Below are 57,671 nucleotides of genomic sequence, written 5' to 3' on the forward strand. Positions count from 1 at the left end.
GTTTTTGGTTTATTCAACCGTTCTTAAAAATGTAAAGAATTTTCGAGAATCGTATGTGTTTCACTGTTTAGTTATCAAGGTTGTCTGTCTTGCGACAGCTTTGCTATTTTATCATGTTGTTTTTAGTTTGTCAAGAACTTTTTTAAATTCTTCAATTTTTTTTCAACACCTGTTCTCTTCAACAGCTTTTCGATTTTATCACATCTCTTTTTGCTTTGTCAAGAACTTTTTCTTTCTTTTTTTGAAAGAAACGGAGAAGGAGGGATTTGAACCCTCGCGCCGCTATTAACGACCTACTCCCTTTCCAGGGGAGCCCCTTCGGCCAGCTTGGGTACTTCTCCAAACGCCCTAGATTCGTTATTTGTATTTCACAAATAACCGTCTCGCACTTTCGTGCTCTTTATCAGGTTTTAACTTTTCTTTCGAAAAGCCTTATGCATTATATCGTACTTTCCGTTTATTTGTCAAGTACTTTTTTCAAGTTTTTCAAGTTTTTCAACTTTTTTGAACCTGACTAGCGGAGAGAGTGGGATTCGAACCCACGCGCCCTTGCGGACAAACGGTTTTCAAGACCGCCTCGTTATGACCACTTCGATATCTCTCCATATGTTGTTGTTTGTCTTTGGTGTTTTCTCACCGCCGACGCAAGTGATATTCTAGCACCAAAGTATTCACCTGTCAACAACTTTTTTACATTTTTTTCATTTTTTCTTTCTCAGTCTTTAACAAACCCTGAAATCCCGCATAAATCCGCTGTTTTTTCTATAGCAATTCCAGAAAATAATACAACCAAAACAGTCCAGCAGGATAAATTTTCTTATTTCAAGGCGGAGGAGAGAGGCGTAGCGGTGGCTACGGCGACCGACGACAACGCGGAAATAAGAAATTCAGACGTAAGATTGTTCAAGAAATCAACTTGTTGGTACACCAGCCTAACGCAAGAATGCTTCTGCAATATAGAGATCCTCCGGCGTTGTGATCTTAATATTCTGGTAAGATCCTTCCGCAAGCGCAACCTTCACTCCTGTTTCATGTTCTATTACCATTGCATCATCTGTGATCTTACTCATATCCTTCTTACGGATACTGTCATGCGCCTCTCGGATAAGCGCATAAGAAAATATCTGTGGTGTCTGAATCGTCCACACGCATTTTCTGTCTGGTGTTTCTTTTACATATCCTTCTGCATCTGACAGCTTTATCGTATCTTTGGATGGCATTCCCACTACGCATGCTCCGGTTTCTTTCACCTTCTCTAATCCGCGTTCGATAATTTCTTCTGTGATAAACGGCCTTGCTCCATCATGAATCAATACATATCGGCAATCTTTGCATGCACACAATCCCGCATAGACAGAATCATAGCGTTCTTTTCCGCCTGCGATTACATTTGAAACCTTTGTAAAACCATATTTTTTTACTATTTCCTCTTTACAGTAAGAAAGAGCGTCCTCTCCTGTCACGAGAATAATGTCCTGAATCAGTGGACTTTCCTGAAAACAGCGCAGGGAATAATACAGGACCGGATAGCCCTGTATTTTCAGAAACTGCTTTTGTATTTTACTGTGCATTCTTTTTCCCTGTCCTGCTGCCAGAACAATGGCTGTATTTTTTTCTGCCATTTTTAACGTTCTCCTAATTTAAGATTCGGAACTGCATTCAGATCCCATCCATGACGTGTTCCTTTTATATATTCATAATAAGCAGCTACTCCGATCATTGCTGCATTATCCGTACAGAAAATCGGTGACGGACGGTAAAAGCTGTAATTATTCTTTTTACATGCCTCTTCCATCGCTGCTCTTAAAGTTCCGTTTGAAGCTACTCCACCCGCGATTGCGATCTTAGTCATTCCATAATCTTTTGCCGCAAGCATAGTGTGCTCTACCAATACATCAACTACTGCCTTCTGGAAAGATGCCGCCAGATCTGCCCTGTTCACTTCTTCTCCTGTCATCTGCGCATGGTTGATATAATTTAATACCGCTGATTTTACTCCACTGAAGCTGAAATCATATGGACAGTCTCCAATTTTAGCCCTAGGAAATTCTATTGCGTTCGGATTCCCCTCTTTTGAAAGTTTATCAACCTTTGGCCCGCCCGGATATCCCAGACCAATTGCTCTTGCCACTTTATCAAAAGCTTCTCCTGCTGCATCATCACGAGTGCGTCCCAGAATTTCAAATTCACCGTAATCTTTAACAATTACAAGATGGGTATGTCCACCGGATACGATCAGACAGAGAAATGGTGGTTCCAGGTCCGGATGTTCTATATAATTTGCAGATACATGTCCCTCAATATGATGAACACCTACCAGTGGAAGTTTCTTTGCATAGGCGATAGCTTTGGCTTCCGCTACGCCCACCAAAAGCGCACCTACAAGTCCCGGACCGTAGGTGACACCAATCGCATCCAGGTCGTCCAGCGTTACCCCCGCATCTGACAGAGCCTGCTCAATTACCTGGTTAATCTTTTCAATATGTTTACGGGAAGCAATTTCCGGAACTACTCCGCCGTATAAAGTATGAAGAGCAATCTGCGAAGAGATCACATTTGACAAAATAGTTCTGCCATTTTTGACAACAGAAGCTGCTGTCTCATCACAGGAACTCTCTATTGCGAGAATTAATGTATCTTTCATTTTCTATTCCTCATTCTTCAAAATTTAACTCTACACTCTTTCCATCTTTTCCCGGAAACGCATTTGGAAAAATCTCGCGGACTTTATCCATAAATTCGTCCGGTCTGACAAGAGAAGGACTGTAATGTGTCAGCCACATTTCCTGTACTTTTGCATCACGAGCCAGGACTGCTGCCTCGCGGAAAGTCATATGTTTATAGCCGCGGGCTTTGTCCGCCTTGTCATCTTCCCCGTACATTCCCTCACAGATAAACAGATCTGAATCCTTTGCATTGCGCAGGATAGACTCTGTTGGTCTGGTATCCGTTGTATAAGTAAGTTTAATTCCTTTTCGCGCAGGTCCAAGTACCATCTCCGGTGTATAAGTGACACCATCCGCCTCTAGGGTCTGCCCTTTCTGAAGAGGATTCCAGAATTTCAGCGGGATTTCCTGTTCCTTTGCTCTCTCTGCTGAGAATTTTCCCTGTCGAAGAATCTCAAGAGTATATCCATAGCAGAGAACATTATGATTCACTTTGAAAGCCGTGATTCGATAGCCATTCAATTCGATAACCTGTTCCGGCTGGGTAATTTCTATAAATTTGATTTCAAACGGAAGCTCCGGTGCAATTACACGCAATGCATTTACCACTCGTTCCAGCCCTTTCGGGCCAACCAGTGTAAGCGGTTCTGTTCGGTCTGCATTTCCCATTGTAAGGAGAAGTCCCGGAAGTCCACTGATATGATCCCCATGATAATGGGTAAAGCAGATCACATCAATCGGCTTGAAGCTCCATCCTTTTTCTTTAATTGCTACCTGAGTGCCCTCACCACAGTCAATGAGCAGACTGCTTCCATTGTATCTTGTCATAAGAGCAGTCAGCCATCTTCGCGGCAGCGGCATCATTCCTCCGGTTCCAACTAAGCATACATCTAACATATATTTCCTCTATTTCTATTTATTTAATCTTACTGCTTAGAACGTGTTCGAAAAATTATTCCCGCAATCTGCACACCCCACTTTGTGGCGCACCTCTTGCAGAAAGCCTTTTTTAACACGCTCCAGGGGTAAAAGTCTTTTCCCCTGATTTGATACCCCAGATTGTTATCAGACAAATCGGTATCATCATTTTTGCAATATTACACTATTGCGGATGTCTGGTCATAAGCAGCGCATCCTCTACAGGGTCACTATAATATGCCTTGCGAATCCCATCCCTGGTAAATCCCACTCTCTCATAAAGTTGAATCGCCGTTTCGTTTCCCACACGCACTTCCAGATGAATAGTTGTGACATCACGCTCTGCGGCAAGACGGATCAGACTCTGCATCAGAAACGCACCAATGCCTTCTCTCTGTCTGTCTTTTCGTACTGCCACATTTGTAATATCTCCCTCATCCAGGACCATAAGAAGTCCGCAGTAACCCAGTATTTTTTCTTTCTCTTCTACTACCAGAAACATGGCATCATCTCTGGTAAGAAAAGTAAAAAAACCTTCTTTTGTCCATGGAACATGAAACAGATCCTGCTCTATTTCCATTACCTGATCCAGGTCATCTACAAGCATTTCACGCAGAATCATGCCTCTGCACCTGCCTGTTTCTGCGCTTTTTCCCGCTCTGCACGTTCCCTCTCTGCCTGAGATACGCGAAGATATTCCGGTACATGCTCCATAGCAGTTTCTGTGCGTCCTTCTTTATAATAAATGCTTCCTAATGCGGCTACTGCTGCTGCTCTCTGTTTGTTTACATGAGCCGGTGCAAAGGAATACGGAACATGCAGTTTCTCCGCGATCAGTTCACGAAATACCGGCACTCCGTCTCCAAGGAAAGTAACCATTTCGCCTCTCTGGTTCAGTTCATCCAATAGTTCCTCTATCGGTGCTGCCCACTGCTCTTTTAATGCTACAAGCTGGTGATTTTTAAATCTGTAAATTCCTGTATACACTTGTTTTCTTCTGGCATCCATGATCGGGCAGATCAATCCCTGCGCATCATAAAGATTATATGCAAGCGCATCCACCGTAGGCACTGCCACTAATGGCTTCTTCAATGCAAGTCCCAGCCCCTTAGCTGTCGCTGAACCGATACGAAGCCCTGTAAAAGATCCAGGACCTGCTGCTACTGCAATGGCATCTATAGATTCCAGTTCAAGCTCTGTCATCTTCACAATCTCATCCAGCATAGGCAGCAAAGTCTGAGAATGTGTTTTCTTATAATTTACTGTATATTCAGCCAGCAATGTATCATCTTCTACAACTGCGACAGATGCTACGATTCCTGAGCTGTCTAATGCTAAAATTTTCATTTCTACCTCCTGACTGTCTTTCATTATGACAGTCCTTATCATACAATATCCCTACAGCCCTCTGATCAGATTTCTTCCAAACCGGTTACAGTAATCTTTCTGTAGTCAAATCCTTTGTCCAGATCTTTCTCTATTGTCACCTTGATCAGATTTTCCGGGAGGATCTCTTCAATCAGATTTGCCCATTCGATCAGGCAGATTCCCTGTCCGAAGAAATAGTCATCGTATCCGATTTCTTCCATTTCCTCGATATCACCGATACGGTATACATCAAAATGGTATAGCGGAAGACGTCCACTCTCATACTCCTGAATAATGGTAAATGTCGGACTGCAGATAGGCTCTGTGATTCCAAGGCCTGCTGCGACGCCTTGAGTGAATACGGTTTTTCCTACTCCCAGATCACCTGTCAGTGTATAGATCTGTCCGGGTTTTGCATTCTCTCCGATCTTTTTTCCCACATCAAATGTTTCCTGTGGTGTTTTTGTCTCTATAATCATCTTTTCCACCTTTTTCTTGCAGAATTGTCCTTTGCATATTATAATAGAGCGAACAGGGAAATACAATACTTTTTGAAAAGGAGACTTGAAACTATGGCAAATCCAGTAGTTACTATTACCATGGACAATGGCGATGTGATGAAGGCAGAATTATATCCTGAAATTGCACCGAATACAGTAAACAATTTCATCAGCCTTGTAAAAAAGGGCTTCTATGACGGACTCATCTTCCATCGTGTTATCAATGGTTTTATGATTCAGGGTGGTTGCCCGGACGGAACCGGTATGGGCGGTCCGGGATACAGCATTAAAGGTGAATTTACACAGAACAGATTCAAAAACGACTTGAAACATACAGCAGGTGTTCTTTCCATGGCAAGAGCCATGCATCCAAACTCAGCAGGAAGCCAGTTCTTTATCATGCATAAAGACGCTCCACATCTTGACGGTGCATATGCTGCATTTGGTAAAATTATTGAAGGAATGGATGTTGTAAACCGTATCGCAGAAGAAGATACTGATTACAGCGATCGTCCTCTTGATGAGCAGAAGATCAAATCTATGACTGTAGATACTTTTGGTATTGACTATCCGGAACCGGAGAAATGCTAAAAACAGCATACAATAAAAAATAATAGAGCCTCATATGATTTTGAGTGCGGTAATATACTGATTGTATATCACACTGTTACTTTCAAAATCACATGAGGCTTTATCTATATTTCATTTCTTCTATCTACCACTTTTATAGCTTTCACTGCTGATTGCAGGATTCCGGATTCTTAATACCTCAGTCCTCGAACATCTTTACTTCGCCATCAATCACCGCATAATAAAGGTCTTTTTCCTTCTTCATTTTTGCTCTTCCATTCGTTCCTTCTGTGATGGCTTTCTCCACTGAGCCAATCTGGTCAGACGGAACCAGCAGGTGCAGTACTACTCTGTCTGTATATTCTGAATCCAGTATCGGAAGCTTCTGTTCTCCGGCAATATACTGGATTTTTCCGATTCCGGTGTAGTCTGTGATCACTTCCATCGAAATACCGTATGTTTTTTCTATCACAGTGCTGGCAGAAAGTCCTTCCTGCAGACTCTTGGAATATGCTCTTACCAGCCCGCCCGTTCCAAGTAAAACTCCGCCAAAATATCTGGTAACTACCGCAGCCACATTATAAATATCTTCGCCCAGAATCACATCCAGCATCGGTCTTCCTGCAGTTCCGGATGGTTCTCCGTCGTCGCTGCATCGAGTATATTCACGATTCTTTCCCACTGAATATACATAACAGTTATGTCTGGCATCCCAGTATTTCTTCTTCATCTCCTCTATAAAAGCCAACGCTTCCTCTTCCGTCTGTACAGGACGTACTGTGGCGATAAATCTGGATTTCTTTTCGACGATCTCGCCCTCCCCGCCCTCATAAACTGTTTTATATTTTTCAAGCATATTGTTATTCCGTTACTGAAAACTTATAAAAAGTTATAAACTTCTATGTTTCATTCCTACTTCAACGAGTATGCTTTTGATGATATAAATATCTATCTACTCACAAGTTCTTGTACTCTCCATAGGCGTAAATTCCGGACTAACGTATCCGTACATATTTGCATTAACGTTTCAGTGTCAGCCTGCAAATTTTTCTCCATAAGTCTTGAGATTTATAGATGCCTGGAAATCTCTGTCAATCATATTCCCACACGCACATCTATAAACTCTGTCAGATAACTTCAGATCTTTTTTGATGTTTCCACAACAGCTGCAAAGCTTTGATGATGGATAAAACCGATCAGCCACAATAAGCTGAATCCCTTTATCGCTGCACTTATATTCAAGCTGTTTTCTAAACCAAAAAAATCCCTGTTCCTGGACTGCTTTGGATAAATGTCTGTTTTTCATCATTCCGCTGACATTCAGATCTTCAATACATATAAATCTTGGTTTTCGATTTATGATCTCAGATATGGTCTGATTCAAATAGTTTTTACGGATATTTGTTAATCTGTGATCTCGTTTTAATAAAAGTTTTTCCTTTTTGATTACATTATTTGTTTTACAGTAACTTTCTCCTTTTTTATTTTTCTCGTAAGAACGAGAGATACTACGCTGTAATCTGCGTTTCTGTTTTTCTAATTTCTTTATTTTCTGACTCTTATTGATGTTCTTATACTTAGTTCCATCAGAGCAGACAGCCAGTTCTTTGATTCCCAAGTCTATACCGACTCCGTCATCATTAAGTATTTCCCTACAGTCAGGAAATTCTACACATACACTGATCCACCAGTTCAATCCGTCAAAGGATATTCGCGGATTCATATATTTAGCATTTGTCGGAATTCGTCCATGTTCTGCAAGTCTTACCCAATTCATTGTTTGTTTGTTGGTTTTCCTGCTGGAGGAAAATCCTTCAAATTTAACGTGTGTATTACTGAAGCGTATCTTAACGTTGTCCTGATAGAACTTTGGCATTGATCTCTTTTTTGACTTGAATCTCGGGAATTTCTGCAAACCCTTAAAAAAGTTCTTATACGCAGTACAGGCATCTTTGATCGCCTGTTTGGTTACATTATTTGAAATACTCAATAACCATGCATATCCATCAGAATGTCTAAGCTTTGTAAATTCTTTTCTGAGTTCTGCATCTGAAAGGAATTTTCCGCCTTTTTCATAGTTTTCTATTTCCCTTGCCAAAGCCCAGTTATAGGCAAATCTTGAAGCACCGGCGTACTGAAACAACTTAGTTTTCTGCACGTTATTTGGTATCAACATTACTTTTATGGCTTTTACCATCTGCTTCCTCCTGTATCAATTCCCGGATAAGTTTCTTAGCTTTGTTTGCTCGTTTTCCTTGTAATTTGCAACTGAATACAGTGATTATCTGAACCAGATCTTCAACAAGTTCCTGCTGTTCGGACTTTTCGGTATTATCAATAATCTCAATCTCACAATTATAAAGTGAAGCGATATATTCTATCAACTCAAAACCAAATCGCAGTAACCGATCTTTATACAAAACAACAACCTTTTCAACCTGATTTTGAGATATTCGCCTGATCAATTCCTGGAGCCCTTTTTTCTTATAATTAATTCCGGAACCGATATCACTTATTATCTCAAACGGCTGTCCTTTTGCCAGAAGATATGTTTTAACATTATCAATCTGTCGTTCCAGATCATCTTTTTGTTTATGACTGGAAACACGACAATATCCAATTGTAATGCGGTTTTTAGGCTTTACATTTATTACCTGGTTGAGTTGCTCATCAGAATAATATCTATAGCCACTTACTGTAGTATGATGCGGATGAAGTTTTCCATTGGCATCCCAATTTCGTAATGTCTGGGCAGATACGCCTATAATTTTTGAAAATTCATGTATAGAATAATATTTACTCAAAGCATCAACTCCTTTCAATGATATTCTACTCTAATATCTTATAAAACTCAACATGTGCTTATATAATTTTATAATTTATATTTAACTGCTAATAACCTCTCTTAAAGTAAATACGCATCTTTGCTGTTCACAGGAAAAATCCTGTTTACAAACAATAACGGTATTTAACTGTCTCTACCGCCACAGTGTACCATGAATTACAGAAATTCGCCAGCACAGTGTATACTAATTTTTATAAAAACTCACAATAACCTCTATAAAGGTACAAAACCAATTGTGAATTTTTATTTTTTTGCTTTATTTACTTATTCTTATTTGATATAATAGAACGGATTATAAAGGAGGTTTAACATGAACTACGGTAAAAAGTCGACTGCAAAGAAGCGGACTGCTCTGATTTCCCGTTCTTCCATGATGGGAAAGCGTGCAAGAGTTTCTTTCATCAGAGTCCTGTTCGTATCACTGATAGCACTCTGCATCGCAGTAACCTGTCTGGGTGTAGGGTCTTTCAGGGGCGTGATTGATAATGCTCCTGATGTTAACGATATTGATATTATGCCACTGGGCTATGCAACTTTTCTTTACGACGATGCCGGAAATCAGATCCGTAAACTGGCCGCACCGGATTCCAACCGACTGCCGGTTACCCTGGACCAGATTCCTGTAGATTTACAGCACGCGGTCGTCGCGATTGAGGATGAGCGTTTTTATGAACATAATGGTATTGATGTAAAGGGTATCCTTCGTGCCGGAATGAAGGCAATCACTACCGGTGATTTTTCCGAAGGTGCCAGTACAATCACTCAGCAGCTCCTGAAGAATAATGTATTTACCAACTGGACCAGTGAGTCTACTCAGCTTGAACGATTCACACGTAAATTTCAGGAACAGTACCTTGCTGTTCAGGTCGAAAAGAAAACAGATAAGGATACCATTCTTGAAAACTATCTGAACACGATTAACCTTGGTGCAGGCTCATATGGTGTACAGGCTGCTGCACGTCAGTATTTTGATAAAGATGTATGGAATCTGAATCTTTCCGAATGCGCAACTTTAGCAGGTATCACACAGAACCCGACCAGATTTAATCCTATTATTAATCCAGAAAGCAACCAGAAGAGACGAAAAGAAGTTCTTCAGCATATGCTGGATCAGAATTATATTACACAGGATCAATATGACGAGGCTCTGGCAGATGATGTTTATTCCCGTATTCAGGCAGCTCAGGAAAAGAATTCCAGTACTGAGAATACTGTTTACACTTATTTCGAGGATGAACTGACTGATCAGATTATCAATGACCTGATGAACATTAAGGGTTATACTAAAACACAGGCAACCAATCTTCTGTACAGCGGTGGACTTAAAGTATACACAACGCAGGATTCTACCATTCAGAATATTCTGGATGAGGAATATTCTGATCCTTCCAATTATCCGGATACTATTCAGTATGAACTTGATTATGCCCTGACAGTTACCGATCCGGATGGAAATCAGGTAAACTACAGTAAGGAAATGCTACAGCTTTATTTCCAGAATGAAGATCCAGATTTTGATCTTTTATTTGATTCTCCTGAGGAAGGACAGACTTATGTAGACAGATATAAGGAAAGCATTCTTGCAGACGGAAGCAAAGTTGTTGCGGAACGAGTAAACTTCGCACCTCAGCCACAGTCTTCTATGAGCGTTATCGACCAGCACACCGGTTATGTGAAAGCTCTGATTGGCGGACGTGGAGAGAAAACAGCCAGCCTGACGCTGAACCGTGCAACAGATACAACCCGTCAGCCGGGTTCCACATTTAAGATTGTTTCCACCTATGCACCAGCATTAAACGAAAAGGGAATGACTCTTGCAACAACCTTTGAAGATGAGCCATATGAATATCCGGATGGTTCTCCTGTAAATAACGCAACCCGTTCTTATAATGGAACCACAACGATCCGTACGGCAATTCAGAACTCCATCAACGTTGTCGCCGTTAAATGTTTCGAGGAAGTAACTCCGGATCTTGGCTTAAAATATCTCGATAATTTTGGATTTACTACCCTTGCTCATGGAACAGAAGCTGATACAGACGTAAACGGCAATGTATGGAGCGACGCAAATCTTGCTACTGCACTCGGAGGTATCACCAATGGTGTCACAAACGTAGAGCTCTGTGCATCTTATGCAGCAATCGCCAATGGCGGAAATTATATTAAACCGATTTACTACACCAAGATTCTGGATCATAACGGCAATGTACTCATTGAGAATACTTCCGCAGAACGCTCTGTAATCAAAGAAAGTACCGCTTATCTTCTTACCAGTGCAATGGAAGACGTTGTAAAAAAAGGTACCGGTACAGCATGCCAGCTTGATAATATGGCAGTTGCCGGTAAGACAGGTACAACAGAAGCATATAACGACTTATGGTTTGTTGGTTATACTCCATATTATACTTGCGCAGTATGGTCTGGTTATGACAACAATGAAAAGTTACCTGACTATGCACGTAACTTCCATAAGAATTTATGGAAGAAAGTTATGACTCGAATTCACGAAGGACTTCCGTCCAAGGAATTCGAAAAACCTGCAAGTGTAGAGAAATTAAGTGTCTGCGAAGAAACAGGTCTTCTTCCAAGAGCAGGATGCCCGGTAATTACTGAATACTTTGATGTAGGTACCATGCCGACAGAATATTGTGATCAGCATTTCTATGATGAAAGCTATGATGAATATGATTACAATTATGATAACAGTGATGAGTCCTCCAGCCAGACAGATGCCAATACAGATGACACCAATAATGATTCAGACGCCAATAATGATTCAGACACCAACAATAATGGTGATGACAGTAATGGTGGTGAAGATAACGGTGGCGATACTAATGGCGATGGTGGTGACTACGACGGTGACAATGGTGGCGATACTAATGGCGGCGAAGATGACAGCAGTTATCAGATCGATTATTATTAATTTCATATTCCATAACGGGATTTTATAAAAGATTTCCAGTCATATCAATAAAATCCACAGTCTTAATTCAAGACTGTGGATTTTTATATTGATGTAATATTCAGCTTTTGATATATCAATGATGTCAGGGTCAAAAGCCTTATTGTGCAAGCGCGAACGACTTTCTGACTCTGATATCATATCAATCAGATTATCAACAAATAATGTGATTCCTTTTGTATTTTTTACGCTTCTTTGATAACCATACGTGCAGATCCGTAGATACCTGCATCATTTCCAAGATTTGCAAGAATGATCGGTGTCTCTTTGCATGCTGAGAACGCATACTTCTTATAATATTTCTGAATACAGTCGATCAATGGCTGTCCTGCTTTGGAAACGCCACCGCCAATAACGATTGCTTCAGGGTCTGTAACACATGCAAACATAGCAAGCGTTCCGCCGAGCATTTCACCTACCTGTGCCATAACATCGCAGGCTACTTTATCCCCTTCTTTAAATGCGTCAAGAACATTCTTGGCAGAAAGCTTTGTAAATTTGCGAAGAACTGTCTCTTCTTCTGTAGCTGCCAGAGTTCTCTGTGCCACACGTACGATACCTGTAGCTGATGCATACTGCTCCAGACATCCACAGTTACCGCAGTTGCAGGCTTCTTTTTCCTCATGATTTACTGCTGCATGACCGATTTCTCCACCTGCTCCATGAGCACCGCCAACGATTTTTCCATCAACAATGATTCCACCGCCAACTCCTGTTCCCAGAGTTACGAGGATTACATTCTTAGATCCTGCTGCTGCACCTTTCCATGCCTCTCCAAGTGCTGCTACATTGGCATCATTTCCGGCTTTGGAAGGAAGTCCTGTCAGTTCTGTGAGTTCTTTTGTAACTTCTTTGAATCCCCAGAAAAGGTTTACCGCACATGGTACCTCTCCTCTCTCATTAACAGGTCCCGGAACACCAATTCCTACACCATCGATATCTGATTTGTCCAGCTTGCGTTCTGCGATCTTGTCCAGAATTGTCTTCGCAATATCCGGAAGGATTGCTTCTCCGCTGTTCTCCTTACGTGTCGGGATCTCCCATTTTTCAACTAAAACTCCATCTGTCTGAAAGAGTCCACACTTTACAGATGTGCCACCAACATCAATTCCAAAACAATACTTTCCCATGATATCCTCCAAATTACTTATATTTTTATGATATGATATGAGTGTCAAAAGATCTTTTGACACTCATTTGATACCCGGATTGCTACGCAGCTGCGCTGCTCCCGCAGAGTAAACAGTAAGCTTATCTCTCCTCACGTTTTTTTGCAAGGTTTGCCTGAACACGCTTGTACAGCTCTTCTGCCGCATTGTAGCCCATCTTCTTCTGTCTGTGGTTGACTGCCGCAGATTCAACAATGATAGCCAGGTTACGGCCAGGGCGAATCGGAAGAGAATGGCATACGATTTTATTTCCAAGATACTCTGTGTACTCTTCATGAAGTCCCAGACGGTCATATTCTTTATCTCTGTCCCACTCTTCCAGTTTGATAACAAGGTCTACAGACTGGGTATCTTTAACACTCTCAACACCAAACAGAGTCTTAACATCAATAATACCAATACCACGCAGTTCAATGAAATGTCGTGTAATGTCGGGCGCAGAACCTACCAAGGTTACATCACTGACTTTACGAAGTTCAACAACATCATCACTTACAAGACGATGACCACGTTTGATCAATTCCAGAGCAGCTTCACTCTTACCAATTCCACTTTCGCCAGTGATCAGGACGCCTTCACCATATACATCCACAAGTACACCGTGAATAGAGATACATGGTGCAAGCTGTACGCCTAACCAACGGATGATCTCTGCCATGAAACTTGAAGTCGTACGCTCTGTCACAAAGGTCGGAACATTATATTTAATCGCAAGATCGATCATATCCTGTGATGGTCTTGTCATTGTACTGAAAATTACGCATGGAATCTTACTGGAAATAAATCTCTCGTATTTAAATTTCCGTTCTTCATCACTAAGCTGCATCAGATAAGTATATTCTACATATCCGATAATCTGCACACGTTCGTTTGCGAAATGTTCCAGATATCCTGTCAGCTGCAGAGCCGGTCTGTTGATCTCGGCTGTCTTGATCAGTATCTCAGACAGGTCAATTTCAGGAGTCAGGTTGTGAAGTCCCAGTTCCTGAACTAATTTTGTCAACTGTACACCTTTCATTTGTTTCTCCTTTTCAGTTCAAAATTTGAGTTACTGTTCACTGCGTTCCCAGCAACAAATTTAACGATATTTTCATTATATCACATCATCATGTGCAACTTCAATTGTAAATAAAAGATACTTTTTTGCACAACAAAGAAACAAGAGAATTACTTATTTCGTGTCAATCGGATATTCGCAATCCGCTTTCTCTACTTGCTCATAACCGAATTTCTAACCCTTAACTTTAGGTGCATGAAAAAAGTCATATACCTGCTGCGCGCTTCCTGCGTTCATACTTTCTGTTTCTGTCAGTTCCTCCAGAGAAGCATTTCTGATATTCTCAATGGACTTAAATTTCCTCATCAAGGCTTTTCTTCTGGTTTCTCCGATTCCCGGGATATCATCCAGCAGAGAATGTACCTGTTCCTTACTTCGCAGGGAACGGTGGAATTCGATAGCAAAACGGTGTGCCTCATCCTGGATCCTGGTGATCAGGCGGAAGCCCTCACTGCTTGTATCAATAGGAATCTCCAGATTATTATAGTATAGTCCTCTCGTTCTGTGATGGTCGTCTTTGACCATACCGCAGACAGGAATATCATCAATCCCTAATTCTGCCAGTACTTTCAACGCAATATTTACCTGTCCTCTTCCACCATCCATTAAAATCAGATCCGGCATGATGGAAAAACTGTCAAACTCGTCTTTTCCTTCATGGGTAAAGCGTCGGGTAAGCACCTCTTCCATACTTGCATAATCATTCGGTCCCTGCACCCATTTGATTTTAAATTTACGATAATCACTTCGTTTCGGCTTTCCTTTTTCGTAAACGACCATAGAACCAACGGATTCAAATCCGCTGATATTGGAAATATCGTACGCTTCCATTCGTTTGATTCCCGACAGTCCAAGCCATTCTTCCACCTCATGAACAGCGCCGATTGTTCTGCCTTCTTCACGTTTGATCCGCTCTCTGTCCTTATCCAGAACCATCTTTGCATTCTCTTCCGCCAGTTCCACCAGTTTCTCTTTCGTTCCTTTCTTTGGAACGCGGATATAGACTCGCTGTTTTCTTCTGGCAGTCAGCCATTCTTCTATGATCTGAGCATCTTCTATTTCCTTTTGCAACATAATTTCTCTCGGGATGAATGGTGTGCCCGCATAGAACTGCTTCATAAAACTTGACAATACCTGTGCTTTCGTATCTCCACGCGCCACACGCAGATAGAAATGTTCGCGTCCAATCAGCTTACCATCGCGGACAAAAAACACCTGCACAACTGCATCCTGTTCACGAAGATCAAGACTTTCATCCATTGCCACCGCAATGATATCTTTATCCTCTTCACCATAACTGGTGATTTTCTGACGCTCCCCGATTTTCTGAATGCTGCGGATCAGGTCACGATATTCCATGGCATCTTCAAAACGCATTTCATCTGACGCTGCCATCATCTTATCTGTCAGCATATCAATCGTATCCCGGAAATCTCCATTTAGGAATTTCAGCAATTCAGTGATATTTTTCTTATACTCCTCAGAGGTTATATAACCCTGGCAGGGAGCTGTACACTGTTTCATATGATAGTACAGGCAGGGACGATCCTTTTTACAGTCTCTCGGCAGTACTCTGTTGCAGGAACGCACTTTATAAAGTTTGCGCACCAGTTCAATTACGTCTTTTACTGCTCCCGCACTAGTATATGGACCAAAATATTTTGTCTTGTCTTTCTTCATTCTTCTGGCGAAAAGTACTCTGGGATATTCCTCATTAACTGTGACTTTAATAAAGGGATAACTTTTGTCATCCTTGAGCATGGTATTGTACTTCGGACGATGTTCCTTAATCAGGTTGCATTCCAGAACCAGAGCTTCCAGTTCTGAATCTGTAATAATGTACTCAAATCTGGTGATATGGGTTACCATCTGCTCAATCTTGGCGCCTTTATTCCTGCTGCTCTGGAAGTACTGTCTCACCCTGTTCTTCAGACTGATAGCTTTTCCAACATAGATGATTTCATCTTTCTCACCATGCATGATATAAACTCCCGGCTTGCCCGGAAGTTTCTTTAACTCTTCCTCTATCTGAAACATAAAATCTCCTCCATTTATGATTCTATGTATTCTACTATTGTGTCATTTTTGATAACTGCCATCTTCTTTACTTATATATTTTAGCCATTTATTCTTCATATGCCGCTAATTCAGGCAAGTACTCATGAGCTTGGTAAATAAGTTTATATATAGAAAAAACAGAGTCGGAATATTATCCGGCTCTGTTATTGTATCACTGAATCTCTGTCTTATCCAGCGTTACTGTATTCTCTTTTACATCTGAATCCGGAACTGTTGTCTGATCTGCTATCGTCTGTTCTATCTCCGTTTGATCCATCTGTTTTGTTTCCGTCTTCTCCGGAATTTCCAGGTCATCCAGGTTTTCAGGAATCTCGATTCCACGCTCTACAGCACGGAATATTTTCATAAATTCCTTGCCTGTAATTGTCTCTCTGCGAATCAGGTAGTCAGCAATCTTATCCAACGCTTCTCTGTGACCGCCAATCAGTCTTTTGGCTTCTTCGTATGAATTATGAAGAAGTACCATCACTTCATGATCCACCTCTGTCGCAGTGTCATCACCACAGTTTAAAACCGCTCTGCCACTAAGGTACTGATTCTCCTGGGTAGCCAGTCCCATAAGTCCGAATTTCTCAGACATACCATACTGGGTGATCATGGCTCTTGCCACTTTTGTCGCCTGCTCAATGTCATTGGCAGCACCCGTTGTCACTGTATCAAATACCAATTCCTCTGCGGCACGTCCGCCAAGATATCCTACAAGCATTGCTTCCAGTTCTTTCTTGGTGTTGAGATATTTCTCCTCTTCCGGCACCTGCATAACATAGCCAAGTGCACCCATTGTTCTCGGCACGATCGTAATCTTCTGTACCGGTTCTGCATCTTTTTGCAGAGCACTTACCAGTGCATGTCCTACTTCATGATAAGATACGATCTTACGTTCCTGAGCGCTTAAGATTCTGTCTTTCTTCTCTTTACCTACAAGAACTACTTCGACAGCCTCGAGAAGATCCTTCTGGGATACCGCACTGCGTCCGCTCTTAACCGCAAGAATCGCAGCCTCATTTATCATATTTGCAAGGTCAGATCCCACTGCGCCGGAAGTTGCAAGCGCTATGTTCTCGAAGTCAACAGTCTCATCCAGATGTACATTTCTGGCATGTACTTTCAGAATCTCAATTCTTCCCTTCAGATCCGGACGGTCAACAATTACTCGTCTGTCAAAACGGCCCGGACGCAGAAGTGCAGGATCAAGAACTTCCGGACGGTTCGTAGCTGCCAGAATCAGAAGACCTTTAGAAGTATCAAATCCGTCCATCTCGGCAAGCAGCTGGTTCAATGTCTGCTCACGCTCGTCGTTTCCACCGCCGTAATGAGAATCACGGCTCTTACCGATTGCATCGATCTCATCGATAAAGATGATACACGGCGCATTCTTCTTCGCTTCCTCAAACAGGTCGCGGACACGGGATGCACCCACACCGACAAACATCTCCACAAATTCAGAACCAGACAGGGAGAAGAACGGCACATGTGCCTCTCCTGCTACTGCTTTTGCCAAAAGTGTTTTACCGGTTCCCGGAGGGCCTACAAGCAGGGCACCTTTCGGGAGCTTGGCTCCGATCGTCGTGTATTTTCCCGGATTGTGCAGGAAATCAACAACTTCCTGAAGTGATTCTTTCGCTTCATCCTGTCCTGCCACATCCTTGAACGTAATTCCTGTATCTTTCTGAATATAGGCTTTCGCACGGCTCTTGCCAACTCCCATCATTCCGCCGCCTTTATTCATGCGGCGCATAAATACCATCAGAAGTACAAAGAGCAGAATCGTTGGCAGAAGCACACTGACCAGCATGGAAATAATTTCCCCTGCTGCATCCGGTTTCTTATACTCAAACTTGATTCCTGTTCCCTCAAGTCTCTCAGTCAGTTTATCCACTGACTCCATCTGATTGGCATAATAAACATCTTCTGAAAATCCTGATGACTGATGTTTCGGCGTGATGGTCAGTGTCTCTGACTGAAGAGTTACCTCTTTCACATCTCCATCCTCTACCATCTCAATAAACTCATCGTAAGTAATCTCACTGGAATTGTCTTTAAGCATATTGGTGAACATGGCGAAACATACTAAAGTAATCAGGAGGCATACCAGAAAAGCCAGAATCGACTGATGATTTTTATTCGGATCCTGTTTGCCAGGACCTTTATTATTATCAGGACGATTGCCATTCGGATTATTGTCCATATGATTATTCCTCCTAAACGTTATCGTTCTTATTATAAAGAGAATTTGGGTATAAATCAACCGGGAGATTGTGAAAATTGCGTTACTACTTACATTTTCCGCTTCCTGAGCCACTGTTTTCTGTGTAAAAGTTTCTAAAATTTTTTGATAAGCAGACTCCCCGGACAAGTATCTCAATTTCGCAAAATGCATTCCGGTTGTGCATATCTTTCTATAAATCTGAGAAAATTCCTCTGAACTTTTACAAATTCACCTGTTACAAATGGCTTCATTTGTAGTATACTATTGACAAAGTGATTACTGCTCACTTCGTTCCCAGTAATGCGCTCCGCGATGCACAGAATTTATGCTGACCGCATAAATTCGCGCTGTATGTCTCGGGATTTTGGCATATTCATGTCAAAACGTCTCGCGGGATATTCCAAATGGGCAGTACTAAAAATATGACTTATATGATTAATGTGATGGGAAAGGAAATTAACAAATGAAGATAGGATTTGACAACGACAAGTATCTGAAAATGCAGTCCGAACATATTCGGGAACGTATCAGCAAGTTTGGAAACAAACTTTATCTGGAATTTGGCGGCAAGCTTTTTGATGACTACCATGCTTCCAGAGTTCTTCCGGGATTTGAGCCGGACAGTAAACTGCGCATGCTGATGCAGCTTTCTGATCAGGCAGAGATCGTCATCGTAATCAGTGCTGCTGATATTGACAAGAACAAAGTCAGAGGTGACCTTGGTATTACTTATGATGAAGACGTACTCCGCCTTATGGAAGTGTTTACAGAGCGCGGTCTTTATGTAGGAAGCGTCTGCATTACTCAGTATGCAGGCCAGGAAAGCGCAGATGCGTTCAAGAAACGTCTGGAGAAGCTTGGAATTAAGGTTTACGTGCTTTATCTAATCCCTGGTTATCCGAACAACACTTCTCTGATCGTAAGCGATGAGGGATACGGCAAGAATGATTATATCGAAACAACAAGACCGCTGGTTGTCATCACTGCTCCCGGACCGGGAAGCGGAAAAATGGCTACCTGCCTTTCCCAGCTTTATCATGAATACAAACGTGGTGTCAAAGCCGGATATGCGAAATTTGAAACTTTCCCGATCTGGAATATCCCGCTGAAGCATCCGGTAAACCTGGCATATGAAGCAGCTACTGCTGACTTAAATGATGTCAATATGATCGACCCGTTCCATCTGGAAGCATACGGCGAAACTACCATTAACTACAATCGTGATGTAGAAGTCTTCCCGGTTCTTCAGGCTATGTTCGAGAAGATCATGGGCGAGTGCCCTTACAAATCTCCGACAGATATGGGTGTCAACATGGCAGGAAATTGTATCGTCGATGATGAGGTCTGCAAAGAGGCTGCACGTCAGGAGATCATCCGCAGATATTATAAGAGCATGGAAAATCTGGTACGCGGAACCGGACGCGAAGAAGAAGTTTATAAGATCGAGCTTCTGCTGAAACAGGCACATGTCAATATAGAAGACCGCAAAGTTGTTCCGGCTGCATTACAGCGTGAGGAAGAAACAGGTGCTCCGGCTGCTGCTATGGAACTTCCTGACGGACGTATCATTACCGGAAAAACTTCTGAACTCCTCGGTGCATCTTCAGCTCTGATCCTGAATGCCCTGAAAGAGCTTGCCGGAATCGATCATGACAAACATGTCATTTCTCCGGAGGCTTTAAGACCGATTCAGACTCTTAAGACAGAGTACCTTGGAAGCAAGAACCCAAGACTTCATTCTGATGAGACTCTGATTGCACTTTCTATCAGTGCTGCTGACAATGAAGATGCGAAACTGGCTCTTCAGCAGATTCCGAAGTTAAAAGGATGCCAGGTTCATACCTCTGTATTGCTTTCTCAGGTAGATATCCTGGAATTCCGTAAACTGGGTGTTGAACTTACCTGTGAACCGAAATCTGAACATGCTAAGAAATTACAGAAATAACCGGCGATAACGAGTCGCGCTACAACAGGCAGACATTAATAAAATTCCAGGTTAAAGAGTATTATTGTACAAACATAATGCCTTTATGACGCTGATATTCAAAATAAAAATGATATACAAGAAGTTCCTCTCTGAGCATATGATTCATTCATATAAATGAGAGGAACTTTTCTTTCTTCAAACACACTATAATATAAAAGATTTTACAACATATTGCAGTAATTATCTGATTATTTTTCTGCAATTTCCAATGCTCTGTCCGGATAATTGGTAATGACTGCTTCAGCCTCTGCATCTTTTACTAACTGGATATGTTCTGGTTTGTTTGCTGTCCAGACGTGCATTTTTAATCCTGCACGTTTTACTTCTTCCATAAACTGCGGATATTTCAGATGATAAACAGCAGGATGTACCGCATTGATTCCCAGATTCTTGGCATACATGGCAGGATTGATCCATCCGTCGCTGAAAAGAATACCGGTCTGTACATGATCATCCAATTGTTTTAACTGCATCAGACTGTAATGGTTGAATGAGGAGTAGATCAGCTGATCTTCCATGTGCATTTCTTTTACCAGTTTCAATATCTTCTCTTCCATTCCAGGATAAAAGCAGATGCTGTTTTTTAATTCGATGTTTACCATCATATCTGTGGTGCGCATCAGATCCAGTACTTCTGCCAGAGTTGGAACGCGATAAATTCCATTTGGTTCTGCGTCTGTGCTAACTTTCAGTTCTTTTAACTGCGCCAGAGTCATATCTTTGATCAGGCCTGTTTTGTCTGTGACACGATCTACGGTCTCATCATGCATAACGATCAGTTCACCATCTGCAGATGTATGTACATCCAGTTCGATTCCATCTGCGCCCTGCTTAATGGCAAGTTCAAATGCTTCCAGAGTGTTCTCCGGTTTGTATCCGCTGGCACCTCTGTGTGCCCATACTTTTGTTGTTCTCTTTGCTGTTTCTGTCATTTTTTATCTGCCTCTCTTTTTTAATCTTCATAAACAGGGAACCGCATACGCAGTTCCCTGTCATCATTTAAATATAAATATTTTTCCTGTGAATGATTATAACACCTCTCGGTATACTGTTATCAATATTTTTTATTCATTCAGTAAGTTATAATCTTCGATAGATTTGTTCATATCAGAAGCCATTTTGCTGACTGCATCTTGTGCGGACTGTTTTCCATTGAGCATGTTCTCGATTTCTGTTTCTACGATGGAACGTGCTTCCGGGAATACGCTGAGGAGTGCGCCTGCATATTCCGGTGCGGAATCATGGAGCTGGTCGATGGCTGTCCGGAACTGTGGGTATTCTGCGATGTTGTCTTTGAATACCTGTTCGTCATGTGCTGCTGTTGTTACAGGGAAGTATCCTGTCTGTGCATTCCAGTATGCCTGGGATTCTGCAGATACCAGATATTTTACGAATTCCCATGTTGCAGCTTTCTTTGCGTCATCCTGGTTGTCGAGCATCCAGAGGGAAGCACCACCGATGGATACACCACCTTTGTCATCATCTGTGATGGATGGGAAGTATGCAGTACCTACTTCAAAGGAACCGTTTACATCCTGCAGGATCTGTTTCAGGGATGCTGTGGAGCCTAATGTGATAGCAGCTTTTCCTGATGAGAAATCAGCAAGTCCGGAATCTCCGCCTCTTCCTACATTTGGTGCATAACCTGCATCATAGAGTTTCTTCCACTCATTGAGAATATTCAGAGCGCCGCCGTTTTCGTCAAATACAACATTCTCAGCTGCTGCCTCACGTCCGTTTCCGTTGTCTACATACTCAAGGCCCTGTTTGCACATGAATTCTTCGAAGAACCATCCGTAGATTCCCATGGATAATGCTTCTCCTGCGCCGCCTTTGTTTACAAGGTCATCTGCGATATTTGCAATTCCCTCCAGACTTGTAGGAACCTCAGTGATACCTGCTTTGCCAAACATATCCTTATTGTAGTAGAGGATCGGTGTGGAAGAGTTGAATGGCATGGAATATAATTCATCATTTACTGTGTAGTAAGCAGTGATGTTTTCTTCCAGATCAGATACATCGTATCCCTCACTGTCGATCATGTCCTGCATTGGGATGACCCATCCGGAATCGATCATGAAACGGGTTCCGATATCATAAACCTGTACCAGATCTGCTCCCATGTTTCCAAGCTGGGCGCTTTTCAGTTTATTGATGGCATCGTCGTAAGATCCCTGATACTGGGAGTCTACAGTGATTCCGTATTCGTTTTCTTCGTTGAATTTATTTACCAGATAGTCCAGTGCTTCGCCGTTGACACCGCCCATTGCGTGCCAGAATGTGATGGTTGTGCCTTCCGGGATATCTGCTTTGTTTTCTGCTGCCATGCAGGTTGTTGGAAGAACTGCACTGAATACTGTTGCTGCTGTTAATAAGATTGCGAGTTTGCGTTTCATACTTTACCTCTCTTTTTTCTTATGCTTTTCATTTTTATTTTCACTTTTTATGCTGACAGATATTTGCAGTTTGTTATGTTAGCTGCTCATAGTCAGACAGCGGCTGCCGTTTTTTGTCTGCCGGCAGTTGTGTTGCTTTTTGTCAGTCTGCATTACTGCTTCTTGTTTATCTATTTCTCAACCTTTTACGGCGCCTGAGAACATGCCTCGGATCAACTGTTTCTGACCAGCAATGAAGATGGAAATGGATGGCAGGATGATCAGTACAACCCCTGCGATCATCAGGGTGATGGACTGTGAATCTACGCTGTCCAGCATTCCGATACCGATCTGTACGGTACGCATCTTGTCTGAACCGGTTACAAGCAGTGGCCACATGTACATGTTCCATGCGTTGATAAAGGTATAAACTGCCATAGCTCCCATTGCTGATTTTGTCAGTGGCATCAGAATCTGCCAGATAAATCGCAGATTGGAGCATCCGTCGATCTTCGCTGATTCATACAGAGAGATCGGGAAGGTAAGATAAAACTGTCTGAACAGGAAGATTCCCATTGCAGAGGTTAAATACGGAACGATCAGTACCTGATAGGAGTCTAACCAGTTCCAGCTGCTTACTGTCAGGTAATTGGAAATGATCGTTGCTTCTCCAGGAATCATCATGGTTGCCATTACCAGCATAAACAACACGTTTTTTCCTTTAAAGTCCAGAAAAGAGAATGAAAATGCCGCCAGGGAACAGGAAATGATCTGTCCGAAAGTGATGAGTCCCGCTACCAGGAATGAGTTAATCACGAAACGTACAAGCGGAACTTTCTGTAATGCCTGTCGGAAATTCTCCAAAGTCGGATGTTTCGGCAGAATATTCAGATCCAGAGTAAAAAGTTCGCTGGATGGCATGAATGCAATGCTTATTGCATATAAAAGCGGCAGAAGAACGATTAACGCCACAACAATATTTAATGCAATGTGTCCGGTAATTCTGGCTGCTCTTTTATATTTCTGCTGCGCCAGCATTTTTGCCTTTGCTTCCTGAAACTTCTGGCGTTCCAGAGCCATCTGTTTTTCTTTTTCAGCAGTGATGCTGCCTATCTGTGACATTAATATTTCACTCCTTTTTTCTCGATTTTAAACATTACCAGTGTAAGTACCAGCACGATCAGGAAAAGTACAACTGACTGGGCTGCTGCACTTCCAAAACGGTAGTTAAAGAATGCATCTCTGTAAATAGAGTACACGATCAGGTTTGTAGATTCTCCCGGACCGCCCTGTGTCAGGATCTTGACCTGTCCGAATGACTGAAATGCCTGGATGATGTTTACTACTAATGTATAGAACATCATTGGTGCCAGTCCCGGAAGTGTCAGGCGGTAGAATTTCTGAAATGAACTTGCTCCGTCTACAGAAGCCCGTTCATAAATAGTTTCATCAATGTTACTTAATCCTGCTGAAAAATACAGGAAGTTGATCCCGCTATTGAGCCATGCAGTAAGAACTGCTACGCAGATCAGTGCATATTTCGGATCACTGACCCAGTTGATATCCAGATGGAAAATCTTGTTGATGATTCCCACGGACGGATGAAGCATGATCTTGAAGATCATAGCTGCGGAGCTGGATGCGATTGCCATCGGCAGTGCATACGCAGTACTGAAAAAGCGGATTCCAGGGAATGTTTTGTTGCAGAGAACTGCTGTTGTAAGTCCCAGGATCATGCTGACTGCTACTACGATCACAACAAAGATCAGGGTTACTGCCAGACTGTTCCAGAATGAGGATGACTGTAATAATTCTTTGTAATTGCCAAGTCCTACGAATAATTTTGCCTGTCCCATCTTATTTGTTTTAAAGAGACTTAAGTATAAGGTCTTAAAAAACGGATAGAATAAGAAGATTCCGAAGATCAGGAAACTTGGGAGCAGGTATGCGTAGGCACCTGTGTTTTTTAACTTCTTCATGTGTTGAACACCTTTCCTTTTTATTTTTTATGAGTTACAGATAACTCCAGAACCACACTGCTGCATTTTTACATTGTTACTTTGGCTATATCAGAGAAAAACTCTTCTTTAATTGTGATAATTAACAAACATTACCGCAAAACTTTCTCAAAGTTATAAAAACATTTTTGGCTGTAAAATGTAATTGTCTATGCCTTTATGAAAAAACGCCTTTTCTCAGAGTAATATTTTCCTGCGTTTCCAGGTCAAACGCAGAAATATATGCCATATCGATCCAGAGCGTTACTTTATCGCCTTTATCAATCAGACTGTCACCGGAAACTTTTGCGCAGCAGTCCTGACCGTTGTGGTTGAAATGGAGGATGACCTCCGCTCCCAGAAGTTCTCTGGCTGTGACTGTAACTTCCATTTTCCACTCGCCTCTGGTATCTGCTCCTGCTGGTTCTTCCAGAAAATGCTCCGGGCGGATTCCGAGTTCGATATTTCTGCCAACATAGCCCTGACGCTTCAGGATTTTCCATAAGAAATCCGGGATCGGGATATCTCCGTCATTCTCAGTGCAGAATGTAGGGATTCCTACTTTTTCTATTACCAGTCCTTTGATAAAGTTCATGGATGGAGAACCAATGAATCCTGCAACGAAACGGTTTACCGGGTAATCGTACAGGTTCTGCGGCGTGTCTGCCTGCTGTACCACACCCTGATTCATTACTACAATCCTGTCTCCCAGAGTCATTGCTTCTGTCTGATCATGGGTAACGTAGATAATCGTATTTCCAAGAGCTTTGTGAATGTTTGCAAGTTCTACCCGCATCTGGGTACGAAGCTTGGCATCCAGATTGGATAACGGTTCATCCATGAGAAGTACTTTTGGCTCACGGATGATGGCATTTCCGATGGCTACTCGCTGACGCTGGCCGCCGGAAAGGTTCTTTGGCCTTTGTCTGAGCAGATTTTCCAGTCCCAGAAGTTCTGCTACATGGTGAACTCTTTTATCAATTTCTTTTTTCGGTACTTTTCTTACCTGTAAAGAAAAAGCGATGTTATCGTAAATGTTCATCTGTGGATAGAGGGCGTAGCTCTGGAAAACCATTGCCAGGTCACGCTCTTTTGGTTCCAGATAATTGACCAGTTTGTCTCCTATCCATAATTCACCATCACTGATATCTTCCAGTCCGGCGATCATTCGGAGTGTGGTTGATTTTCCACATCCGGACGGACCAACGAATACTATCAGCTCACCTTTTTCTATTTCCAGATTAAAATTCTTTACTGCCTGAAAGCCGTTTTCGTAGCTTTTACAGATGTCTCTTAATATGATTTTCGACATTTCATTTCCTCTCCTGCTTTTACAACTTTTACAATCAATATTTTTCATCAGATATCTTGTGACGGGCTGATTTAACAGCATAATGCCTTTGCAGATATCTTTATGAAAAATATCCGGCAAGTTTTCCCAGTGACTGGCACTGGAAGCCATTTTTCCATTCTTCTGCACTGGCTTCGCCTGTCAATACCAGGCAACTGTCAACTCCTGCGCGTTTGCCACATTCCATGTCTGTGTAGATTCTGTCACCGATGAGCAGGGTCTGCTTCGGAGTGCATCCTGTTTCTTCCAGACAGGCGTACACCATTCCGGGTGCCGGTTTGCCGATGTATTCCGGTTCTCTGCCAACGGATGCCGTGATCATCCGGCAGATAGATCCGCAGTCCGGCACCATTCCAAAATCAATCGGACACCGCAGATCCGGATTTGTTGCAAACCAGGGAACATTTGTCTCCGTGAGCTGTTTACAGACCTGAATCAGTTTCTCGTAAGTAAGTTCTGTATCATAAGCACAGAGTACGCAGTCTACATCATCCCCTGCCTGATCTGTAATGTTCAGGCCTGCTTTTCGCAGTTCACTGCAGTAGGTTTCGGTAGCTGCTACCAGGATTTTTTCATTTCCGTAATATTTCTTCATGAAATCTCTGGCGTAAGTTCCGGCAGTGATAAATTCGTCTTCTGTCGTTTCAATTCCCCAGTCATGAAACTGTTCTACATAATCACTGGCGGCTTTAGATGAATTATTTGTCAGGAAGCGGAAAATTCCGCCGTTTTCTTTTACTGTTTGAAGAAAGTCTGCCGCACCTGGAAGCAGCTCGCTTCCCAAAGCAACAGTTCCGTCAATGTCCAGAAGAAACAGCTTTTTTTCTTTTATCATTGATGCAAGATTGTGATGCATGTTAAATTGGTCTCCTCTTTTTCTCTTTTAATTCTCTGTACTGACAGTCAGCTTTGTGTATTTATTTCTGTCTGTGCTGCTGGCTGTTTTTGACCACTGGCATTATTATAAAAACTTTTTGGTGTCGCCAACAATCTTGTTTACGTCAAATAATTGTTAAATGCATATAAAAAAATCACGGTTGTTCGCCGTGATTTTTTTACATTTTTGTTTTATTGTTATTGTCTTAGCTGCCTTTTATGCCTTAGTCCCTCCCCACTGCTTATTGCATTCCACAATTGAAGCAGGAGGTTTACTTGATCCGGTTAAGGCATTTTAGATGAAACATTTTTCTACTTTACTTAGATTTTATATATTTATCCGAAACTCACCTACTATTCTTATAGGCTTCTAATATATATTTTCTTGTTTTACAGTGATTTCGGTCTTTCTACTTCATAGTTGGACCAGGCATCGATTGCTGTGGCACTTGAGGTATCTGCCTTGTCCTGATAGGAGCCTACTGTGATCGTATAATCACTGTCGCCCTCTACATAAGTAGTTCCGTCTGTACCTACGATGGAAACTGTTTTGCCATCTGCATCTGTGATGGTTCCTTCGTTTGACAGGGATGTGATGGTGCTATCGCCTGTTACTGTCCAAGTAGAGCCTTTGTCGATCACTACGTTGCAGTAACCGTCTCCGCCGTTTCCTGCATAAGTTTCGTCATTGACGAATGCACCTTCCAGTGTGCTGCCGTTGGTCATGTAGAAGTCAAGGTCGCTGATGGAATCCCAGATTACATTGCCCTTCATATCCTGGCTGTCTGCGGTAAAGTTGCAGTCGGATCCATTGGCACCACTCTGACCCCATCCACGCTGGTTGTTGTTTCCTGTGCACTGCAGGAAGAATTCACTGTCATCATTGTATGTGATATCTACGTCTTTTAATGCAATGGTGCATTCCGTGTTGGTTGTGTAGAATAAGCCGCCGTTCTTAGATGTGATCGTACCGCCATCCATCTGGAATGTGCTGTTACCTACTTCGGAGTCACCGGACATGCTCTGATAAAGGATGACTGTCCATGTTGTGTCGTTCTGGTCATCATCGCTCATATTTCCAATCAGGTTGCTGTTGTAGAGTCTCAGGGAGTTTAATCCCTCGATGCATACTGCTTCTGAACCGTTTGCTGTCAGTTCTGCATTGTTGACTGCGATATCTGCGGTACAGTAAACTGCCGGAGAGCCTACGCCGTTAGATGTATAAGTACCGCCGTCTACTACCATTGTTCCACCGCCTCTGTCACTGCGGATAGCTGCTGAAGATTCACCGTTTGTCTCTACACTCAGATCCCATGCGTAAAGTGTTCCGCCACCTGCTGCGTGGATTCCACCTGAGGTATCCTGCTGTGTGGTGATATCTGTATCTGCTGCGTATACAGTTCCATCGCCGTATGCAAAAAGTCCTGCGCCGCCTTTGCTGTCTGTTGTTACTGTGCTGTCTTTGACATATGCTGTTCCGTCTGTGGCAAGGACTGCGGCACCTACGCCATAGAAACTGGATTTGTCACCGCCCTGGCTGTCGGAAGATGTTCTGGAGATTGCGTCGTTAGTCAATCGGATATTCGCAATCCGCTTTCGCTACTTGCTCATAACCGAATAACTGCTCCGCAGTTTATCAGAAGGGGCTTGTACCCCTCCTGATACAAGCAAGTCCCACCCACTGCTTATTGCTCTTCGCAATTGAAGCAGGGGACTTACTTGATTCGGTTAAATGTAACTTCTGCGCCATTGGAAACAAGTGCCGCGTTTTCGTCTGTTCCTGTGGATTCCAGAGATGTATCGGAAACTGTTTCGTCTGAGCTGTATTCGTTAGCTGTATCATAGCTGTCCACACCGGAAGCCTGACTGCCAGGACCTCCCTGACCGCCGCCCATTTCCATGGACTGAACTGTGATGGTTGCTGCGTTTCCGTCATCGTCTAATGTGATGGCTACTACATCACCTTCTTTAATGTCATCTAATGTAATTTCTTGAGTCTGACCTGCATCGTCTGGAGCCTGTCCATCAGGTTTTTCTGGTGCTTCACTGTCTGTTTTCTCAGCATTATCTGCATCCGAGTCTTCGCTCTGTTCTTCTGTATTTTCACTGTCGGATACATTATCACCGTCCGGTTTCTCTGGGGCTTCTCCGTTATCCCCATCTGGTTTCTCCGGAGCCTCTCTTTATACTTTTCTAATTCTTATTTTTTTAGTTTCTCTGTTTCTTTTGTTTTTGTTGATGGTATTACTATATCTGATAAATGTGTCTGATTTATGGTAAGTTTACGAAGAAAATGTGTCCTCTTATTTTTCTTATAAATGATACATCTCACATTTGCGATGCTTTAATAATGGAAGCTGCTCTCGAATCTGGTCTTCGCGGTCCAGATTTATTTCTTCTATTAAGATGCCTTCTTTCTCATCCAGTTGTTTCATAACCTGTCCCCAGGGATCGGTCACAATGGAATGTCCCCAGGAAATGTAGCCTGCCTGTGTGTCTCGTGCAGGAGCGCATCCAAGCATGTAAATCTGGTTATCAAGGGCTCTTGCACGGAAACTGAGTTCCCAGTGTGCAGGACCTGTAGTCACATTAAATGCTGCCGGGACGAAAATCATCTTCACACCGTCCAGCACCATTGTGCGGGCAAATTCAGGGAAGCGGATGTCGTAACAGATCATGACACCCATTTTTCCGAATTCAGTATCAAATACTGTGGCGTGGTCTCCCGGAGTTAAAGTATCGGATTCTTTAAAGTACTGTCCATTTTTTACATTGATATCGAAAAGGTGGGCTTTTCTGTGTTTGCCGATCTGTTTTCCGGCTCTGTCAAAAATATAAGAAGTATTATAAACATTTCCTGACTCATCTGTTTCCGGCATGGAGCCTGCGATCAGATAAATATGGTATTTTCTGGCATAATCAGACATTGCCTGCCAGGATGGGCCGCCTTCTTTTTCTGCATAAATTGGGAAGTTTTCAGTCTGATATGGACAGCAGAACATTTCCGGGAGAATCACGAAGTCCGGATTTTCTGCTTTTATTTTTTCTATATAAGTGCCTGCAGTGCGGATATTCTGCAATTTATCTTTTACTGTGGGCATCTGGATTGCTGCTACTTTCATTTGTATCCTGTCCTTTCTGTATTAATGACATAGTTTTCTACCTATATTATAGCAATAAAAAATACAGTAGCAATCATGTTAGATAAAGTTGATTCCATCATTTTTATATGCTATATTAAAAATACCAGAATAATTTCTGCTTTACGAAAGATAAAAAATAGCAATTTTTATAATAATTTCGTAAAGGAGTGAGAAAACTGGAAATCAAATATTCAAAACAAGCCCTTAAATTTTTAAAGAAACAAGATGTTGTAACTCAAAAACGTATTATCAACGCACTTTCTAATTTACCTAAGGGCGATGTAAAGAAATTACAGAACAGGAATGGTCGTCGATTACGCATAGGTGATTATCGCGTAATTTTTGATAATGTAGAAAACATTATCTTTATCCAAATTATTGATAATCGTGGACAAGTATATAAAGGGGTGTGACTTTATGACAGCTGTTAAAGAACGTATTATAGGTGCTGTATCCATTATGAGCGATAGGGACGCTGATATCTTCTGGCATATCATCCAAAAACATTTTACAGCTCCTGATTTATTTGCAAATATTGAGGAAGTAGAACCTGATGAAGTAGATTTAATGATGTTAAAAGAAATTGAAAACAATCCTGACTGTCATGAATTTATTTCTCAGGAAGAACTAATGAAAGAACTTAATTTGTAATTTTCATATTTATATTCAAAATATCCCCCACACATGAGCTTTTCTTCCCATGTGTGGGGGATATTTGTATTCTGTATTAATTAGTCATCATAACCATTCGGGTTATTGGACTGCCATCTCCAGGAGTCGGCGCACATTTCTTTGATGTCGTTTTCTGCTTTCCATCCGAGTTCTCTTTCTGCTTTGGAAGCGTCGGAGTAGCATGTTGCGATGTCACCTGCACGGCGCGGTTTGATCACGTATGGAATCTTAACGCCTGTAGCTGCTTCGAAGTTCTTTACAATGTCAAGAACACTGTAGCCTTTTCCTGTACCAAGGTTGTAGATGCTTAAACCGGAGTTGTCTTCGATTTTCTTGAGGGCTTTTACATGTCCTTTTGCAAGGTCAACTACGTGGATGTAATCTCTTACACCTGTTCCGTCTGGTGTATCGTAGTCGTTTCCGAATACGCCAAGTTCTTTCAGTTTTCCAACTGCAACCTGTGTGATGTATGGCATCAGGTTGTTCGGGATTCCGTTTGGATTCTCTCCGATGGTTCCGCTCTTATGAGCACCAATCGGGTTGAAGTAACGAAGAAGAACCACATTCCATTCCGGATCTGCTTTCTGAATGTCTGTCAGAATCTGCTCCAGCATGGATTTTGTCCATCCATATGGATTTGTGCACTGTCCTTTCGGGCACTCTTCTGTGATCGGGATAATGGCCGGATCTCCGTATACAGTTGCAGATGAAGAGAAGATAATGTTCTTTACATTATGTTTTCTCATTACATCTACCAGTGTTAAGGTTCCTGCAATGTTATTTTCGTAATATTCCCAAGGTTTGGCAACGGATTCTCCTACTGCTTTCAGACCTGCGAAATGAATACAGGAATCAATATCTTCTTTATCAAAAACTTCATTTAAAGCATCGCGGTCCAGGATGTCTGCTTTGTAGAATTTCACTGGTTTGCCTGTGATCTTGGAAACTCTTTCCAGAGATTTTTCACTTGCATTGCTTAAGTTATCCAGAACTACAACATCATATCCTGCGTTCTGCAATTCTACAACTGTATGGCTTCCAATATAGCCTGCTCCACCTGTAACTAAAATTGCCATAATAATTCCTCCTAACCTGTCTTCCTGCTACAATACCTGTTTTTTGCAATTTCTGTTTTTTTCTCTTTCAACAATACCTATATTAGTTCACAGCATCAGAAATATCCTTGATAATTCTGAGTGTAATCTATAAAATTCTGCGGATATCCTGTTTCACATCTGCAAAATTTACTTCTGTATTTTACAGTACCCTATATTCAGAACTGTAAAATACCGTTGCCTAGAGCGTGTCTGAAAAATCATGTATTGTAGAAAATCCTGCGAAAATATGATTTCTCTCATATCTCCGCAGGATAATTCTATCCGAATCAGTTCATAAACACAAGTCTTTATGGACATGTACGTTTTTTATACCTGTTTATACTTATTTACAATCTCTTTCATCCGGGAAAGTTTTTCTTCCATATCTTTCACCAGTTTAAACTGTGTTCTGCAGCGATCCAGATTATGTCCCTCTCTGTGAATCTTGAAATAATGATCTCCTTCCAGATAGTCTGTGAGGAAACGCATTCCACATTCAAAGGTCATAAGGATTGCTCCCATGGGAAGCATATCCAGTTCTGTCTCAGTCAGTGCACCGCCACAGCCTTCAATGAAACCTTTGACATAAACTTCATACAAGTGAAGATCGCAGGACACCTTCGTCAGGTCTTTCTCATCCTCTGCTCCGGTACTTGCGCCAAAGCGGATAGAATCACCAAAATCATTTACGGAAAGCCCCGGCATTACAGTATCAAGGTCAATCACACAGATGGCTTTTCCCGTTGCATTATCAATCATAATGTTATTCAGCTTGGTATCATTATGTGTAACACGCAACGGCAGCTTTCCCTGATCCTGCATATCGCACAGGACATGTGCCAGTTCTGTGCGGTCCAGCACAAACTGAATCTCTTTTTCCACATCTGCTGCTCTGTGACATATATCTTTTTCCACAGCAGTTTTAAACTTATCCAGCCTGTCCACCGTATTATGAAAATTTACGATGGTCTCATGAAGCGTTTCTGCCGGATAGTCTGCAAGCAGCCTCTGGAAATGCCCGAAAGCAACTGCACTCTGGTAAAAATCTTCCTCATCTTTTACCATGTCATAGCATGTGGCATTTTCAATGAATAAATATACTCTCCAGTATTCTCCGTCCTCATCTACATAATAAGGAAGTCCATCCTTTGTCATCACAAGATTCAGAGTCTCTCTCTCCACATCTCCACCGTTTTCCTGGATCTTTTTCTTCAGCCAGGCAGTAACACCGCTGACATTCTCCATCAGTTCCACAGGTTTGGTAAAAATACTCCTGTTCATTTTCTGAAGAATATAATGTTTGCCTGTACCGTAAGTCAGTCGGTAAGTATCATTGATATGTCCGCTTCCATAAGGAACACACTCTGTCAGATTATCTTCCAGAACAAATGCACTGGTGATATTCTTTATCTCCCGGTTAATTTCCACTCAATTATTCCTCCCATAATCTCTGTGGATACAGCCCTCCATCTTTTAAATTCTGAATGGCAGCTACTACCACAGGTTTATCTTCTTTGTAGGTTACGCCATACCATTTATCCATAGATTTCAGAACCTTTACAGTTGCTCTCTTCTCACCGAGAAGTTCATCTACTACAAATGGCAGGAAATATTCACATTTCAGCGGGTTTACTTTCAGATTCTCATCCAGGAATTTAGGGAATCTGTCTTTCAGCTCTTTCAGGATACTTGCTGAAAATCCCCACATATTCATGGATACTGTACTGCCTTCCGGAAGCATAGTCCATGTTTTTCCATCGTCTTCTGTATAAGCTGTGCCGCCGTCATGCTTTTCGATATGGGTACGCTCGTTGATCTTAAGAAGATGTCCTTCTTCGTCTGTGACGCACACACCTCTTGCCACATGGCCATTCTCTGTCAAAGTATTTTCCAGTTTATAGCCGACCATCATATATCTGTAAGTATCCGCGGTATCTTCATTCTCTGTCAGGAAATCATATGCCATCTTAAATGCATGGCTTCCATAATAGTCATCTGCATTGATCACAACGAATGGTCCGTCGATTTCATTGATGCAGCTTAATACGGCATGTCCGGTTCCCCAGGGTTTCACACGTCCTTCCGGTACTTCATAACCTTCCGGAATATTGTGAAGATCCTGGAAAACATATGATACTTCCAGCTGATTGCTGAGACGTTCACCGATGGCGCTTCTGAAGTCTGCTTCATTTTCTTTTTTGATAATAAATACTACTTTCTGGAATCCGGCCTGTACTGCATCATAAATGGAGAAATCCATGATGATGTGTCCCTCTTTGTCCACCGGATCGATCTGTTTCAGACCGCCGTAACGGCTTCCCATACCTGCTGCCATAACTACTAATACTGGTTTCTTCATAATTTTTTTCCTCTTTTCTTTAAATGTTTTTCGTTACTCTCAGATTACCTGGTAACTTTTTACATTCATCTTATCATACTATGATTTCGAGGTCAAAACGTGTTACATAATACCTTTCACAATCGCAAACAATTGGTATTGTCCTGATGTCCTCTAATATTATCCCTTAATGCCACCGGTAACACCACCGATGATCTTCTCAGACAGGAAAATATACAGAATAAATGTCGGCAGGAATACAATGATCACTGCTGCAAACATTCCGGCCCAGTCACCTGTATATTTCATGGAGTTGATCATTCCATAAAGTCCGGGTGCAACAGGTTTCAGCTTATCCGAGCTTGCAAAGATCAGTGACAGGAAATACTCGTTCCAGATATTAATAAAGTTAAAGATTGTTACTGTTACGATTCCTGACTGTGCCATGGGAAACATGATTTTCCAGAAAGTACGCATGGGAGGGCATCCGTCGATTGCTGCCGCTTCCTCATAGGTCCTGGAAATATTGCTGAAAAATGTAAGCAGGAAAATGGTCGTATAAGGTACATTAATTCCTACATACAATATGATCAGTACAGTTCTTCCTGCAGCCACATTATTCAGGATTCCCATACCGGAAATAATGCTGAAAAGGGGAAGAACAACCATGATTGCCGGAACACCCATGGCAGATACGAAGCTGGTCTGGATAAATTTGTTTGCAATAAAATCAAATCTGGACAATACATAAGCTGCAGGTGCACACACCAGAATCAGTATTGTGCAGGAAATTACTGAATAGATCAGAGAGTTTCCGAAGAAGCCTGCAACTCCGGCCCCGTTCCATGCTTTTGCATAATTTTCAAAATGTAATCCGGACTCAAACTTCAGGGCTTTTCCCTGGAAGATTTCTGCTGTTGTTGAAAAACTTGCCCCGAATACCCATCCCAGAAGCGCAATGGTAAAGATTACCCAGAGCAGCAGGATGATGTATCCCGGCAGGAGTTTGACTTCTTTTTTCAGATTAAAGGGTCTACGTGCCTCTTTTTCTTTTGCCATTTCTCATCCCTCCTTAGAATTCCAGATCATCATCTTTGATCACTCTGTTACAGATTGTAAATACAATGACTACGCAGACACTGAGCAGTACACCGATGGCAGCTCCCAGACCTGCATTTCGTTCTGTAACTGTATTGCCGCCGCCAAAAATCTGCATATACATATAAACATAAGGGGTAATTGTCTGTGTGTCTGCAGTTACTGTGGAGAAAAGCTGTGACCATACAAAAAAGCCTACACTGCTTACAGACCACATGGTAATGTTTGTCTTAAATACTCCCTTTAACAATGGAAGTGTCATGTAACGGAACTGTGCCGGTTTGGTCGCTCCGTCAATGGTTGCCGCCTCATAATATTCAGGGCTGATACGCTCAATACCGCTGAGCCAGATCAGCATATGGTATCCAACCATGCCGAAACAATATGCAAACAACAGTGCCCAGAATTTGTGGTCATTATCCAGGAACTGGATCTTTGCCAGATTGTCCAGATGCAGTGCTGTAAAAAGATCTTTCAGCAAGCCATATCTTGGACTGTATACATACTGCAGCCACATAGTAGCAAGCGCTACTGCACTGACAATATTTGGCATATAAATGATCGCGCGGAAAAATTTCTTTCCTCTGATTCCACTGGTAAGAATAACTGCAAATAAAAGAGACAGGCTCATTACCACCAGACCGCCGATCAGCCAGATACGAAACAGGTTAAAAAATGAAGTCTTAAATAAGCTGGTACTCATCAGCTTTGTATAGTTGCCAAATCCTACAAATTTCCATAAATCCATGGAATCTGTAACTCCGTCGATCTTGAAAAAGCTCATGATCACTGTTCTGATGATCGGATAAAGAAAGATTCCCAGAAACAGCAGAACTGCCGGAGTCAGAAATACAACGATCATCGTTTTATTCTTCTTCAAATAAATACCTCCTCTGTAAGTAATACCACATCTACGGATTGCTACGCTTCGCTCCCGCAAACCTCCAAAAAGACAGATGGCGGCAGCGTAGATACGATGCCACCATCTCTATAAATTCTTTATTTATTTCGCTGCGTCCTGCATAGTGGAAACAAATTCATCTGCTGTAATGGAACCTGCCATTAATTTGATGAAGTTTTCTTTGATAACCGGAGTCATATCTACGTTAGATTCTACACCGCATGCCCATGTGAAACGGTTTGTGCTCTGCTCAATAACAGGTTTTGCACACTCAACCATTGCCGGCCATTCTGTGTTTGTTGTATCAGCCGGGATACCTACAGTTTCATCTGCAAGTTTCTGGTCGTATTCCCCTTTTGTAAGGAATGTGATCAGATCAAATGCTTCTTTTGCAAGTTTTGTATCTTTGTTAATACCAAATACCTGTGCGCCGAAGTTGTTTGTTTCAATTCCATTTGCTCCGTCTGTAAGTGCCGGATATGCGAAGCATCCCCAGTGGAAATCAGGGCCTGCCATCTCTTTTACTTCGTTTGGTAACCAGGAGCCATTCAGATACATTGCAGCTGTTCCAAGTGCAAGCTCTGTGTTCTGACCTGCAGGCCATACGTTGGAACCAACCATCTCTGAATAATATCCGTTAGATGCAAGTTCTTCGATATCCTGTGCCATCTGAAGAACTGCAGGATCATCCCATTCACCTTCAGTTACGATCTCTTTTACTTTATCTTCGCCAACCAGTCTTGCAAGATGATATCCGATCACACATGTTGCATAGGCATCATCCATAGTCATTGGTGTGATTCCTGCATCTTTTAATTTCTGGCATACATCTTTGAATTCATCCCATGTCTTCGGTTCTTCTGTGATTCCTGCCTGCTCAAACAGATCTTTGTTATAGAAGAAAGCAAATACGTTTGGCTGATATGGAATTGTTTTTAATGTACCGCCGCCGGCATCACGGCATGCTGCCATCAGACCTGCATTTGCAGTTGCTTCATAGTCATTCTCTTTCGCAAGGTCTTCCAGATCCAGAAGATATTTACCGTACATTCCGTTTACACGGTCGATATCTTCGTCAAAAATATCAATCTGTGTGCCGCCGTCCAGTGCAGGCTGAAGTGCTTCACGGTTTCCGGTACGTCCCTTAAACTGAAGGTCTACCTTAACTCCTGTCTGTTCTGTATAAGCGTCAACTGCTTCCTGAATCACCTGTCCCTGTGGCTCTGTAGCTTCCCACATTGACCAGTAAACTAATGTATCATCTGCTGCCTGAACAGTGAAAGCCGGTGCTGCAAGTGAACCAACCATAACCGCACATAATGTTGCACTAAGCATTTTTTTCTTCATACCCATAACCTTTTTTCCTCCTTTGTCGGTTTTGACATTTTGTCTTCTTTTTTCTCTCTTTTCGCTCTTTTGTTGAATTTCAACAATTATTTCTTTTGGTAGTTCTTATTTTATCATTTTTGCACAAATAGTATTTGCACAAACGTCCATTTCTTTTGTACGAAAATTCATTTTTAACTGGTTTTTCATCTGTTTTTGTTGTATACTTGTACACAACAACCATATTGCAGTTTTCGGACAGGCTGAGGGAGGTGGCAGTAATGGCTTTTGAGAGTATGTATCTGGAAGAAGATATTCATATTGACCGGATTTATACAATCCACTATTTTGAATACAAAAGTGATTTTCACTTTGCAGGAGAACGCCATAATTTCTGGGAATTTCAATGTGTAGATAAGGGAAAGGCAGAAATAGAGACAGATAACGGTATCTACCATCTGACAAGCGGACAGCTCATCTTTCACAGACCAAATGAATTTCATAACCTTATTGCCATAGGAAATACCGCTCCTAATATTGTGGTAGTTTCTTTTGAATGCGATTCTCCATGTATGAAATTCTTTGAGAAAAAATTGCTGAAACTTTCTGATTCTGAGAGAAATCTCATGGGAATGCTGATTGCCGAGGCACGCCGCTGTATCAAAACCCCTCTGGATGATCCTTATACAGAAAAGATGGAAAAGAAAGAAGATTTTTTGTTTGGTTCTCAGCAGCTTATCCGCATTTACCTTGAGCAGATGCTGATCTACATGATCCGGAGAAATTCTTCTCCTCCCATGACTGTACCTGTCAGCCAATTTGTAAATCTGAAAAATAATTCCGCTGTCTATAAACGTGTCATTGCTTATATGGAGGACCATATCCGGGAAAATATTACACTCTGCGATCTGTGTCATGACAATATGATCGGACGCTCCCAGCTTCAGAAAATATTTCAGGAACAACATCAGTGCGGCGCCATGGATTTCTTTTCCCGGTTAAAGATCGCCTATGCCAGACAACTGATCCGCGAGAACCAGATGAACTTTACGCAGATTTCAGAATTTCTGGGATACTCTTCCATCCATTACTTTTCCAGACAGTTTAAAAAAATTTCCGGAATGACACCCACAGAATATGTCACATCAATAAAGGCGCTCTCAGAACGAGAGCGCCAGTAATACCAGACCAATATTTTCATAATGTTGAACAGCCTTTTTCTTATTTCATATTGCTGAGATTCTCTATAAATTCATCCGATGTTTCTTCTAATCTTGTAAGCTTCAGAAGTTCGCTTTGTATCTGTTCTTTATAATCCGGATCTGCCTCCAGACCTGCAGCCCACATGTACGGCTTTGACATCTCTTTCATATACGGTACTGCATCTGCCAGCACTTCCGGCCATTGTGTATTGTCCGTATCTGCCGGGATGGAATTAACCGCATCTGTCATTTTCATATCTGTTTCCCCGGTACAGATGGAATATGCAAAGTCAAAAGCTTCCTGCTTCATCTGCGAATCCTTTGTGACTCCAAATCCCTGTGCTCCCACCATAACACCTTCTGTGCCGTCTGTTCCGGCCTTTACTGCAGGCCATGGAAAAAATCCCCAGGAATCATCAGATTCTGTAGCTTCTGTCACTTCATTCGGAACCCAGGAGCCCTGCAGCACCATGACTGCCTCGCCATCTCCCACTTCATCCTGACCTTCCGGATGCTGTGCCGGTGCACTCTGACTCATATATCCCGCAAAAAACAAAATTCTGATATCATCTGCCGCCTCTTTTGCCTGCGGAATCTGTGACCAGGTACAGTTACGGATCAGCTGCTGCACTTTCTCCTGTCCAAGATATCTGGCAAGCTGATATCCATACAGAAGATTCACATACTCTTCATCGCAGGTCATGGCACTAAGGCCACTGTCACTGTTTTTAATCTTACGGCATACTCTGATCAGTTTCTCCCAGGTATCCGGGATATCCTGTTCTGTAAGTCCAGCCTCTTCCCATAAATCCTTATTATACCAGACGCCTGTGATATAAGGCTGATACGGCATTGCAAGCAGTTCTCCATTTCCCCAGTTCTTCACCTGCTCCAACAGTACCGGCATAATATGCTTCTCATAATCCACAGTATCTGCCATTCCTTTTAATTCTGCCAGATAATCCCTGTGTTCCTGAGCCATCCTCTGATAATCATCATCAAAAAGGTCAATCTGTTCTCCGGCATCCAGGGCAGGTTCTATCAGAGACCGGATTCCTCTGCCCTTCCACTGAATCTCTACAGAAATACCTGTTGCTTCTTCATAAGCTTCTGCTGCTTCTCTGATCACATCTGCCTGTGGTTCATCTTCTTCCCACATGGACCAGTATACAATACTCTGTTCCGGAATTTCTGTGATTTCATCTGATGCTGATACAGTAACCGCTCCTGTTGCAAACAGCATTGACAAACAGCTCATACCCGCTGCAATGCTTCTCCATTTTTCCATACTGAAAATACCCTCCATTGTACCTGCTTTTACATGGATAACTGTCTGATTTTATTTTCTCCAATAATCACTTGTCTGTCAATCCCCAAAATTTATACATTTCTAACAACCATGTCGGATACTGTCCACTCTCTTTTCAACACCAGACAAAATCATCCGCTTCACTACACCGAATAACTGCTTCACAGGAGCTTTACTTAGTCTGATCAAACAGGATTTCCATCTTCGTTCCCTTACCCGGCTCACTGTCCAGAAGAATCTTTGCATGATGCAAAACTGCGCCATGTTTTACAATAGAAAGCCCCAGGCCTGTACCTCCGGTTTCACGTGAATGGCTCTTGTCCACTCTGTAAAAACGCTCGAAGATTCTCTGCTGTTCGCTCTCCGGAATTCCTATTCCGTTATCTTCCACACGAAAGTACGGTTTCCCATTGAGTTTTCCCACAAAAACCTTTACATCTCCACCATCCGGGGTATAGCGGATAGCATTATCTGTAATATTGTAGAACATTTCATATAATACATGGCGTACTCCCTGCATCTGTGCAGGTCCGCCTGTATATTCCAGATTAATCTTTTTCTTTGCTGCCCTGTTCTGCAGATTGTTGATCACATCTTCCCCAAGCTCTCCGATGTCAACCTGTTCAAACATAGTTTCTCCGTTCTTCTCATCCAGTCTGGAAAGCTGAATGATATCTGCAACCAGATTTGATAAACGCTCGGACTCATGAAAAATCCTGCCGGAAAAATCCTGCATCTTGTCCGGCGGTACCATTCCATTCATCATAAGCTCCGCATATCCGGAGATTGACATAAGAGGAGTTTTCAATTCATGGGAAACATTTGCCGTAAACTCTTTTCTTGCACTCTCTGCATTCTTAAGATCTTCCAGCTGTTTCTGAATCTGTCTGTTCTGCTGATCCAGACGAAAAAGCAATGGCCTTAATTCTTCGTAGCATACATGCTCCAGAGGATGTTCCAGATCAATCCGGTTGATAGGCTCTATCAGCTTTCTGGTCTGTTTCTGCACAAGAAAAAGTTCAATTACAAGGATCACGCATACCAGTCCGCCAAGCAGAAGAAAGCTGGTTAACATTGTTACCAGAAGACTGTCTGTAGTCCTGGCTACTCGCAGAACCTGATCATCCTTTAATTTTACAGCATAGTAAAACGTCTGTTTTGATAACGTGTCTGAATAGCGGACCATCTCACCGGATCCCTGCTTCTCAGCTTCAATAAATTCCGGTCTGTTACTGTGATTTTCCATTTCTTCCGGATTCTCAATACTGTCAAACAACACCTGACCATCTTTTCCCAGAAGAGTGATCCTGCTGCTGGTGGCGTCTCCGACCCTGTCTGAGAGAAAAACGTCTCCGTCTTCTTCCAGACCTGTTTTAATATATGCGGCTTCATCCCTTACGCCCTGCTTCATATATATATCATATCGGTTATACATAACTGTTCCTGCTGCCAGAAATGTAAGTATTACGGATAAAATAATAAGTAAACTGGTGTGACTGAATATTTTATGCTTCATTTTTCCGCTCCTGTTTTTCGCCTGTTTTATCTGTTATGCACCGATCCTGTATCCTACACCCCGGACTGTTTCGATCAGATTTCCTGCCTCGCCAAGTTTCTGACGCAGGGTTCTCACATGGACATCCACAGTTCTGGTTTCACCGTCAAAGTCATATCCCCATACATGGCAGAGAATCTGATTTCTTGTCATAACAAGTCCTTTATTCTCCAGCAGATACTGAAGAAGTTCAAATTCTTTTCGGGTAAGATCGACCTTTTCTTCCCGGTAATGCACCTCATGACGTCCTACATTCAGATAAAGCTCGTCGTAATGCAGTTCCTTGTCTTCATTCTGACGGGCACTTCGTCTGAGAACTGCTTTTACTCTGGCAACAAATTCCATCATACCGAAAGGCTTGGTAATGTAATCATCCGCTCCGCCTTCCAGACCTTTTACTTTGTCAAATTCCGCTTCTTTTGCAGTAACCATAATTACCGGCACATCCTTTACAGATGGCATACTTTTCAGCTGTTCCAGAATGGTATAGCCATCATCTCCCGGAAGCATGATATCCAGCAGGATCAGCTCCGGTATCTCTTCTTTCAGCGCTTTCATCAGTTCATTGCCATTGCCAAACCCCCTGGCTTTAAATCCTGTTGTTTCCAGTGTATAAATAAGAAGCTCCCTGATATTCCGCTCATCTTCTACACAATAGATCATTCTGCTTTTCCTCCCCTTTATTTATCACCTGCTTTGTCGTCACAAGTGTATTTCTTTTTTCAGTATACTTATTTTTTTATCCCTGTACAAGTAAATATCCGGCATCTGCTTCATTTCTTTAAAGCAAAAATCCGGCCATTTTCTCTGAAATATCTCTCTCAGATACTTCAGAATGCCCGGATTTCCTGATCATGCAAATAACATCATCCGTTACTGTTCACTTCGTTCTCAGTAACGTTGCCAAAATTCATTCCAAATTGCCTGCGGCAATGGAATTTTGTCATCTACCTGTTTATTTTTATGAAAGCTGATATTTGATTCGTGCGTCTTCCAGTTCATGATAAAATGTTTCGTCCGGATGGCTCTTGACGATATTCAGATGACTGTGAGTATCATACAGATCTTCATTCACCTGCGTCACACAGACTCCAATATTGGAACAATGGTCTGCCACACGTTCCAGACAGGTTGTAATGTCCGAAAGGATAAATCCCATCTCTATTGTACATTCACCGTTTCTCAGTCTCTGTACATGACGACGTTTTACTTCTTTGGAAAGTTCATCAATCACTTCTTCCAGTGGTTCAATTTTCTCCGCAAGCTTCATATCCTGTTTGTCAAAAACTTCATATGCCGTATTTACGATATCTTCTACTGCCTGTCCCAGCACTTCCAGATCTTTCTTTGCATTTTCGGAAAATTTCAGTCCTTTTTCATAAAGCTCCTGTGCTGATTCCATAATATTTACAGCATGGTCGGAAATACGTTCAAAATCCCCGATACAGTGAAGCATAATGGAAAGACTGTGACTGTCTGCTTCTGAGATATCTTTGTGGCTCAGCTTCACCAGATAAGTTCCCAGTTCATCTTCATAGCGGTCAACCTTGGATTCCATGTTTTCCACACGTTCTACGCCTTCTTCACTGTATTTATCCACCAGACTCAGTGCTGTAAACAGTGCATTGTGGGATTCTTCTGCCATTTTTCTGGCTGCATTGCGGCTCTGCTCTACTGCAAATGCCGGTTTCTCCAGAAAACGAGGCTCCAGGATCATAAACTCTCTGTCCTCTGCTGAAACAACAACGTCCTCTTTTTTGTCCCGGATTGTAAGACAGGCAAGTTTCTCCAGTCCCTTTGCAAAAGGAAGGAGAATGATCGTTGCAGTAACATTAAATACACTGTGGATAACAGCAATTCCTGCCGGTGTTGCTACCTGATGGAAGAAAGAAAATCCAACAACTGCATTTATAAGATAGAATACAGTCATAAAGATAACCGTACCGATCAGGTTGAAATACAGATGTACTGCTGCTGCACGTTTTGCATTCTTCTTGGCTCCGATTGCAGAAAGGATTGCAGTAATACAGGTTCCGATGTTCTGTCCCATAATGATCGGGATTGCTGCACTGAACGGTACTGCACCTGTAAGACACAGGGCCTGCAGAATACCTACGGATGCAGAAGATGACTGGATCACTGCAGTAAGAAGGGCACCTGCTATAACACCTAACAACGGATTTGAAAATTTAAGTAACAGGTTTGTAAATTCCGGCACTTCTGCAAGGGGTTTTACAGCAGAACTCATCATATCCATACCGTACATCAGGATTGCAAAACCAATAAAAATACTTCCGATATCTTTCTTCTTTGAATCATTGATAAACAAAATAAAAATCACACCAATGATCGCAAGCACAGGGGAAAATGATGTTGGTTTAAACATCTGAATGATAAAATTATCACTCTGTATTCCTGTCAGGCTTAAGATCCAGGAGGTGATCGTAGTACCGATATTGGCACCCATGATCACTCCTACTGCCTGTGATAATTTCATGATCCCTGAATTTACAAAACCTACTACCATAACAGTCGTAGCTGAAGATGACTGGATCACTGCTGTTACTCCTGCTCCCAAAAGCACTGCTTTTATCGGATTTGAAGTAAGATTTTCAAGAATCTTCTCCAGCTTTCCGCCGGAAACCTTCGCAAGGCCATCTCCCATTGCATTCATACCATACAAAAATAATGCAAGGCCTCCGATCAATGTTAATATACTGAATAAATCCATGATTATTCTCCTTTTCCCTTTTCATAAGTATATGGTTATTTACTTTCTGCCATCTGATGGCAGTCTCAGACATGTGCAGGCATATATATGTTTTTTTTGCGATACATATCCCTGACTTGCTTCTCATCATAACCATGCTTTGTAAAATCATCCCCATGAGAATGTTAAATCCATGTAAAATTTCCAGTCATCATATTCATTCTGTGTAAGGTTCCCATAAATCCATCCGTATTTTTGATATAAAAATAAAAAGAACCATTGCAGGAGATATGACACTAACCGGTGTTCATCTCTTACAATAGTTCTTTTATCAATCCGGATCCTGTATTTCGACAGTATTATTATCAGAATCCGCGGATCTCTTCATCCTCGGAACCAGTCTTATCAATAGAACGGATTTCCAGGAAGTAACTGTAGTTATCATTTACCTTTACTTCCACTCTGTCTCCAACCTTGTGACCTTTCAGAGCCATACCAATGGGAGATTCAATGCTGATGCGGTTTTCCATGGAGTTTCCTCTTATGGAAGTAACCAGTTTGTATTTCTCAATCTCATCGTCTTCCTCGAAATATACCTCTACAATATCATCCATTCCAACTTCATCGTCTTTGGAATCATCAGAAACAATGGTTGCTGTTTTCAGCATATTCTCAAGGTAGCGGATGCGGCTTTCATTCTGGTTTTTGTGCTTCTTTGCCGCATAATACTCAAAGTTCTCACTCAGATCCCCCTGGGCTCTTGCTTCTTTTACAGCTTCGATTGCCTCTTTTCGTACAACCAGCTTGCGGTGGTCAATCTCCTGCTGGATTTTCTCAACATCCTTCTGTGTAAGCTTTTCTTTCATGACTGCATCTCCCTTTTACTGTTTTCCAAGTCTTTTCTCTTTCATATATTGTGCCATTTCATCATAAATATTGTCGATCAGATAATTTTTACTGCTCTGACGTTTCTCATGCCATTGCTGGCGGATCTGATTTTCTGTAGCTTTTATTTCGTCCCGAAGACCTCTGGCAGACATACGGTGGGCACCCTGTCCCATGATGATGATCTGCTCCAGTCCATCGGATGTTGCTACCGTTACCTGATTTTCCCGGCCAATCTTATGGACCGTTTTCTCAATGTACTGATCCGCTGTCTCAGCTTCTTTGGTGTAAACTACATGAATGTTATGATAGGTGATCACTTCCTCTGCATGGCCCTCTATCTTGTAAGCATCAAATACAAGAATTAACGTACATTTCTTAAAGCCCTGATAGTTGCTCAGAATATCCATCAGTTTTGTCTGTGCTGCATGGAGGTTTGCATCTGCCAGCTCTTTTAAATCTTCCCAGGCATAGATGATGTTATAGCCATCTACAAGGAGATATTCTTTTTCTTTCTTCTTAGCAGAAGAACTGTTGCGGTAATAGCTGCCGCTGTCAGATTTTGCAGAAAATGTTCTCTTAAACTGTGGTTCTTTGTAACGCTTGACCGGTCCGAATGTGCGCTCAAAAATTGCTTTCAGTTCTTCTTCATCCTCATAGCTTCCTACACCGGCATTCCTGGGTGGACGATAACCTGAATCTGTCTGATTGTTACTGTTCCTGCTTTTCCCCTGTCCTGCACTCCCTGAAACATAAGAAAATCCACTATCAGCTCCTATTTCTCCATTTCCCGATCCGTATTTTTCTCCATCGGATATACGGCTGCTCAGTTCAGAGTCGTCCACTCCCTCCAGGTGCATATAATCCTCTACTTCATACCATGGCACCACAAATCCAGCTCCATGAGCACAGAATACAGAACCTGTGGGATTGTCCAGGTCACGTTCAGAATCATATCCAGTCTCCTCTACAATCTCATCCTGATTCTGACATGGGGCATAGCCTTTCAACGAACAGAACAATCTCCCCCGCCCTTTCGTATAGGAGGTTACCTGTGTCTGATAATCTCGCATCATTGATACAGGCGCACTCCCCTTCAATACCATCATATCATCCTCATCCGCTTCCGGCTGCTGGAAGGTTCCATTCATTTTCTGAATGTCAGTCATAGCACGCCCGATCATATCTCCCGGAATCTCAAGTCTGAACTCATAATATGGCTCAAGCAGGACACTCTTTGCTTTCTTTAATCCCTGCCGCACAGCCCTGTACGTCGCCTGCCGGAAATCGCCGCCCTCTGTGTGTTTCAGATGGGCACGTCCTGTGATCAGTGTGATCTGCATATCTGTGATGGGAGAACCGGTCAGTACTCCCGGATGCTCCCGTTCTTCCAGATGAGTCATGATCAGTCGCTGCCAGTTACGATCCAGCACGTCCTCACTGCATGCAGTAAAAAACTGCAGTCCACTTCCCGGCTCTCCCGGTTCCAGAAGCAGGTGTACTTCTGCATAATGACGCAGCGGTTCAAAATGGCCTACACCTTCTACCGGCTCTGCGATTGTTTCTTTATATACGATATTTCCTGTGCCAAACTCTACTGCTACATGGAAACGCTCCCAGATCAGATGCTTTAATATCTCAATCTGAACCTCGCCCATCAGCATGGCATGGATTTCTCCAAGCTGCTCATTCCATACAATGTGAAGCTCCGGTTCCTCCTCTTCCAGCTCTTTGAGTTTCTTCAGCATCTGGTGAACATCACAGTCCTCAGGAAGCAGAATTCTGTAATTTAATACAGGTTCCAGAACCGGCATCTCAGATTCCCGTTCAATCCCAAATCCCTGTCCCGGATGTGTCTGGGAAAGGCCGGTCACTGCACAGATAGTTCCTGCAGGAGCTTCCTTTGCAAGCTCAAATTTCGCACCGGAATAAATACGGATCTGATCCGCTTTCTCTGTATCTGTAAGAAGTTCCTTCACCTTCAATGTTCCACCTGTGATTTTCATATAGCTTAAACGATTGCCCTGATCGTCTCTGGCAATCTTGAATACTTTTGCCCCGAACTCAGACGGATATGTCGGTGTCTCGCAGTATTTTTCCAAACCATGGAGGAATTCTTCTACACCTGTCATTTTCAGCGCAGAGCCAAAGAAACATGGGAAAAGTTTTCGCTCTTTGATTACTTTTTGGATATCTGATGTTGATATTTTCTCTGTTTCCAGGTATTTTTCAAGCAGTTCCTCATCGCAGACAGAAACATCTTCCAGAAACTGAGAATGCAGAGCTGATATTTCAGCTTCTGCTTTCTCCGCTGTTTCGTCAATACTATTTTCCATTCCACTTGTGTTTTCCCAGGTGAAATCAACACAATTATCACTTAATCGCTTCTTTAATTCTGCCAAAAGTTTCTCTTTATCAGTTCCGTCCTGATCCATTTTATTGATAAACAGGAACGTCGGGATCTGGTATCTTGCCAGAAGTCTCCATAAGGTCATGGTATGCCCCTGCACACCATCCGCTCCATTTATCACAAGAATGGCATAATCCAGAACCTGCAGTGTCCTCTCCATTTCCGCCGAGAAATCCACATGTCCCGGCGTATCCAGCAGAGTTATCCCCCTGTTCCCCAGTTCAAACTCCGCCTGCTTGGAAAAAATCGTGATTCCACGCTCCCTCTCCAGGTTATAAGTGTCCAGATACGCATCCTTATGATCCACACGCCCCAGCTTACGGATTTTTCCCGTTAAATATAAAATCCCCTCCGACAACGTAGTCTTACCTGCATCTACGTGGGCAAGGATACCTACAACAAGTTTCTCCATAGTATATTTAGAACTCCTTTTTTCTTATGAATAATCAGTATATATTTTTTAACGTTCTATCTGTCAGCTTTATCAGTTAATTATTTTAACATACTGATATAGAGAAATCCAATAGGGTTCTGCTATTATACGTTCATTTATTTCATATCACAATTAATTTTAAGCTCCATATTCAAGGCATTTTATATTTTTTTATTTTATAAATTGTATAGAAACTTTTTTATTCTTTATGTGTCCCTCTGACTACTTTGATTCCACGTTTTTCTATCATATTGCAGATCTGTGTCATCCTTGGACATTCATGCTTTCCATCCGGGAGACGACAGACACCAACATGGATGGCACTGATCTTTTCGCTGACCAGTCTGTCTATCTTTTCCAGGATTCCTTTGTCTTCTATGGGGTCTGTCGGGTTGGCGCCTTTGCATCCGTTACAGGTCATCATTGCTGCCAGACAGGTATCTTCCGGATAATCCTGAAAGAAATCGGTTCTGTTCTGAAATGCTGCCAGGCATCCAACTCTGGCGCATACATTATTAGAATGAATACACGTCAAAATTCCTATCTTATTCATCTTTTTCCTCCATATATAGCAGGCCAGAGTCAAAAATTTTCCTGACTCTGGCCTGTCAATACTCAAACATTCGAAATCCTCTGATTTACTACGTAAATTGCTACTTTCTCATGTTTGGCGAGTCCCAAGCTCAAAAGTCTTATCGTGCAAGCACGAACGACTTTCTGACCTTTTGACCCTGATATCATATTATAAAAATAGAATATGCATTTTCCCGCGGCTGTCATTTACCACTTCCGAATCTACCTGGTAAATCCTTTTGATCAGCTCCGGAGTGAGTACTTCCTGTGGAGTTCCATATCCTTCCAGCACACCATCTTTCAATACATAAATCTTATCGCAGTATGCCGCCGCAATATTCAGGTCATGGATAGCTGATATTACAGTTACGTTAAGTTTCTTTACCAGTTCCATCAGCATGATCTGATGTGTGATATCCAGATGGTTAGTCGGCTCATCAAGGATCAGTGCAGGTGTCTGCTGTGCAAGTGCTCTTGCCAGAATAACCCTCTGCTGCTCTCCACCTGACAGCGTAGAAAATGTGCGATCCGCAAATGCATCCATCTGTACCGTTTTCAGTGCTTCTTCAACAATCCGGTAATCTTTTGCATTATCCCGTTCCAATGCTTTCTTATGAGGTGCACGTCCCATCAACACGACTTCCCGTACGGTAAAATCAAAGTTGTAGTAATTGTGCTGTGCCACAACTGCCATTTTTCTGGCGGAGCTTTTTACGCTCATGGAATGGAGTTCTTCGCCGTCCAGATAAACGGCACCTGCATCTGGCTTCAGGATACGGTAGATGCATTTTAATAATGTAGATTTTCCGCTTCCGTTTGGTCCGATGATCCCTACCAGTTCCTTATCCTTTGACTCTATGGAAATTCCCTTCAGTATCTGTCTGGCGTGAAATCCAACCTGAATATCTTCTGTAGTGATTTTCATTACTTACTACCTCCAAATCCATAGGATTTCCGCACAAGCAGATAAATAAAGCATGGAGCACCGATAATGGATACCAGCACACCGATCGGCATCTCAGAATTCTTCAGGATCACACGACATGCCACATCACACCAGATCAGGAATGATGCACCAAGCAGTGCACTTAATGGCAGTAATCTTCTGTGGTCTGTTCCAAACAGGATTCTGATCACATGAGGGATCACAAGTCCTACAAAGCCGATCACACCCGCACAATATACTGCAAACCCAATCATTACAGAAGCAACGATCAGATAAAAGGTTCTCAGCCTGTGCAAATCAGTTCCCAGTGTGATCGATACATCATCTCCTAACAGCATCAGATTCAAGTTACGATATTGCGTCCAGAAAATAATCACACAGATCAATGTAACAGGAAGCATCACACCTGCTCTGCTCCAGCTTGCACCTGCAAGGCTTCCCATCGTCCACTTCATTACTTCTGTTGCTGCATTTTTGTCGTTGGTAATATAGATAACAAAATTGGAAAAAGCAGAACATACCGCACTGACAGCCATTCCGGCAAGGATCAGTTTGGCAGAAGTAGCTTTTCCGCCCATGTTTGCAATGGCAATTACTGCAAAAGAAGTGACCATTGCACCAATAAATGCAGTAACACCAACTGAGTTTCCACCGAGAAATCCACCAACTCCAAGCATGATCGCCAGTGTTGCACCAAGGGATGCACCGGATGAAATACCAAGTACATACGGATCTGCCAGTGGGTTCTGGACAATCGCCTGCATAACTACGCCACAGACGGAAAGAGCCATTCCAACTGCCAGAGCCAGCAGGACTCTGGGCAGCCGGATCAGCCACACAACATCGTGAACTGCGCCTTCTGCATAGGCGGACAGGCTTTTGATATGAAACAATTTATATGCAATGACACTGTAAACATCTTTCAGTGACAGATCTGCATTTCCAAAAGTGATTGCTGCAAGAATGGAAAAAATCAAAAATGCCGCAAGCCCGATAAGAACTGCCACATACATGGATGTCCTGAGCACACTGCCTTTTTTTGTCTGTGAAACCTGTTCTTTCACTGTTATTTCCTCAATCAGTCAAGATTCACATCCGGATATAATCCTTTTGCGAAAGTTTCAATACCATCCTGTGTACGTGTTGCACTTGCGTACATTTCACTGAGCATGATCGGATAAACACGACCGTTCTTTACAGCGTCAAGGCTCTGAAGTGCTTCATCATCCTTGATAACGGCAAGCTGGCTTTCTTTTACAGTTTCCGGATCATCACCTGCATATGGCATGTATACAACAAAAATCACATCAGGGTTTGCTGCAATGATATCTTCTTTTCCTGCTGTAGAAGCATCCGGGTTTGCCAGAGTCGCACCCAGTTGTGTTACCATATCTCCACCAAGGCTCTTTGCACCATAGTTTGTGATATCTTCTCCAAGAGGTTCCAGAACCATTACGCTTGGTTTCTCTTCTACATCTGCTGTTGCTGTAAGAGTTTTATCGATCACTGCCTTTGCATCATCTACGATTGCCTGTGCTTTGTCCTGTACATCAAAAATCTTTCCAAGATTTAAGATGTCTGTAAATTCATTTTCCAGAGTTCTGTCTCCGTCAGGGCGTGTGTTTGTGTTGTAATAAGTGTTGCAGCCTTTGTCGATCCAGTCTGTTACATTTCCGAGATTTTTATCAGAAAACAGGGAGCTCCAGGATAAGATCATGTCTGGCTCCAACATCGTTACAGTCTCAAGGGATGGGGTAAATTCATCAAGATAATTTGTTTTTGAAAATGCATCTTTAAGTTCATCCGGAACTTCATTGTCAAGACCTGCAGTAGCTACCAGACGGTCTTCCAGGCCAAGTGCAAGCATGGTTTCAATGCTTCCCTGATATACAGCAAGAACTTTCTCCGGTGCCTTTTCATAGGTTGTTTCGATTTCATTTCCATCATAATCATAGGTTGTGATGGTCAGAGGATATTCTGTCTTTGTACCTTCTGCGTCTGCTGTCTTATCTGCATCTGCTGAATCCTGTGCGTCTGCATCTTCCTGTGTATCAGAGTCTGCATCTGCTGCCGGCTGATTGTCCTCTTTGATTGTCTCAGAGTCTGCTCTCTCTGCTGCAAAAGCTGCCGGAGCTGCGGAAACTGCCATAGCTGCTGCCATCATAATTGCCATGATTCTTGTGGATAAATACCTGTTTTTCATTTGACTTCCTCTCTTTTCGTATATGTTATTTACCTGTTCGTGTAACCGAAAAGATGAGACTTCAGAAAAAGTAAAATAGAAGTGATAAGAATAACGGATACTTTTTACGGAAGCTCCTTCTTTACGCTGTCAGGCAGGTTTCCTGACTCACAGATCACAGAAAGTTCCCATAAAATAAAAACTGATACAACATCCATGCTTCAGCAGTTCATGAATATTGTATCAGAAATATTTCCAGATACTCTCTGACAGCCGGATTCCGCCTTCTCACATATTTATGCAATGACATATTACAATCCCGCTTTTTTTCTGTATACAGTGGCCGCAACCGTTCAGGCATTTCACCTGATTCCCTCTCACATTATCATACACAAAATCTGCATATGATAGTGTTCACTTAACAGCTTATTCAATTACGCTGATACAATTTTAGCACACTGCTTTTATAATTACAACCATATTCGATACACATCAGAATTCTTTCTTCTCCATAAGCCGTACACCAATCCAAAAAGATCCCATATATACAATTACTGTAAATAATACAACTCCGGCCAATACCATTCCCCAGTTCAGTCCATTCAGCCATGCACCGACTGCTTCTGCTGAAAGTCCCATTGTTTTTATCAGAGTATAAACTACGGCAATTATAATAGCCCACATGACCATTGCAATATAACGTCCTTTTTCTGCTCCAAAATGTATTACAAGCGGGAGCGATACTGACAACATAAGAAGCGCCAGTGGAATGTATATCAGAGTGCCAATAATTTTCTCACTCAGGCACCCCTGAAGCTCTGCCACACCTTTACAGATCACTCCCGTTATTGCTTCAATTCCCCACGCTGCAGCCGTAAGCCCTGCTCCCAGCAGATATTTCTCCGCCACATACTGTTTTCTGGTAACCGGCAAGGTCATAAGAAATGCAAGACCATTATCAAACTCATCATAACTTATAGTTGTAATGGCAAAAATTGCTGTGACAATCGTAAAATATCCTGCAGCAAAACTGACACTACCGCTTCCTGTCAGATTCAGGATGACTCCCATTACAACAACCAGGATAAAAAACTGTTTCTGCTGTTTCATCAGTTCTATATCCTTTACAAATAATCCCTTCATACCTGTTCCTCCATCATCACTACCAGATCATCAATCTTTCCATTCTCAATTACAACATCCGGATAATTTTCCATATAAAATTGTTTCTGGTTTGTCAGACACCTGTATCCATAAGCTTCTTTCCGGATCTTAATAAGGTATTGCTGATCCAGTTTTTCGTACTCTTCTTCTGCAACTTTAAGAACTGCATAATCTGACAGCAGTACATCTGTATCCTCATGAAGGATAATTTTTCCGGCATGGATCATATAAAAATCGTCACAAAGACTCTCCAGATCTGATGAAATATGTGAACTGATCAGAATAGAACTGCTTTCATTTTCTTCCATATATTCTCTCAGCATGTTCAGCACCTCATCCCTGGCGATCACATCCAGACCAACTGTGGGCTCATCCAGAATCAGCAGTTCTGCCTTATGGCTTAATGCTGCCAGTACTTTAAACTTTGCTTTCATACCAGTGGAAAATTCTTTGATTTTCTTGTCTGTGGGCAGATTGAATCTTCTGCACTGCTGCAGGAATTTCTCTCTGTCAAAATCCGGATATATGCTTTTCATGATATTTGCCACGCCCGCTGCTGTCAGATACATACTGAAGCCTGAATCTGCAAAAACAACTGCCAGTTTCTGCTTATCCTCCGGCTTAAGCTCTTCTGCCTTTTTCCCAAAGACCTCTATCTCTCCGCCATCCGGATGAATCAAGCCGAGCAAAGCTTTAAATGTGGTGGATTTCCCGGAACCATTTCTTCCAATAAGTCCTGTAATCATCCCAGGCTGTACTTCCATAGAACAGTCCAGCGAAAAACCTCTGTAATGTTTCTGCAAATGACTGATTTTCAACATGTCTTAGTCCTCCATGATCATTTCAAAAAGATTTCTGATTTCCTCATCGTTCAGTCCACATCTTCTGCCCTTCATGATTGCCTGCTCCAGATCATGTTCTACTTCTTTGAGCTGTTCTTCCCTCATCAGGTTTTTATTTGTGGCTGCAACGTAGGTTCCTTTTCCATGAACAGTGACGGTAAATCCTTCTTCTTCCAGATTGTCGTAGGCTTTCTTCACAGTCAGGGCACTGATCTTCAGTTCCTTTGACAAACTGCGTACTGAAGGTAATACAGTGTCCGGCTGTAACTCTCCTCTGATAATCGCAGACTTAATCTGATCTATGATCTGTTCATAAATAGGTACCATGGATGAATTATTGATTATTATATGCATATGTTTCTCCTCCATCTACAAACAGTATATAACAGCGCATAACTGTTGTCAACTGTTTTATACTGTTATACATTATATTTTATCAAACGAGTCTGCCTACCCCTGTTCACTGATAACATCTCACTTCGATTTGCAGACTAAAAACATTTCTACAGACAAAAAGAAAGATGGATTCGGTTATAAAATTTTCCAAATCTATCTTTCTTCTTATCAGATTCTTAATCCACATTGCTACGTATCTCTACACCGAATAACTGCTCTGCAGGGAACTCACTTAATTCGGTTAAAGAATTGTTTTTAATTTGTTTTTATGTAATGGTTTTTTCTCTGTTTTTTACTCTGCCAAATACGCCTTCAGTTTCTCCATATCAGCTTTCATCACTCTCCGTCCCACCTCATAAATCTCCTTTAAATGGGCCGGATCACGCTCAACCGGTTTTGCACTGATGTCTCTGTCCGGGCGGATAACATGGATCCTGCCCTCTTTTTCCAGATATGCGATTTTATCCAGCATACGATTATACTGAATATGACGTTCATCCAGAAGCTTTACAAGCTCCGGATACTCCCTGAACTTCAGCCGGATCAGCGGCATCAGCTTATTATGTTCTTTTCTGTATCCCGGATGACGGGTACATACTACCACATTTTTCTCATAACCCTGTGAAAGCATCCAGTTTACAGGAATCGGATCTGAGATACCACCGTCCAGATACATTCTTCCATTCAACTTTACCGGTCTGGCGGCCAGTGGCAGGGAAGCTGATGCGCGCATCCATTCCACATCCAGCCTGTCTCCCATTCTGCATTCTTGATAGCAGGGTTTTCCTGTTTCAATATCTGTACATACAACCGTAAACTTCATGGGTGATCTGGCAAATGTCTCTGTGTCAAAAACATCCAGCTTCCAGGGCACCTCCCCATATGCAAAATCTTTGCTGTAAAGATCGCCGGTAGTGATCCAGCTTTTCAATCCCATATATCGTTTATCCTTGCAGAATCTGGTATTATAACGAAGGGTTCGTCCAATCTGGCGGGACTTATAATTACATCCAAAAATTGCACCGGCGGAAACGCCAACTGTAGAATCTGCATAAATCCCCTGCTCCATCAGCTCATCCAGAACTCCGGCTGTATACAGTCCCCGCATACCTCCACCTTCCAGAACCATTCCAAGACCTTTCCTTTTATTGTCCTCCATAGTTTTTCTCACTTTCGTCTTTTTCTTAATGTCCTATAGCAATCCTCGTAAATAATGCATTTAAGACAGTCAATTGTATTTTTACTCATTTCATTTGAAAAACAAATTATTTAGAACATATTTTAACACCTTGAATGAAAATGTCAAACCTGTAATCTGTGACATGCTCTCGCCACTTAAATCTTACAGATTTTGAAGTGGGAGCTTCCTGCTCAATTGCCCTTCAGGGCAAAGCTAAAACAGGCTATCCCCTTCAGGTTCAGATCCTTCACACATACTGCGTCATAGTCTTCTGCAAGGCTGTGGCTGAGCTTATGCTGGAAATCCTTCCTCTGGTTCTTTATCTTTTCATGATATAAAGCAACCTTTTTCTTCTGTTTCTGATAGTTACGGCTGCCCTTTTCACATCTGGAAAGTTTTCTCTGTTCTCGGGCAAGTTTTTTCTCTGCATTCCGGTAGAACATGGGATATCCGGCTCTTTCACCGGTAGAAAATACACACATCCCATGCATGGCAAAATCCATCCCCAGGAATTTTTCCGCCTGTCTTTTCTCCGCTGTTTGGTTTTCACAGTCGAACAGCAGGCTGGCAAAATATTTTCCGGACGGTTCCCTGCTCACAGTCACTGATTTCAGCTTCCATCCCTCCGGGATCATACGGTGGAGTTTTATTTTTACCGGCTGCATCTTTGGCAATTTCAGGAACCTGTCCTGCAGACAGATATTCCCATTTACCATATTCGTTGTATAGGATTTCCGCGAATGTTTTTTTGATTTATAATGCGGAAATCCCACTTCCGGTTCCCGGAAAAATTTCCGGAAAGCCCCTTCCAGATTTAACTGTACATTCGCCAGCGCAAGAGAATCTACCTCTTTCAGCCATGGATATTCTTTTTTATATCCGGCCGGCGTATTTTTCAGCATCTTTTTTTCTTCCTGATAATGACGGATCTTATCCGCAAGCATCCGGTTATAGAGAAAATGACTGCAGCCGATCGTCTTCTCTATCTGGGTTATCTGTTCTTTATTTGGATAGATCCTTATTTTTACTGCCCGGTTTATCTTTCTCACCCTGACTCTCTATATACTGATGGATTGTTTCAACAGGTGCTATATTTCAAAGATTTCTTTTGTTCTCTCTGACATCTTATCGTCCAGCATCTTTCTGCTATATTTCATAACCAGAATCAAACAAAAACACTGAATGAAAATTATTATCTAAACTCATTATGTACACTCACTTATTGCTTATTTCGACCGTCCAAATTCCAAGAGCATATTGTTCTTTTTTCTATTATAATATATTTATTGTATCAGAACAAGTGTTTTTGCGATTTTTTATGAATTTGAGCAGATATGCTCGAATGTGCAATTCATCCCATCACCTATAGAGGTGAGGGAATTCTTGCTACGGTTGTTAAAAGCCCCCTGAAATTCATCCAGAAGGCTTAATACAACTCACAATTATATGTTATTTTCCAAGAAGTTCTGCTGCAACTTTCTCCATCTCATCTCTGATCTTAATATGCTGCGGACATACTTCTTCGCACTTACCGCATTTCACACATTCATTGGCTGATTTCCTGCCATGTTTGCCTGCCAGCCATTCTTCCTGATGAAGTGCCTGATCTTTGCTTCCGTATAAGGTCAGATAATTCATTGCTGTATTATAGCGGAAAATTTTATCGATTTCTATTGCATGTCTGGAAAAAATCTCTTACCTAAAAGGACTTCCCACGAATTATTATCTCCATAGAAAGTCCTTCTCCTTAAATATTCCTATTTTTTATCATTTCATCTCTTATATATACTGTTATTCCTTAGCCGCTCCCTCTGGGAAGATAATCTTATTCACGAAGAAGAATACCACCATTGATACTCCGCCATTCAGCACTGTAGTTCCGATATTGTATAACCAATCCGGTACAAACATTCCTGCTACTGCGACCCAGATGCAGTTAATGGAATTTACGATACAGGTTACAATACAGAATGCCATCAGATACCAGAACGCCTGATATCCAACTTTTCCCTTACTTCGGAAAACGAAATTCCTCTGAATCGGGAAGTTAATGCATTCTCCCAAAACCATGGCTACCATGTATGCGCAAAAGTAAGGAAGTCCACCATGCTGTGCATCATAGCCAATAATGTTCCACTTAAATGTCTCTCCAAACAATGTAATGTCAATTCCTGGAAATCCGAAATCAATCTTCGGCAGTCCGGCAAATGCCAGTGGCAGGAACAGCAGGAGTAAATATTTCAGTACAGTGATCAGATTACTGACGATTACAAACAGACCACCCTCCCGGATCCATTTGGAGGCTCCGGGATGTCTGTCGGCAAAACTCTGCCATGAATTTATTATTTTTTTCCCCATGACCATCACCTGTTTTACT

Annotated in this window: 53 protein-coding genes, 2 tRNA genes and 1 riboswitch (1 of these 56 running past the window's edge); of the genes, 6 read left to right on the forward strand and 49 right to left on the reverse strand. The window is 42.1% G+C overall.

Annotated elements, in window-relative coordinates:
- Positions 1-251 precede the first annotated feature (251 nt).
- The 9 genes from ACTNC0_RS14295 to tsaE form a co-directional block, all read right to left on the reverse strand.
- Positions 252-341, reverse strand: a tRNA-Ser gene (locus tag ACTNC0_RS14295).
- Positions 342-518: 177 nt separating this feature from the next.
- A tRNA-Ser gene (locus ACTNC0_RS14300) sits at positions 519-604 on the reverse strand.
- A 328-nt stretch (positions 605-932) separates the two neighbouring features.
- Positions 933-1,622 carry a 2-C-methyl-D-erythritol 4-phosphate cytidylyltransferase gene (gene ispD, locus ACTNC0_RS14305; protein WP_441087916.1) on the reverse strand — a complete coding sequence of 230 codons (690 nt, stop codon included), beginning with the start codon at positions 1,620-1,622 and terminating at the stop codon, positions 933-935.
- Positions 1,623-1,624: 2 nt separating this feature from the next.
- Positions 1,625-2,644, reverse strand: coding sequence for a tRNA (adenosine(37)-N6)-threonylcarbamoyltransferase complex transferase subunit TsaD (tsaD, locus tag ACTNC0_RS14310; protein WP_441087917.1), 1,020 nt, complete (start codon positions 2,642-2,644; stop codon positions 1,625-1,627).
- Between the two features lie 10 nt (positions 2,645-2,654).
- Positions 2,655-3,563 (reverse strand): ribonuclease Z, encoded by a 909-nt coding sequence (locus ACTNC0_RS14315; protein ID WP_441087918.1) that lies wholly within the window; start codon positions 3,561-3,563, stop codon positions 2,655-2,657.
- A gap of 29 nt (positions 3,564-3,592) precedes the next feature.
- Entirely contained in the window at positions 3,593-3,682 is a 90-nt protein-coding gene (locus ACTNC0_RS14320) for a DUF6783 domain-containing protein (protein WP_441087953.1), read from the reverse strand.
- Positions 3,683-3,768: 86 nt separating this feature from the next.
- Complete coding sequence (gene rimI, locus ACTNC0_RS14325) at positions 3,769-4,206, reverse strand: ribosomal protein S18-alanine N-acetyltransferase (RefSeq protein WP_441087919.1); 438 nt, start codon at positions 4,204-4,206, stop codon at positions 3,769-3,771.
- Positions 4,203-4,931, reverse strand: coding sequence for a tRNA (adenosine(37)-N6)-threonylcarbamoyltransferase complex dimerization subunit type 1 TsaB (gene tsaB / locus ACTNC0_RS14330; protein ID WP_441087920.1), 729 nt, complete (start codon positions 4,929-4,931; stop codon positions 4,203-4,205). Before tsaB ends, rimI begins: the two co-directional genes overlap by 4 nt.
- A gap of 65 nt (positions 4,932-4,996) precedes the next feature.
- A complete protein-coding gene (gene tsaE, locus ACTNC0_RS14335; RefSeq protein ID WP_117677301.1) occupies positions 4,997-5,431 on the reverse strand; it encodes a tRNA (adenosine(37)-N6)-threonylcarbamoyltransferase complex ATPase subunit type 1 TsaE in 435 nt (144 codons plus the stop codon).
- 93 nt (positions 5,432-5,524) lie between these two features.
- Here tsaE and ACTNC0_RS14340 point away from each other — a divergent pair, with 93 nt between their 5' ends.
- A complete protein-coding gene (locus ACTNC0_RS14340; RefSeq protein ID WP_441087921.1) occupies positions 5,525-6,043 on the forward strand; it encodes a peptidylprolyl isomerase in 519 nt (172 codons plus the stop codon).
- A 178-nt stretch (positions 6,044-6,221) separates the two neighbouring features.
- Here the strand turns inward: ACTNC0_RS14340 and ACTNC0_RS14345 are convergent, their stop codons facing one another.
- From ACTNC0_RS14345 to ACTNC0_RS14355, 3 genes are all read right to left on the reverse strand, one after another.
- Positions 6,222-6,878: a YigZ family protein gene (locus tag ACTNC0_RS14345; protein WP_441087922.1), complete on the reverse strand. Its 657-nt coding sequence runs from the start codon at positions 6,876-6,878 to the stop codon at positions 6,222-6,224.
- Between the two features lie 177 nt (positions 6,879-7,055).
- The gene (locus ACTNC0_RS14350; protein WP_441035601.1) at positions 7,056-8,219 is read right to left on the reverse strand and encodes an RNA-guided endonuclease InsQ/TnpB family protein; all 1,164 of its coding nucleotides are present in this window, start codon (positions 8,217-8,219) and stop codon (positions 7,056-7,058) included.
- Positions 8,182-8,826, reverse strand: a complete 645-nt coding sequence (locus ACTNC0_RS14355; RefSeq protein WP_161278743.1) for an IS607 family transposase — start codon at positions 8,824-8,826, stop codon at positions 8,182-8,184. The genes ACTNC0_RS14350 and ACTNC0_RS14355 overlap by 38 nt, the downstream gene beginning before the upstream one ends.
- 351 nt (positions 8,827-9,177) lie before the next feature.
- Between ACTNC0_RS14355 and ACTNC0_RS14360 the strand changes: the two genes are divergently transcribed.
- On the forward strand, positions 9,178-11,793 hold the full coding sequence (locus ACTNC0_RS14360; protein WP_441087923.1) for a transglycosylase domain-containing protein: 2,616 nt from the start codon (positions 9,178-9,180) through the stop codon (positions 11,791-11,793).
- Between the two features lie 224 nt (positions 11,794-12,017).
- Here ACTNC0_RS14360 and ACTNC0_RS14365 read toward each other — a convergent pair whose 3' ends face one another.
- The 4 genes from ACTNC0_RS14365 to ftsH all read right to left on the reverse strand — a co-directional run bounded on the left by ACTNC0_RS14365 (position 12,018) and on the right by ftsH (position 18,325).
- Entirely contained in the window at positions 12,018-12,962 is a 945-nt protein-coding gene (locus ACTNC0_RS14365) for an ROK family glucokinase (protein WP_118610092.1), read from the reverse strand.
- 121 nt (positions 12,963-13,083) lie between these two features.
- A complete protein-coding gene (gene hprK, locus ACTNC0_RS14370) occupies positions 13,084-14,019 on the reverse strand; it encodes an HPr(Ser) kinase/phosphatase (RefSeq protein ID WP_117677296.1) in 936 nt (311 codons plus the stop codon).
- Positions 14,020-14,232: 213 nt separating this feature from the next.
- Positions 14,233-16,095: an excinuclease ABC subunit UvrC gene (gene uvrC / locus ACTNC0_RS14375; RefSeq protein WP_441087924.1), complete on the reverse strand. Its 1,863-nt coding sequence runs from the start codon at positions 16,093-16,095 to the stop codon at positions 14,233-14,235.
- A 193-nt stretch (positions 16,096-16,288) separates the two neighbouring features.
- Positions 16,289-18,325, reverse strand: coding sequence for an ATP-dependent zinc metalloprotease FtsH (gene ftsH, locus ACTNC0_RS14380; protein ID WP_441087926.1), 2,037 nt, complete (start codon positions 18,323-18,325; stop codon positions 16,289-16,291).
- A gap of 484 nt (positions 18,326-18,809) precedes the next feature.
- Here ftsH and ACTNC0_RS14385 point away from each other — a divergent pair, with 484 nt between their 5' ends.
- Positions 18,810-20,291 (forward strand): DUF1846 domain-containing protein, encoded by a 1,482-nt coding sequence (locus ACTNC0_RS14385; RefSeq protein WP_441087927.1) that lies wholly within the window; start codon positions 18,810-18,812, stop codon positions 20,289-20,291.
- 230 nt (positions 20,292-20,521) lie between these two features.
- Here the strand turns inward: ACTNC0_RS14385 and ACTNC0_RS14390 are convergent, their stop codons facing one another.
- The 9 genes from ACTNC0_RS14390 to ACTNC0_RS14430 form a co-directional block, all read right to left on the reverse strand.
- Positions 20,522-21,265 carry a glycerophosphodiester phosphodiesterase gene (locus ACTNC0_RS14390; protein WP_441087928.1) on the reverse strand — a complete coding sequence of 248 codons (744 nt, stop codon included), beginning with the start codon at positions 21,263-21,265 and terminating at the stop codon, positions 20,522-20,524.
- A 132-nt stretch (positions 21,266-21,397) separates the two neighbouring features.
- Positions 21,398-22,729 (reverse strand): ABC transporter substrate-binding protein, encoded by a 1,332-nt coding sequence (locus ACTNC0_RS14395; RefSeq protein ID WP_441087929.1) that lies wholly within the window; start codon positions 22,727-22,729, stop codon positions 21,398-21,400.
- A 177-nt stretch (positions 22,730-22,906) separates the two neighbouring features.
- A complete protein-coding gene (locus ACTNC0_RS14400) occupies positions 22,907-23,746 on the reverse strand; it encodes a carbohydrate ABC transporter permease (RefSeq protein ID WP_242826258.1) in 840 nt (279 codons plus the stop codon).
- Positions 23,747-23,829: 83 nt separating this feature from the next.
- Positions 23,830-24,687, reverse strand: a complete 858-nt coding sequence (locus ACTNC0_RS14405; protein WP_026649258.1) for a carbohydrate ABC transporter permease — start codon at positions 24,685-24,687, stop codon at positions 23,830-23,832.
- A gap of 196 nt (positions 24,688-24,883) precedes the next feature.
- Positions 24,884-26,017 carry an ABC transporter ATP-binding protein gene (locus tag ACTNC0_RS14410; RefSeq protein WP_441087930.1) on the reverse strand — a complete coding sequence of 378 codons (1,134 nt, stop codon included), beginning with the start codon at positions 26,015-26,017 and terminating at the stop codon, positions 24,884-24,886.
- 100 nt (positions 26,018-26,117) lie between these two features.
- Positions 26,118-26,912 carry an HAD-IIA family hydrolase gene (locus ACTNC0_RS14415; protein ID WP_291807551.1) on the reverse strand — a complete coding sequence of 265 codons (795 nt, stop codon included), beginning with the start codon at positions 26,910-26,912 and terminating at the stop codon, positions 26,118-26,120.
- Positions 26,913-27,322: 410 nt separating this feature from the next.
- Positions 27,323-28,507, reverse strand: coding sequence for a hypothetical protein (locus ACTNC0_RS14420; protein WP_441087932.1), 1,185 nt, complete (start codon positions 28,505-28,507; stop codon positions 27,323-27,325).
- A gap of 140 nt (positions 28,508-28,647) precedes the next feature.
- Positions 28,648-28,833, reverse strand: coding sequence for a hypothetical protein (locus tag ACTNC0_RS14425; RefSeq protein WP_441087933.1), 186 nt, complete (start codon positions 28,831-28,833; stop codon positions 28,648-28,650).
- Positions 28,834-29,244: 411 nt separating this feature from the next.
- Positions 29,245-30,054, reverse strand: coding sequence for a carbon-nitrogen hydrolase family protein (locus tag ACTNC0_RS14430; RefSeq protein ID WP_441087934.1), 810 nt, complete (start codon positions 30,052-30,054; stop codon positions 29,245-29,247).
- A 188-nt stretch (positions 30,055-30,242) separates the two neighbouring features.
- Here ACTNC0_RS14430 and ACTNC0_RS14435 point away from each other — a divergent pair, with 188 nt between their 5' ends.
- Positions 30,243-30,488, forward strand: coding sequence for a type II toxin-antitoxin system RelE family toxin (locus tag ACTNC0_RS14435; RefSeq protein ID WP_441087935.1), 246 nt, complete (start codon positions 30,243-30,245; stop codon positions 30,486-30,488).
- 4 nt (positions 30,489-30,492) lie between these two features.
- The gene (locus tag ACTNC0_RS14440; RefSeq protein WP_026649262.1) at positions 30,493-30,726 is read left to right on the forward strand and encodes a hypothetical protein; all 234 of its coding nucleotides are present in this window, start codon (positions 30,493-30,495) and stop codon (positions 30,724-30,726) included.
- Between the two features lie 80 nt (positions 30,727-30,806).
- Here ACTNC0_RS14440 and galE read toward each other — a convergent pair whose 3' ends face one another.
- From galE to ACTNC0_RS14470, 6 genes are all read right to left on the reverse strand, one after another.
- A complete protein-coding gene (galE, locus tag ACTNC0_RS14445; RefSeq protein WP_291807674.1) occupies positions 30,807-31,823 on the reverse strand; it encodes a UDP-glucose 4-epimerase GalE in 1,017 nt (338 codons plus the stop codon).
- A 348-nt stretch (positions 31,824-32,171) separates the two neighbouring features.
- Positions 32,172-33,272: a phosphotransferase enzyme family protein gene (locus tag ACTNC0_RS14450; RefSeq protein WP_182434393.1), complete on the reverse strand. Its 1,101-nt coding sequence runs from the start codon at positions 33,270-33,272 to the stop codon at positions 32,172-32,174.
- Positions 33,273-33,276: 4 nt separating this feature from the next.
- Positions 33,277-34,203: a sugar phosphate nucleotidyltransferase gene (locus ACTNC0_RS14455; RefSeq protein ID WP_300333627.1), complete on the reverse strand. Its 927-nt coding sequence runs from the start codon at positions 34,201-34,203 to the stop codon at positions 33,277-33,279.
- Between the two features lie 159 nt (positions 34,204-34,362).
- On the reverse strand, positions 34,363-35,241 hold the full coding sequence (locus ACTNC0_RS14460; RefSeq protein ID WP_019160841.1) for a carbohydrate ABC transporter permease: 879 nt from the start codon (positions 35,239-35,241) through the stop codon (positions 34,363-34,365).
- 13 nt (positions 35,242-35,254) lie between these two features.
- On the reverse strand, positions 35,255-36,160 hold the full coding sequence (locus ACTNC0_RS14465) for a carbohydrate ABC transporter permease (RefSeq protein WP_025580677.1): 906 nt from the start codon (positions 36,158-36,160) through the stop codon (positions 35,255-35,257).
- A 123-nt stretch (positions 36,161-36,283) separates the two neighbouring features.
- Positions 36,284-37,528, reverse strand: a complete 1,245-nt coding sequence (locus ACTNC0_RS14470) for an ABC transporter substrate-binding protein (RefSeq protein WP_025580678.1) — start codon at positions 37,526-37,528, stop codon at positions 36,284-36,286.
- 260 nt (positions 37,529-37,788) lie between these two features.
- Between ACTNC0_RS14470 and ACTNC0_RS14475 the strand changes: the two genes are divergently transcribed.
- Positions 37,789-38,688: a helix-turn-helix domain-containing protein gene (locus ACTNC0_RS14475; protein WP_441087936.1), complete on the forward strand. Its 900-nt coding sequence runs from the start codon at positions 37,789-37,791 to the stop codon at positions 38,686-38,688.
- A 40-nt stretch (positions 38,689-38,728) separates the two neighbouring features.
- Here ACTNC0_RS14475 and ACTNC0_RS14480 read toward each other — a convergent pair whose 3' ends face one another.
- From ACTNC0_RS14480 to ACTNC0_RS14565, 18 genes are all read right to left on the reverse strand, one after another.
- On the reverse strand, positions 38,729-39,997 hold the full coding sequence (locus tag ACTNC0_RS14480; protein WP_062807319.1) for an ABC transporter substrate-binding protein: 1,269 nt from the start codon (positions 39,995-39,997) through the stop codon (positions 38,729-38,731).
- Between the two features lie 193 nt (positions 39,998-40,190).
- Positions 40,191-41,534 (reverse strand): sensor histidine kinase, encoded by a 1,344-nt coding sequence (locus tag ACTNC0_RS14485; protein ID WP_022380566.1) that lies wholly within the window; start codon positions 41,532-41,534, stop codon positions 40,191-40,193.
- A gap of 33 nt (positions 41,535-41,567) precedes the next feature.
- The gene (locus tag ACTNC0_RS14490) at positions 41,568-42,236 is read right to left on the reverse strand and encodes a winged helix-turn-helix domain-containing protein (protein ID WP_025580682.1); all 669 of its coding nucleotides are present in this window, start codon (positions 42,234-42,236) and stop codon (positions 41,568-41,570) included.
- Between the two features lie 298 nt (positions 42,237-42,534).
- Positions 42,535-44,304: a Na/Pi cotransporter family protein gene (locus ACTNC0_RS14495; RefSeq protein WP_291807063.1), complete on the reverse strand. Its 1,770-nt coding sequence runs from the start codon at positions 44,302-44,304 to the stop codon at positions 42,535-42,537.
- Positions 44,305-44,648: 344 nt separating this feature from the next.
- Positions 44,649-45,149 (reverse strand): transcription elongation factor GreA, encoded by a 501-nt coding sequence (gene greA, locus ACTNC0_RS14500; RefSeq protein ID WP_008705914.1) that lies wholly within the window; start codon positions 45,147-45,149, stop codon positions 44,649-44,651.
- A gap of 15 nt (positions 45,150-45,164) precedes the next feature.
- Positions 45,165-47,990, reverse strand: coding sequence for an NYN domain-containing protein (locus ACTNC0_RS14505; RefSeq protein ID WP_441087937.1), 2,826 nt, complete (start codon positions 47,988-47,990; stop codon positions 45,165-45,167).
- Between the two features lie 220 nt (positions 47,991-48,210).
- Positions 48,211-48,564 carry a CGGC domain-containing protein gene (locus tag ACTNC0_RS14510; RefSeq protein ID WP_300335297.1) on the reverse strand — a complete coding sequence of 118 codons (354 nt, stop codon included), beginning with the start codon at positions 48,562-48,564 and terminating at the stop codon, positions 48,211-48,213.
- Between the two features lie 189 nt (positions 48,565-48,753).
- Positions 48,754-49,509: an ABC transporter ATP-binding protein gene (locus ACTNC0_RS14515; protein ID WP_008705921.1), complete on the reverse strand. Its 756-nt coding sequence runs from the start codon at positions 49,507-49,509 to the stop codon at positions 48,754-48,756.
- Complete coding sequence (locus ACTNC0_RS14520) at positions 49,509-50,594, reverse strand: FecCD family ABC transporter permease (protein ID WP_320813541.1); 1,086 nt, start codon at positions 50,592-50,594, stop codon at positions 49,509-49,511. Before ACTNC0_RS14520 ends, ACTNC0_RS14515 begins: the two co-directional genes overlap by 1 nt.
- Positions 50,595-50,608: 14 nt before the next feature.
- Positions 50,609-51,733: an ABC transporter substrate-binding protein gene (locus ACTNC0_RS14525; RefSeq protein ID WP_020993459.1), complete on the reverse strand. Its 1,125-nt coding sequence runs from the start codon at positions 51,731-51,733 to the stop codon at positions 50,609-50,611.
- A 115-nt stretch (positions 51,734-51,848) separates the two neighbouring features.
- Positions 51,849-52,130, reverse strand: a riboswitch (cobalamin riboswitch).
- 74 nt (positions 52,131-52,204) lie between these two features.
- Positions 52,205-52,855 (reverse strand): ABC-2 transporter permease, encoded by a 651-nt coding sequence (locus tag ACTNC0_RS14530; protein WP_320813540.1) that lies wholly within the window; start codon positions 52,853-52,855, stop codon positions 52,205-52,207.
- Positions 52,852-53,697, reverse strand: coding sequence for an ABC transporter ATP-binding protein (locus ACTNC0_RS14535; protein ID WP_320813539.1), 846 nt, complete (start codon positions 53,695-53,697; stop codon positions 52,852-52,854). Before ACTNC0_RS14535 ends, ACTNC0_RS14530 begins: the two co-directional genes overlap by 4 nt.
- A 3-nt stretch (positions 53,698-53,700) precedes the next feature.
- Complete coding sequence (locus tag ACTNC0_RS14540; protein ID WP_008705927.1) at positions 53,701-54,072, reverse strand: GntR family transcriptional regulator; 372 nt, start codon at positions 54,070-54,072, stop codon at positions 53,701-53,703.
- 334 nt (positions 54,073-54,406) lie between these two features.
- Positions 54,407-55,273 carry a patatin-like phospholipase family protein gene (locus ACTNC0_RS14545; protein ID WP_181977746.1) on the reverse strand — a complete coding sequence of 289 codons (867 nt, stop codon included), beginning with the start codon at positions 55,271-55,273 and terminating at the stop codon, positions 54,407-54,409.
- 212 nt (positions 55,274-55,485) lie between these two features.
- Positions 55,486-56,343 carry an RNA-guided endonuclease TnpB family protein gene (locus ACTNC0_RS14550; RefSeq protein WP_441087938.1) on the reverse strand — a complete coding sequence of 286 codons (858 nt, stop codon included), beginning with the start codon at positions 56,341-56,343 and terminating at the stop codon, positions 55,486-55,488.
- Between the two features lie 400 nt (positions 56,344-56,743).
- On the reverse strand, positions 56,744-56,932 hold the full coding sequence (locus ACTNC0_RS14555; RefSeq protein ID WP_441087939.1) for a 4Fe-4S dicluster domain-containing protein: 189 nt from the start codon (positions 56,930-56,932) through the stop codon (positions 56,744-56,746).
- A gap of 153 nt (positions 56,933-57,085) precedes the next feature.
- Positions 57,086-57,652, reverse strand: a complete 567-nt coding sequence (locus tag ACTNC0_RS14560; RefSeq protein ID WP_441087940.1) for a GtrA family protein — start codon at positions 57,650-57,652, stop codon at positions 57,086-57,088.
- A gap of 14 nt (positions 57,653-57,666) precedes the next feature.
- Positions 57,667-57,671, reverse strand: the end of a protein-coding gene (locus ACTNC0_RS14565; RefSeq protein WP_441087941.1) for a glycoside hydrolase family 3 C-terminal domain-containing protein. The gene runs 2,896 nt beyond the window's last position; 5 of the gene's 2,901 nt are visible here — the last part of the coding sequence; the start codon falls outside the window, past its right edge; it ends in the stop codon at positions 57,667-57,669.

The organism is Blautia sp. HCP3S3_B11, assembly GCF_052064435.1.
GTDB lineage: Bacteria > Bacillota > Clostridia > Lachnospirales > Lachnospiraceae > Blautia_A.

Coding starts and splice junctions, on each gene's coding strand:
- ispD (WP_441087916.1), bottom strand. CDS start 1,622: ATGGCAGAAAAAAATACAGCCATTGTTCTGGCAGCAGGACAGGGAAAA.
- tsaD (WP_441087917.1), bottom strand. CDS start 2,644: ATGAAAGATACATTAATTCTCGCAATAGAGAGTTCCTGTGATGAGACA.
- ACTNC0_RS14315 (WP_441087918.1), bottom strand. CDS start 3,563: ATGTTAGATGTATGCTTAGTTGGAACCGGAGGAATGATGCCGCTGCCG.
- rimI (WP_441087919.1), bottom strand. CDS start 4,206: ATGATTCTGCGTGAAATGCTTGTAGATGACCTGGATCAGGTAATGGAA.
- tsaB (WP_441087920.1), bottom strand. CDS start 4,931: ATGAAAATTTTAGCATTAGACAGCTCAGGAATCGTAGCATCTGTCGCA.
- tsaE (WP_117677301.1), bottom strand. CDS start 5,431: ATGATTATAGAGACAAAAACACCACAGGAAACATTTGATGTGGGAAAA.
- ACTNC0_RS14340 (WP_441087921.1), top strand. CDS start 5,525: ATGGCAAATCCAGTAGTTACTATTACCATGGACAATGGCGATGTGATG.
- ACTNC0_RS14345 (WP_441087922.1), bottom strand. CDS start 6,878: ATGCTTGAAAAATATAAAACAGTTTATGAGGGCGGGGAGGGCGAGATC.
- ACTNC0_RS14350 (WP_441035601.1), bottom strand. CDS start 8,219: ATGGTAAAAGCCATAAAAGTAATGTTGATACCAAATAACGTGCAGAAA.
- ACTNC0_RS14360 (WP_441087923.1), top strand. CDS start 9,178: ATGAACTACGGTAAAAAGTCGACTGCAAAGAAGCGGACTGCTCTGATT.
- ACTNC0_RS14365 (WP_118610092.1), bottom strand. CDS start 12,962: ATGGGAAAGTATTGTTTTGGAATTGATGTTGGTGGCACATCTGTAAAG.
- hprK (WP_117677296.1), bottom strand. CDS start 14,019: ATGAAAGGTGTACAGTTGACAAAATTAGTTCAGGAACTGGGACTTCAC.
- uvrC (WP_441087924.1), bottom strand. CDS start 16,095: ATGTTTCAGATAGAGGAAGAGTTAAAGAAACTTCCGGGCAAGCCGGGA.
- ftsH (WP_441087926.1), bottom strand. CDS start 18,325: ATGGACAATAATCCGAATGGCAATCGTCCTGATAATAATAAAGGTCCT.
- ACTNC0_RS14385 (WP_441087927.1), top strand. CDS start 18,810: ATGAAGATAGGATTTGACAACGACAAGTATCTGAAAATGCAGTCCGAA.
- ACTNC0_RS14390 (WP_441087928.1), bottom strand. CDS start 21,265: ATGACAGAAACAGCAAAGAGAACAACAAAAGTATGGGCACACAGAGGT.
- ACTNC0_RS14395 (WP_441087929.1), bottom strand. CDS start 22,729: ATGAAACGCAAACTCGCAATCTTATTAACAGCAGCAACAGTATTCAGT.
- ACTNC0_RS14400 (WP_242826258.1), bottom strand. CDS start 23,746: ATGCTGGCGCAGCAGAAATATAAAAGAGCAGCCAGAATTACCGGACAC.
- ACTNC0_RS14405 (WP_026649258.1), bottom strand. CDS start 24,687: ATGAAGAAGTTAAAAAACACAGGTGCCTACGCATACCTGCTCCCAAGT.
- ACTNC0_RS14410 (WP_441087930.1), bottom strand. CDS start 26,017: ATGTCGAAAATCATATTAAGAGACATCTGTAAAAGCTACGAAAACGGC.
- ACTNC0_RS14415 (WP_291807551.1), bottom strand. CDS start 26,912: ATGCATCACAATCTTGCATCAATGATAAAAGAAAAAAAGCTGTTTCTT.
- ACTNC0_RS14425 (WP_441087933.1), bottom strand. CDS start 28,833: ATGGAAATGGGCGGCGGTCAGGGAGGTCCTGGCAGTCAGGCTTCCGGT.
- ACTNC0_RS14430 (WP_441087934.1), bottom strand. CDS start 30,054: ATGAAAGTAGCAGCAATCCAGATGCCCACAGTAAAAGATAAATTGCAG.
- ACTNC0_RS14440 (WP_026649262.1), top strand. CDS start 30,493: ATGACAGCTGTTAAAGAACGTATTATAGGTGCTGTATCCATTATGAGC.
- galE (WP_291807674.1), bottom strand. CDS start 31,823: ATGGCAATTTTAGTTACAGGTGGAGCAGGCTATATTGGAAGCCATACA.
- ACTNC0_RS14455 (WP_300333627.1), bottom strand. CDS start 34,203: ATGAAGAAACCAGTATTAGTAGTTATGGCAGCAGGTATGGGAAGCCGT.
- ACTNC0_RS14460 (WP_019160841.1), bottom strand. CDS start 35,241: ATGGCAAAAGAAAAAGAGGCACGTAGACCCTTTAATCTGAAAAAAGAA.
- ACTNC0_RS14470 (WP_025580678.1), bottom strand. CDS start 37,528: ATGAAGAAAAAAATGCTTAGTGCAACATTATGTGCGGTTATGGTTGGT.
- ACTNC0_RS14475 (WP_441087936.1), top strand. CDS start 37,789: ATGGCTTTTGAGAGTATGTATCTGGAAGAAGATATTCATATTGACCGG.
- ACTNC0_RS14480 (WP_062807319.1), bottom strand. CDS start 39,997: ATGGAAAAATGGAGAAGCATTGCAGCGGGTATGAGCTGTTTGTCAATG.
- ACTNC0_RS14485 (WP_022380566.1), bottom strand. CDS start 41,534: ATGAAGCATAAAATATTCAGTCACACCAGTTTACTTATTATTTTATCC.
- ACTNC0_RS14490 (WP_025580682.1), bottom strand. CDS start 42,236: ATGATCTATTGTGTAGAAGATGAGCGGAATATCAGGGAGCTTCTTATT.
- ACTNC0_RS14495 (WP_291807063.1), bottom strand. CDS start 44,304: ATGGATTTATTCAGTATATTAACATTGATCGGAGGCCTTGCATTATTT.
- greA (WP_008705914.1), bottom strand. CDS start 45,149: ATGAAAGAAAAGCTTACACAGAAGGATGTTGAGAAAATCCAGCAGGAG.
- ACTNC0_RS14505 (WP_441087937.1), bottom strand. CDS start 47,990: ATGGAGAAACTTGTTGTAGGTATCCTTGCCCACGTAGATGCAGGTAAG.
- ACTNC0_RS14510 (WP_300335297.1), bottom strand. CDS start 48,564: ATGAATAAGATAGGAATTTTGACGTGTATTCATTCTAATAATGTATGC.
- ACTNC0_RS14515 (WP_008705921.1), bottom strand. CDS start 49,509: ATGAAAATCACTACAGAAGATATTCAGGTTGGATTTCACGCCAGACAG.
- ACTNC0_RS14525 (WP_020993459.1), bottom strand. CDS start 51,733: ATGAAAAACAGGTATTTATCCACAAGAATCATGGCAATTATGATGGCA.
- ACTNC0_RS14530 (WP_320813540.1), bottom strand. CDS start 52,855: ATGAAGGGATTATTTGTAAAGGATATAGAACTGATGAAACAGCAGAAA.
- ACTNC0_RS14535 (WP_320813539.1), bottom strand. CDS start 53,697: ATGTTGAAAATCAGTCATTTGCAGAAACATTACAGAGGTTTTTCGCTG.
- ACTNC0_RS14540 (WP_008705927.1), bottom strand. CDS start 54,072: ATGCATATAATAATCAATAATTCATCCATGGTACCTATTTATGAACAG.
- ACTNC0_RS14545 (WP_181977746.1), bottom strand. CDS start 55,273: ATGGAGGACAATAAAAGGAAAGGTCTTGGAATGGTTCTGGAAGGTGGA.
- ACTNC0_RS14555 (WP_441087939.1), bottom strand. CDS start 56,932: ATGAATTATCTGACCTTATACGGAAGCAAAGATCAGGCACTTCATCAG.
- ACTNC0_RS14560 (WP_441087940.1), bottom strand. CDS start 57,652: ATGGGGAAAAAAATAATAAATTCATGGCAGAGTTTTGCCGACAGACAT.